Genomic DNA, 56,404 nt, shown 5'->3' with positions numbered 1-56,404 from the left:
CGGTGCAGGAGTTCGTCGAGCTCTACCGCGAGGCCAACGACGGGGAGGACCCGTACCCCTACGCCGCCGAGGCCTACGACGCCGTGTGGTTCGTCGCCCGTGCGCTCAAGGAGGCCGACAGCGCCGGCCGCGAGGAGCTCAAGGACGCGATGGCCACCATCGCCGCCGAGCCCTGGACCGGTGCGCTCGGCACGGACCACACCTTCGAGGACAACAGCCTCGTCGTCGGTGGCGTGGCCGTCGAGTGGGACGGCTCGCAGGAGAACGTCCTCTACAGCGCCGAGCGCTGAGCGCGTCCGCGGCCCCGCGGCCGCGGAGCGCCGGCGGGGTCGGGGACCGGCGCGTCCGGTCCCCGACCCCGCCCTCGCCCACGGTCCCGACGGACCGGACCACCGTCACCAGAGAGGGGACGCCTGCTGTGCAGGAACTCGTCGCCATCGCGAGCCTCGGCTCCGTCTACCTGCTCTTCGCGCTCGGCCTGAGCACCGCGTGGGGCACCATCGGCATCCTGAACTTCGCCCACGGGGCGATCTTCGTCTCGGCGGCCTACGGCTGCTACGAGCTGCTCGAGGTGCGGCAGCTGCCCGTGCTCGTGCTCGCCGTCGTGGCGGTGCTCATCGGCGCCGCCATGTCGCTCCTCATGCAGGTGCTCGTCTTCGACCAGGTGCGACGTCGCGCCTCGAGCGAGCGCGCCGCCGAGACGCGCATCCTGATCGGGGGGATCGGCGTGGCGATGCTGCCCATCGCCCTGGCCTCGCACCAGACCAAGAACATGGCGTTCGGTCTCTCGGCCTCGGGCTTCGAGGCCAGCGTCTGGACCATCGGCGGCGTCCGCGTCAGCTCGGTCCAGGTCGCCACGGTGGTCTGCGCCGTCGGGGCGGCCGCCGCGCTGGCGTGGTACCTGCGCCGTACCCGCGCCGGGCTCGCGCTCCGGTCGCTCGGTGTCGACGACCAGGTGGCCGCGCTGATGGGCATCGACCGACGCCGCTACGCGTGGGCGACCATGGCGGTCGCCGGGGGCCTGGCCGGCCTGGCGGGGGTGCTGCTCACGCTCAACCTGGGCGCGATCTCCGCCGAGAGCGGCGACGCGCTCCTCATCAAGGCCTTCGCCTGCGTCGTGCTCGGCGGGGTCGGCAGCACGCTCGGCGTCGTCGTCGGCTGCTTCACGCTCGCCGCCTCCGAGGTGTGGGTGCTGACGCAGACCAGCGGCATGTGGGTCGAGGCGGTGTCCTTCGGGATCATCTTCGCCGTCCTCCTGCTGCGCCCCCAGGGCATCTTCGGCCGCCAGGAGGTGCGACGGGTATGAGCGCCTTCTACGCCTCCAACCTGGTGCTCGTCCAGGCCACCCTCGTCGCGATCCTGCTCGCGCTCAGCATCCAGGTGCCGCTCCGCCTCGGCGTGTTCTCGCTCGCCGGTGTCGGGTCCTACGGCATCGGTGCCTACGTCTCCGCCAACCTCGTGCTGCGCGAGGAGATGGGCGCGGTCCCCACGATGCTCGTGTCCGGCCTGGTGGCTGCGGCGGTCGGCCTGGTGCTCGGCGTCGTCATCTACCGGCTCGCGGGGCTCTACCTGGCGATGGCCACCATCGCCTTCGACCTGACGGTCGGCGTGGTGGCGCTGAACGGCGGGGAGTGGACGGGCGGACCCGTCGGCCTCTTCGGGGTCTTCGCCGACCTCACCATGGGCCTGCTGTTCGGCACGGTGGTGCTCGTGCTCGTGCTGGTGCACCTCACCGAGGTGGGCCGGCTGGCGCGCCGCATCACGACCGTCCGGGAGGATCCGGAGCTGGCCGCCTCCATGGGGGTGAACGTCCGGGCCTACCGCCTGACCGCGTTCGTCGTCAGCGGCTTCCTCGGCGGGCTCGCCGGCTGCCTCAACACCCTGACCCGCTCGGCCGTCGGCCTGCAGGACGTCAGCTTCCACCTCGTCGTCGTCGCGCTCACCACGATCATCGTGGGCGGTGCCCTGTCGTGGCGTGGCGCCGTGATCGGCGCGGTGCTCTTCACGTGGCTGCCGAGCGTCCTCGAGGTCGTCGGCGAGTGGCAGGAGTTCGTCTACGGGCTCATCGTCGTGCTCGCGGCCATCTTCCTCCCCACCGGCCTCTACGGCCTGTGGTGCTCGGCCCGCCGGCGGGTCGTGGAGCGGTTCCGGCCGCCCGTGCGCCCGCGGCGGCCGGACGAGCCCGACGTACCGGCCGCCACGGTGGCCCCCGAGCACGAGGTGGCAGCCCGATGAGCAGCGCGAGCACCCGGCACGGCACGGTCCCTGCTGGACCGGCGGGCCCCGTCGGCGTCCCGGGCACCGGGACCGCGGTCCTCGAGATCCGGGACCTGGCCGTGCACTACGGCGGCGTGAAGGCCGTCGACGGCATCACGATGACGCTCGCCGAGGGCGGGATCTCCGGCATCATCGGCCCGAACGGGTCCGGCAAGAGCACGCTGGTGGCGGCGCTGACGCGGTTGACCCGCCTCACCCGCGGCGAGCTCACGGTCGGGGGCACCCGCTACGAGCGGGTCCGCCCGGGCCGGGTCCCAGGACTGGGGATCGCGCGCACGTTCCAGACGGTGCGGCTCCTGGGCGACCTGTCGGTCGCCGCCAACGTCCAGTTGGGGTACGACGCCCGGTCGCGCGCCGAGCGACGCGCGCCGCTGCGGGGCCTCCCCGGCCCGGTGGCCGAGGCGCTCGAGCGCACCGGCCTGACCGACGTCGCCCGGGCCCGCCCGTCCGAGCTGTCCTACGGCACGCAGCGCCGGGTCGAGATCGCGCGCGCGATCGTGATGGACCCGCGGCTGCTCCTCCTCGACGAGCCGACGGCGGGCATGAACGCCGCCGAGCGGGTCGAGATCTCCGCGCTGATGCGGCAGCTGCGCTCGGAGGGGCTCTCGCAGCTGCTCATCGAGCACGACGTCCAGATGATGCTCGACACCTGCGACCACCTGTTCGCGATGGCGCAGGGTCGCCTGCTGACCGAGGGGCGGCCGGCCGACGTGGTCGCCGACCCACGGGTCCAGGAGGCATACCTCGGGAAGGGGTGGAAGGCCGATGCTGCAGATCAGTGACCTGCACGTGAGCTACGGGCACGTGGAGGCCGTCGCCGGGATCGACCTCGAGGTCCGGCCCGGCCAGGTCTCGCTCGTCCTCGGGCCCAACGGCGCGGGCAAGAGCACCACGCTCAACGCCGTCGCCGGGGTGGTGCGACCGGCCCGGGGATCGGTCCGGGTCGGCGACCTCGACACCACGGGCCTCCCGGCCCACCGGGTCGTGGGAGCCGGGGTCGCGCTCGTCCCCGAGGGCCGTCGCGTCTTCGCGCCGATGACGGTCGAGGAGAACCTCCGCCTGGGGGGCCACACGACGGCGCCGGGCCGGGCGCGCGAGGTGCTGGAGCGGATCTGGGAGATGTTCCCCGTGCTCCACGAGCGGCGCCGGGGGGCAGCCGGGCTGCTGAGCGGCGGGGAGCAGCAGATGCTGGCCTTCGGGCGTGCGCTGATGTCCGACCCGGCGTTCGTGCTGCTCGACGAGCCGTCGATGGGTCTCGCCCCCGCCATGGTCGACGTCGTCGTCGAGAAGGTCGGGCTCATGGCCGAGAGCGGGATCGGCGTGCTGATGGTCGAGCAGAACGCGGAGGCCGGTCTCGGCATCGCCTCCGACGTGACGGTGGTGAACCGCGGGCAGGTCGCCTTCCGCGGCACCAGCGCCGAGGTGCGTGCCGACGCGTCGGTGCTGCGCGCCTTCCTGGGGGAGTCCGCGCTCGCCGAGGGCTGAGCCCCGCGCCGTACGAAAGCCACGACGGGACCTTGACAGGACCCGTCCGCCAAGTAATAGTGAATTCACTTTCACTAAAGAAGGAACGACGATGACACGCAACGTGGTGAGGGTCGGCAACGGCCAAGGTTTCTGGGGCGACTCCGCCCGCGGTCCGCTGCAGCTGGTGCAGGGCGGGGGCATCGACTACCTGACGATGGACTTCCTCGCCGAGGTGACGATGAGCATCATGCAGAAGCTCCGCTCGCGGAACCCGCAGGCGGGCTACGCGACCGACTTCGTCGCCCAGCTCGAGCGGATCCTGCCCCACTGCAAGGAGCACGGGATCAAGGTCATCGCCAACGCCGGCGGGGTCAACCCGGAGGCGTGCGCGGCGGCCGTCGACGACGTGGTGCGCCGGTTGGGGCTCGACGTCGTCGTCGCCACCGTCGGCGGGGACGACGTCATGGCGGACCTGCCGCGCCTCCTCGAGAGCGGTCACGGACTGACCAACATGACGACCGGGGCCCCGCTCGCGGACGAGCTCGACCGGGTGCAGAGCGCGAACGTCTACCTCGGGGCGTTCCCGATCGCCGAGGCGCTCGCCGCCGGTGCCGACGTCGTCATCACCGGGCGGGTCACGGACCCGTCGCTCACGCTGGCGCCGCTCATCCACGAGTTCGGCTGGACCGAGGACGACCACGACCTCCTCGCAGCGGGCACGGTCGCCGGACACATCCTCGAGTGCGGCACGCAGTGCACGGGCGGCAACTACGACCGCTGGGAGTCGGTGCCCGACCTGGCCGGCATCGGCTACCCCCTCGTGGAGGTCGCCGCGGACGGGACGTTCGTCGTGACGAAGAAGGCCGGCACCGGCGGACTCGTCGACGTCGGCACGGTCACCGCCCAGCTGCTCTACGAGCTGGGGGAGCCCGAGCGCTACCTGACCCCCGACGTCGTCGCCGACTTCACCTCCATCCGCCTCGAGCAGGACGGCCCCGACCGGGTGCGGGTGCACGGGGTGCGCGGCAGCGCGCCCACCGACACCTACAAGGTGTCGATCAGCACCCTCGACGGGTGGCGCACGACGGCCCAGCTGACGGTCGGCGGACCGGATGCCGCGGCCAAGGCCCGCCTCACCGCCGAGATCCTGCTCGCCCGCCTCGCCGAGGAGGGCGTCGTCTTCCCGGCCGAGGACTGCCTCGTCGAGGTCGTCGGCACCAACGTGCTCTACGCGGACATGCTCCCCGAGCCGGCGACCGCCCCCTCCGAGGTCGTGCTGCGCGTCTCCGTGCGCTCGACCGACAAGGCGGCCGTCAACAGGCTCGGCGCCGAGCTGGCCTCGCTGCTCACCTCCGGCCCCCCGGGTCTCACGGGCTTCGCCGGAGGACGCCCCAAGGCGAGCGAGATCGTCGGCTTCTGGCCGGCCCTGATCGAGAAGTCGGCCGTCGAGGCCCGCGTGCAGGTGAAGGAGGTCGTGGCATGAGCACGACGACCGTTCCGCTGGGCCGGGTGGCCTCGGCCCGCTCGGGAGACAAGGGCGCCGACGCCAACATCGGGCTCTGGACCGACGACGAGCGCGTCTTCGAGGTGCTGCGGGAGCAGGTGACCCCCGCGCGGGTGGAGGCGCACTTCCGCGCGCTCTGCCGCGGCGGGGTCGAGCGCCACGAGCTGCCCAACCTGAAGGCGCTGAACTTCCTGCTCCACGACGCCCTCGACGGCGGGGGCGCGGCGTCGCTGCGCACCGACGCGCAGGGGAAGACGCTGTCGCTCGGCCTGCTGCAGATGACCGTCGAGGTGCCCACCGAGCTGCTGGGATGACCGTCCGGATCGGGCTCGCCGACGCGCAGGACGCCCGCGTCCAGGAGGCAGCGGCCCGCCTCGTGGCCGCCGGTCGGGTCGTGCCGGTCCTCGTCGGGACCGCCGGCGACGACGCACCGCCCGGTGCCGAGCGGGTCACCGCGCCGGCGGGCACGAGCCCGGTCGACCACCTCGCCCGGCTGGTGGCCGAGGGCATCGTGGCCGCCGGTGTGGGCGGCAGCCTCACCTCCAGCGCCGAGATGGTCCGCGCCGGCATCCGCCGGTTGCGGCGCGGTCGCCTCGTCTCGGCCTGCTTCGCGATCGGGGGCCCCGAGGGCCGTTGGACGACGTACGCCGACTGCGTCGTCGTCCCCGACCCCGACGCCGCGCAGCTGGCCGAGATCGCGGTGACGGCGGCCGAGCACCACGAACGCACGTTCGCGGAGCGCGCCCGCGTCGCCATGCTCTCGTTCTCGACGGCCGGCAGTGCGGCCCACCCGCGGGTGCTGCTCGTGCAGGAGGCCACGCGCCGGGTGCGGGAGGAGCGACCCGACCTGCTCGTCGAGGGCGAGGTGCAGTTCGACGTCGCCGTGGACCCGCGGGTGGCCGCCCGCAAGGCGCCCGGGTCCCAGGTCGCCGGGGCCGCGAACGTGCTGGTCTTCCCGTCGCTCGAGGCCGCCAACATCGCCTACAAGGTGGCCGAACGGGTCGGGGGCGCCACCGCCCTCGGGTCGTTCGTGCTCGGGCTGGACCGCCCGTGGGTCGACCTCTCCCGCGGCTGCTCCACCGACGACATCGTCGCCACCGTCGACCTGCTCGCCCGCGCCGAGAGCGCCCACCGGGCATCGGACCCGATGGCGGGCTGAGCCCGCCCGGAAAGGAAGAGAACGATGAAGGTCCTCACCTCCACCTTCGACCTCGGCTCGGACGTCGCCGTCGCGAACCGCGAGGGCAACCTGGAGCGGATCGCGGAGCTCGACCGGCAGCTCGACCTCGCCATCGCGGGAGGCGGGGAGCGGTACGTCGCCCGCCACCGCGAGCGTGGTCGGCTGCTCGCCCGCGAGCGCATCGAGCTGCTCGTCGACCGTGACGCACCGTTCCTCGAGCTCGGCAACGTCGCCGCCTGGGGGACCGAGTTCCCCGTCGGGGCGAGCTGCGTGACGGGCATCGGCGTCGTGAGCGGCGTCGAGTGCATGATCGTCGCCCACGACCCGACCGTGCGGGGCGGCGCCTCGAACCCCTACACGTGGAAGAAGGTGCTCCGGGCCATGCAGGTCGCCCGCGAGAACCGGCTCCCCACCATCAGCCTCGTCGAGTCCGGCGGCGGCGACCTGCAGCGGCAGGCCGAGCTGTTCGTGCCCGCGGGCAGGCTCTTCCACGAGCTGACCGCGCTCTCGGCGGCCGGTGTCCCGACCATCGCGCTCGTGTTCGGCAACTCGACGGCGGGCGGCGCCTACGTGCCGGGCATGTGCGACTACGCCGTGATGGTGCAGAACCAGGCGAAGGTGTTCCTCGGCGGTCCGCCGCTGGTCAAGATGGCGACCGGCGAGGACGCCGACGACGAGAGCCTCGGCGGCGGCGACATGCACGCACGCACCTCCGGCCTGGCGGACTACCTGGCCGCCGACGAGGAGGAGTGCATCGCGATCGGCCGCGACATCGTCGAGCACCTCAACTGGCGCAAGCACGGCACGCCCGCCGCCGCGGAGGTCGACGCACCCGTGCACGACCCCGAGGACCTGCTCGCCATCGCCTCGGTCGACCTGAAGGTGCCCTTCGACCCGCGCGAGGTGATCGCCCGGGTCGTCGACGGCTCGCGCTTCGAGGAGTACAAGCCGCTCTACGGCACGGCCCTCGTCACCGGCTGGGCGACGGTCCACGGCTACCCGGTGGGCATCCTCGCCAACGCGCGCGGCGTGCTGTTCAACGAGGAGGCCAAGAAGGGCGCGGAGTTCATCCTGCTCTGCAACCAGACGGACACCCCGTTGATCTTCCTGCAGAACACGACGGGCTTCATGGTCGGCACGCAGTACGAGCAGAACGGCATGATCAAGGACGGCTCGAAGATGATCAACGCCGTCACGAACTCGAAGGTCCCGCACATCACGATCAACCTGGCGGCCTCGTACGGCGCCGGCAACTACGGCATGTCGGGCCGCTCCTACGACCCCCGTCTGCTCTTCACCTGGCCGAGCTCGAAGACGGCGATCATGGGGCCCGAGCAGCTCGCCGGCGTCATGTCGATCGTCGCCCGCCAGGCCGCGGAGAACGCCGGCCGGCCCTTCGACGAGGAGGCCGACGCGGAGCGTCGCGCGGCGCTCGAGGAGCGCATCGAGGCCGAGTCGCTCGCCCTCTACATGAGCGGCCAGTGCTACGACGACGGCGTCATCGACCCCCGGGACACCCGTGACGTGCTCGGGATGGCCCTGTCGATGTGCCACAACAACGAGGTGACCGGGACCCGTGGGTTCGCGGTCTTCCGGATGTGAGGAAGAGATGATCACCAAGGTCCTGGTCGCCAACCGCGGGGAGATCGCACGACGCGTCTTCCGCACCTGCCGCGAGATGGGCATCGCGACGGTCGCCGTCTACTCGGACGCGGACGCGCAGGCGCCGTTCGTGCTGGAGGCCGACGAGGCGGTGCCCCTGGGGGGCGCCACCCCCGCCGAGTCCTACCTCCGCGCCGACGCCGTCCTCGAGGCGGCGGAGCGGGTGGGCGCCGACGCCGTGCACCCCGGCTACGGCTTCCTCTCGGAGAACGCCGACTTCGCGCGCCGCTGCGAGAAGGCGGGCATCACGTTCATCGGTCCGGGCGTCGAGGCCATCGAGGCGATGGGCTCGAAGCTGACCGCCCGCGACATGATGGAGGCGGCGGGCGTGCCCGTGCTGCCGGGCCGCGACCTGACCGGCGTGCCGGACGACGAGGTGCTCGCGGTCGCCGAGGCGATCGGCTGGCCGGTCCTGGTCAAGGCGTCGTTCGGTGGCGGCGGCCGCGGCATGCGGGTCGTGCGCGCCGAGTCCGAGCTCCTGGAGGCCATCGCCTCGGCCCGGCGCGAGGCGGGGTCCGCGTTCGGCAACGACACCGTGTTCCTCGAGCACTATGTCGACGAGCCGCGCCACGTCGAGATCCAGATCTTCGGCGACACGCACGGAGCGATCGTGCACCTCAACGAGCGGGAGTGCTCGATCCAGCGGCGCCACCAGAAGATCATCGAGGAGTCGCCCTCGCCGGTCGTGACTCCGGAGCTGCGCGAGCGCATGGGCGCGGCGGCCGTCGAGGCCGGTCGCGCGCTGGGGTACGTCGGAGCGGGGACCGTCGAGTTCCTGCTGGCACCGGGCGGGGACTTCTACTTCCTGGAGGTCAACACGCGCCTGCAGGTCGAGCACCCGGTGACCGAGCTCGTCACGGGTCTCGACCTCGTGCGGCTGCAGATCGACGTGGCCGCCGGTCTCCCGCTGCCCCCGGAGGCCTTCGCCCCCACGATCACGGGGCACGCCATCGAGGCGCGCCTCTACGCGGAGGACGCGCTCAACGGGTTCCTGCCGGCCGCGGGCACGCTCCACCGCTTCGAGATCCCCGAGGTGCCGGGGCTGCGGGTGGACGGCGGCGTCGAGTCGGGCGACGTGGTGAGCACCAACTACGACCCGATGCTCGCGAAGGTGATCGGCTACGGGCGCACCCGCGAGGAGGCGTCCGCCCGGCTCGTCCGTGCCCTCCGGGGGGCCCGGGTCCTGGGCGTCACGACCAACCGCACGCTGCTCGTCGGGATCCTCGAGCACGAGGAGTTCGTGGCCGGCCGCATCGACACGCACTTCCTCGACCGGCTCGACCCGCGCGACCTGGCGCCCACCCCGACGCCGGCGGTGGAGGGCGCGGCGGTCCTCGCCGTCGCCCTCGCGGACCAGGCCCTCGAGCGGGACGGCAGCCGCGTCGTACGGCACGTCGCGTCCGGCTTCCGCAACGTCCGCTCGCAGCTCCAGCACCGCGCGTACGCCGTCGGCGACCGCCGGTTCGACGTCGGCTACGACCTCGGGCGGCGTCCCCGCTTCGAGGTCGACGGGACGGCGCTCGACGTGGTGCTGCACCGGGTGGACCCCGACGGTGTCGACCTGGTGGTCGACGGAGTACGACGCCGGTTCGACGTCGTGCGGGCGCAGGGAGCGGCGTACGTGTCCTGGGCGGACGGCACGCTCGACCTCACGGTGGTCCCGCGGTTCGTCGACAAGGCGGGTGCCCTCGAGGCCGGTTCGCTCCTGGCACCCATGCCGGGCACCGTCGTGCGGGTCAACGTCGCCCCCGGCGACCGGGTCGTCGCGGGACAGACCGTGCTGGTGCTCGAGGCCATGAAGATGGAGCACGCGATCAAGGCGGCCGCCGACGCGGTCGTCGCGAGCGTGCCGGTCAGCACGGGGGGCGCCGTCGACACGGGCACCGTCCTCATCGTGCTGGAGGAGACCGAGGAGGACGAGGCATGAGCGCCACCGGCACGGAAGCCGACACCGACACCGAGGCGGTCCTCTACGAGGTCGTCGACGGCGCCGCCTGGATCACGATCAACCGGCCCGAGGCGCGCAACGCGCTCAACCTGGCGGTGCGGACGGGCCTCAAGGAGCTGCTGCTGCGGGCGGAGGCCGACGACGCCGTGCAGGTGGTCGTGCTCACCGGAGCCGGCGACAAGGCGTTCTGCGCGGGCGGGGACCTCAAGGAGATGGCGAGCACGCGTCTCACGATCCCGCCGCCGGACTTCGTGCCGCAGCCGGGTCGCACCGTGGAGGTCACCAAGCCGGTCATCGCCGCCGTGAACGGGGGCGCGTTCGGCGGCGGCTTCCTCCTCGCCCAGTCGGCCGACCTCGTCGTCGCGGCGGACACCGCGACGTTCGCGGTCTCGGAGGCCAAGGTGGGGCGGGGATCGCCGTGGGCGGCCCCGCTGCCCTGGCTGGTGCCGCCGCGCGCCGCGATGGAGATCCTCCTCACCGGCGACCGGGTGGACGCCCGGCGCGCCCACGAGATCGGCCTCGTCAACCGCGTGGTCCCCGCGGCCGAGCTGCGCGCGGCCACCAGCGCCCTCGTGGCCACGATCGTCGCGAACGCACCGCTGTCGGTGCGGGCGGCCAAGCGCATGGTCTACGCGGTCGCGGAGCACGGGCGCACGCCCGCGTTCGAGGTGGCCGAGGAGATCTGGGCTCCCGTCTACCTGAGCGAGGACGCGCAGGAGGGGCCGCGCGCCTTCGCGGAGAAGCGCCGTCCCCGCTGGCAGGGGCGATGAGCACGCCGGCGGCGGTCGTCGCCGGCCTGGTCGAGGACCTCCGCGCCGAGCGCGACGCGCTGCTCGCCCTGCTGCGCGAGCAGCCCGCGCACGTGTGGTCCCTGCCGACGCCCGCGGCGGGGTGGTCGGTGCACGACGAGATGGCCCACCTCGCGTTCTTCGACGGCGTGACCCGCACGTGCATCGCCGATCCCCCGGCGTTCGTCCGCTTCCGCGACGAGGAGATGGGTGACCTGCAGAGGTACGTCGACGGGGTGGGCCCGCAGCACGCCCACCTGTCGGGCACCGAGGTGCTCGACTGGTGGGAGCGCGAGTCCGAGGGGCTGCTCGTCGCCGCGGCGGCCGCGGACCCGAGCACCCGGGTCCCGTGGTTCGGCCCGTCCATGAGCCTGGCGTCCAAGCTGACCGCCCGCATCATGGAGACCTGGGCGCACGGTCAGGACGTGGTCGACGCCCTGGGGGCCCGTCGCGAGCCCACCGACCGGCTGCGGCACGTCGCCCGGATCGGGGTGCTGGCCTTCCCCAACAGCTACCGCACGCGGGGGCTGGCCGTCCCGGACGTGCCGGTGCGCGTCGACCTCGAGGCACCCGACGGCGCCCGGTGGTCGTGGGGCGACCCGACGGCGGTCCAGGTGGTGCGGGGCCCGGCCGAGGACTTCTGCCTGGTCGTGACCCAGCGGCGCCACGTGGCCGACACCGCGCTCGAGACCGAGGGCGACGTCGCCGCGGAGTGGATGACGGTGGCGCAGGCGTTCGCCGGCCCGCCGGGAGCGGGCCGGGAGCCCGGGCAGTTCCCCGGGGCCGCGCGCCTCCCCGCGTCCGCGGTCGCGACCACGGGAGACGCGTGAGCACCGCGGGGTCCGTCGGCCCGGCCCGGATGCGGGACGGGGCGTTGCGGATCCAGGCGTTCGAGGACTGGCTGCTGCGCGACGCGCTCGGCGCACCCACGTCGGGCGAGCGACCGCACGGTGCGTGGACCGTCGTCGGGTCGTTCCGGGGCATGGGGGAGGGCCTCGACGGCCTCTTCCGGATGCTGGGCGCCGGCACCGACGACGGCGTCATGTTCGGCGAGTGCCGCATCGAGCAGGTCCGGCCGCTGGAGCACGAGCGGGAGTACGTGGTGCGGTGCGAGGTGCTCGGCGCCACCCGGCGCACGGGGCGACGGGTGCCGGTGTTCGACGTGGTCGAGTACGTCACCGAGATCGTCGAGCAGTCCGCGGGCCCCGACGGGACGGCGACCGAGGTCGTCGCGGTGCGGTGCCACGCCTCGATGATCGTCCCGCGGCCGGAGGCGGCGGCGTGAGGCCCCCCGCCGCCCCTGCCGTCACCGCCGAGGCGGTGGGCGACGACCTCCCCGACCTGGCCGTGACCGTCCGGGCCGAGGCGATGAAGCCGACGGCGCTCCTGCTGCGCGACCCGAACCCGATCCACCTCGACCCCGCGGTGGTCCGGGGCCTCGGCCTCGGCGACCGCGTCATCAACCAGGGTCCGCTCAACGTGGGCTACCTGTGGGAGATGCTGGCGCGCTGGACCGGTGACGCCGGGCTCGTGCGCAGCCTCGACGTCCGGTTCACCAGCAACGCCTTCGCCGGCGAGGTGCTCGTGGCGGGCGGCGTCATCGAGGACGTGGCGGATCCGGCGGACGGCGACCGCATCGCCACCTGCGCGGTGTGGTTGTGCGCCGAGGACGGTCGCGACGTCGTCCGCGGCACCGCGCGCGTCGTGCTCCCGCCCCGCCCGACGACACCTGACGACGGAGGAGACCCCCGGTGAAGATCGACCTCTACCCGGGCTTCGGCCTGGAGCTGGGCACCGCTGCCTCGGTGGCGCGGACCGCCGTGGAGCAGGGCTATGACGGGCTGTGGGCGCTCGAGGCGCCGCGCGAGCCGTTCTCCCCGCTCGCCGTGGCGGCCCTGGCCGCTCCGGGCCTGCAGCTCCGCACCTCCGTGGCGGTCGCCTTCGCCCGCAACCCGATGGTGACCGCGGGACTGGCCCACGAGCTCGCCCGGGTCACGGGCGGGGGCTTCGTGCTGGGGCTCGGCACCCAGGTGCGCGCCCACGTCGAGCGGCGGTTCAGCGAGACGTGGTCGGAGCCCGTGCAACGGATGGCCGACTACGTCGCCGCCCTGCGCGCGATCTGGGCGTGCTGGAACGAGGGGGTCCCGCTCGAGCACGTCGGCAGCCACTACCGGCACACCCTGATGACCCCGATGTTCGACCCCGGTCCGTCGGGCGTCGGCGCACCGCCCGTGCACCTCGCGGCGGTCGGGCCGGCGATGGTCGCCATGGCCACGGAGGTCGCCGACGGCCTCGTGCTGCACCCGCTCACCTCGCCCCGGACCTACGAGGAGCGCGTGGCCCCCGCCGTCGGCGACCGCCGGCGCTCCGGCGGGTTCGAGCTCACGTGCCCGGTCCTCGTCGCGACGGGCACGACGGACGAGGAGGTCGACGTCGCGCGCCACGCCGTGCGCAAGCAGATCGCCTTCTACGCCTCGACCCCGGCGTACCGCTGGGTCCTCGACCTGTACGGCGAGGGCGAGCGCGCCGACCGCCTGCGGCAGATGTCGCGCGAGGGTCGCTGGGACGACATGACGGCCCTGGTGACCGACGAGCTCCTCGACGAGTTCGCCGTGACCGCGAGGCAGGAGGACGTGCCTGCCGCCCTCGAGGCGCGGTGGGGCGCGGTCCTCGACCGCGCCGGCGTCTACCAGCCCTACTAGCCCGCCCACCCGGACACCCGGACACCCGGACACCCGGCTCCGGTCGGAGGAGGACCCCGTGCCCCAGCACCACACCACGAGCCCGACCGCGGGCGACGAGCGGACCGCCTCGGTCCCCAGGACGCTGCTCGAGGCGGCCACCACGCACCCGGACGCCCCGTGCGTCCGGTTCATCGACGGCCCGTCCCTCACCTACGCCGCGCTGCTGAGCGAGGTGCGCGCCGTCGCGGGCGCCCTCGCCGCCGACGGGGTGCGCCCGGGCGACCGCGTCGTCCTCATGGTCGGCAACCGGGTCGAGTTCCTGACGGTGGCCCTCGCGACGGCGTGGTTGGGCGCGGTCTCGGTGCCGCTCAACACCGCCCTGCGGGGCGACGCGCTCACCGCGATGCTCGACCTCGTCGGACCGTGCCGGCTCGTCGCCGACGGTGACGTGCTGGTCGACGTGGCCGGCGCCCTCGAGCGCTCCGGCGCCCTCACGCGCACCTGGGTGCTCCCCGCCACGGGGGACGAGGCAGCGCCGTACCGGCTCTCGGGTCTGCCCCCGTGGGCCGAGCCCTTCTCCGCCCTCCGCGACGGCGGTGCACCGCCGGTCCACGACCCGCACCCGGCCGTCGACTCCGACCTGCTCGCCATCCTCTTCACCTCGGGCACGACCGGGCCCTCGAAGGGGGTGATGTGGTCGCACCGCACGGCGCTGGCGTTCGCGGAGAACACCGAGTGGGTCATGGGCTACACGGCCGACGACGTCATCTACACCTGCCTGCCGCTGTTCCACATCAACGCGATGTACACCGCGTTCCTCCCGGGGGTGCGCAACCGGGCGCCGGTCGTGGTGTCCCCCCGCTTCAGCGCCAGCCGCTACTGGACCGAGATCGCCGCGTCGGGCGCGACCGTCACCAACATGCTGGGCGCGATCGGGGCGCTGCTGTGGAAGCAGCCCGAGCAGCCCGACGAGCGTGCGCACCGGTTGCGGCTCGCGATGGTGGTGCCGTTCCCCGTCGGGCACGACGCGGAGTTCGCGGCCCGCTTCGGCACGGACCTGACCGAGCTCTACGGCTCCACCGACTCGGGCATCCCCCTCGGGGTGCCCCACGGGGAGCGCCGTCCCGGGCGGTGCGGGGTGCCGGCGCCCGGGTGGGAGGTGGTGGTGGCCGACGAGCACGACCGTCCGGTCCCCGACGGCACGCCCGGGGAGCTGCTGACGCGTCCGACGCGGCCGTTCGTCGGTCAGCTCGGCTACTGGCGTCAGCCCGACAAGACGTGGGAGGCGCACCGCAACGCCTGGTTCCACACGGGCGACCAGGTGGTGCGCCACGAGGACGGCTCGTTCTCCTTCCGCGACCGTCTGAAGGACGCCCTGCGGGTCTCGGGGGAGAACGTGAGCGCCTTCGAGGTCGAGCACGTGCTCACGGGGCATCCGGCGGTGGCCGAGGCAGCCGTCTTCGCGGTGCCGGGCGAGCTCGGCGAGGATGCGGTGATGGCCAGCGTGGTCCCGGAGGAGGGCCACGACCTGGACCCCGCGACGCTCGTCGCGGAGGTCGCGGACCGGCTTGCCTACTTCGCCGTCCCGCGGTACGTCGACGTCGTCGACGCGCTGCCCAAGACGTCGACGCAGAAGGTGCGCAAGGCCGAGCTGCGCGAGCGGGGCATCACCGGCACCACGTGGGACGGGGGCCAGCGCCGGCGGTCCCGCTGACGACGGCCGGACGCCGACCCTCCGCCCTCACCCCGGGCGGTCCGTTACCGGGGCCCCTCCTAGGCTCCGTGCATGAGTGACGAACGCACCGGGGCGAAGGTCGACAAAGCAGCGGCGGCACTCGGTGTCGAGGAGCCGACGGCGTGGCAGCGGGAGGCGATCTCCGCGGTCGTCGAGGGGCGCGACACCGTCGTGCTGGCCCCGACCGGCTCGGGCAAGTCGCTCGTCTACCTCGCCGCGGCGCGTCTCACCCCGGGCTGGACGCTCGTGGTGTCGCCCCTCATCGCCCTCCAGCGCGACCAGGTCGCGCACCTCGACGGCACGGGCACCCGGGTGGAGGCCCTCGACTCGACCCTCGGCAAGCGCCGTCGCGCCGAGCTCCTCGACGCAGTCGGCCGCTGCGAGGTCGACCTCCTCTTCCTGGCCCCCGAGCAGCTCGCGAACCCCGCGGTCGCGGAGGCGCTCGCCGCCTGCCCGCCCGGGCTCGTCGCCGTCGACGAGGCGCACTGCGTCTCGGAGTGGGGTCACGACTTCCGGCCCGACTACCTGCGGCTCGGCGCCCTCCTGGACCGGCTGGACGACACCGAGGCCCGCGCGGTGCGGGTGGCGACGACCGCGACCGCCGCCGCCCCCGTCCTGGAGTCGCTCACGACCCGGCTCCGGCTCGCCGACCCCACGGTCGTCACCGCCGACCTCGCCCGACCCAACCTGGCCCTCGTCGTCGAGCAGGCGGCCGACGGCGACCGCCTCGACGCGCGCGTGCTCGAGCTCGCCCGGGAGGACCGGGGCGGCGTGACCCTCGTCTACGTCCGCACCCGCGCCCACGCCGAGGAGCTCGCGGCCACGCTCGGCTCCGACGGGCGCCGCGCCGCGGCGTACCACGCCGGCATGAAGCGCGCCGCCCGCGAGGAGGTGCACCGCCGCTTCGACGCCGACGAGCTCGACGTGCTCGTGGCGACCTCGGCCTTCGGCATGGGGATCGACAAGCCCGACGTACGGCGCGTGGTCCACGCGGGTGCCCCGGCCTCGGTCGACGACTACTTCCAGGAGATCGGCCGGGCCGGCCGTGACGGGGAACCGGCGGAGGTCGTGCTCGTGCACCGCCCCGAGGACCGTGCCCTCGGCCGCTTCTTCGCGGCCGGGGTGCCCCGCCGGTCGACGGTCCGCGCCGTGCTCGCCGCGGTGGGTCGGGTCGGCGCCGAGGAGCCGCGCGAGGTCGCCCGCGCGGCGGACGTCGGTACGGCGGCGGCGACGCGCGTGCTGAACCTCGTCGAGCTGGCCGGGGTCGACGCCGACGTCGAGGCCGTGCGCGAGGTCGCCCGGGAGCGGAAGCGGCTCGAGCAGTCGCGCGTCGAGATGATGCTGGAGTACGCCGGCACGGGGCGCTGCCGCGCGGCCTGGCTGCTGGGCTACTACGGCCAGGCGTCCGACGACTGCACGCAGTGCGACAACTGCACGAGCGGCCGCGCCGGCGAGGCGCCCCGGGTGGACGACGAGCGCCGCGGGGAGCGCGTCGTGCACGGCTCGTTCGGGACGGGCGTCGTCGTCGACGCCGACGAGCGTCAGCTCACCGTGCTCTTCGAGGAGACCGGCTACAAGACGCTCGCCACCGAGGTGGTCGACGACCAGGAGCTGCTCAAGCCGGCGTGAGCCTCAGACCCGGCCGCGCAGGATGCGTCGGAAGTAGACCTGCGGAAGGCCGTACCGGTCCACCAGCCACGTCGACCGCCGCGGTCGCGCCAGGTCCGGGAAGGGCACCGTGGGGGCCGGCCGGCCGTCGCGGTCGATCTCGACGAGCATGAGGCGGCGACGGTCGAGCGTGATGGGCATGACCGTGTACCCGTCGTAGCGCGGACCGTCGTCCGCGACAGGACTCCCGGTCAGCCGGTCGGTCAGCCGGTCGGTCAGCAGGTCGGCCAGCACCGCGACCTGACGGCGCAGCGCGCCGCCGGACGGGCGGGTGCGGAGGTCCGCCACGTCGCCGAGGGCCCACACGGCCGGGTGGTGCCGGTGCCGCATCGTCCCCGGGTCGACGTCGACGAGACCGGCCGCGGTGTCCCCGGCCAGCCCCGCGTCGGTGATCCAGCGCGGGGCCCGGTAGTGCGGCACCACGTGGGCGAACGCCAGGTCGTCGGCCACCTCGGTGCCCCCGGGTGACGTGACCGTGACCGACCGGTCGGCGAGGCGCTCGACCCGCGCACCGCGCACCACCCGCACCCCGTACGACGCGAACGCGTCCTCGAGGTGGCGGTCGGGGCCGGCGACGCCGAGCGCCGCGTCGTACGGGAGCACGAGGGTCAGGTCGAGCCGCTGCAGGACGCCCCGACGGCGCCAGTGGTCGCACGCCATGAGCAGCGGCTTGAGCGCGGTGGGTGCGCAGGGCGCGGGCTCCGGCGGCACCGAGAAGAGGAGACGACCGGTCTCGAGGTCGCGCAGTGCCGGCCAGACCCGGGTGGCGGACTCGCCGACGAACGTCGAGGCGGCCCACCCGTCCGCGTACGCCGCGGCGAGGCCCGGCGTCGCGTCCCAGTCCTCCTCCAGGCCGGGGCACAGCACCAGCGTGCGAGCGCGCAGCCGGCGTCCGCCCGCCGTGCGCACGGCGGCGGGGGCGTCGGGACCCCCGGGGTCCACCGCCGTGACGCGGTCCGGCACGAGGGTGCACCCGTCGGGCACGAGGCTGCGGGTCGGGCGCTCCACCGACGACATCGGTGCGAGCCCCGCGCCGACGTAGCTGAGCAGCGGTCGGTAGTGGTGCCGCTCGCGGGGCTCGACCACGGCGACGTCGCGGACGCCGCGTCGGAGGAGGCGGGCGGCCAGCGAGATGCCCGCGTTGCCGCCGCCCACGACGACCACGTCGTGGTCGGCCCCGCTGCCCACGGTCACGCGTCCGGCAGCCGTCGCGTGCGGACCACCTCGGCCGCGCGAGGTCGCGCAGCTTCGTGTTCGTCGTCTGCGAGGTGCGGGCCAGCGCGGCGAACGCGGCGTCGGCCGGCAGGTCGTAGGTCGCCATGAGCAACCCCGTCGCCTGGCCGATGAGGGTGCGCGTGTCCAGGGCGTCCCCCAGCTGCTCGACCTGGGTCGCCGCCGCGATTGCGACACTCACGTGGGCGGCGAAGGTGGCGACCAGCTCGATGTCGTCGCTGCCGAAGGCGGCGGTGCGCGCGCCGTACACCTTGAGGACGCCCAGCACCTTGCCCCCGGAGCGCAGCGGGTGGCTCACCACGCTGTGCATCCCCAGCTCGCGCACCGCGGTCGGCGCCCAGCCGGCCCACCGCTCCTCGGCCGCCATGTCGGGGCTGTGGACGGTCTCGAGCACGGTCATGGCCTCGTGGCACGGGCCCTGCCGGATCTCGTACTGCAGGTCGTCGACGAGCTGGACGCCGCTGCGGGCACTCCGGTCGTCGCCGGGCTCGGGGTGGACGGGAGCACCCGCCGACGCCGGGGAGCAGACCACGTTGTCGAGGCCGTCGCGGGTCAGGACCGAGATGGCGGCGATGTCGCAGCCGGGGACCAGGTGGCGCACCGCGTCGGCGGCGACCTGCACGGTCTCGGCGCGACCGCGACCGGCCTGCATGTCCTGGGCGGCGTCGGCCACGGCACGACGCAGCGCGTCTGGGGGCATCACGGCCCCGATTATTCGTCACGCTCCACGTGCTCGCGCTCCTGCGGGTCGAACTCGACCTCGATGCGCTGGAAGCCCTTGAGGGCCTGGGCCTTCGCCATCTCCTCGTAGGTCTGCTCGTCCGCCTCGGTCAGCACCACGTCGTCGGTGAACGGCGTGAGGAGGGACCGCGGGTAGAGCCGCTCGGCGAGCACCACGTTGAGCTCGATGGCGACGACGACCAGGACGGCCGCGAGGTAGAGGAAGGCGAGCAGGCCCAGGACCACGGCGAAGACGCCGTTCGTGACGGAGCTCGACGCGACGTACCGGCCGACGTAGGCGACGCCGACGTACTGCAGCGCGAGCCACGCCAGGGCGGCGAGCACGGAACCGGGGAGCACCGTGCGCCAGTCGAGGCTGCGTGCCGCCGACAGCCGGAACACGCTCGCGAAGGTCGCGACGTGCACCGCGAGGGTGGTGGCCAGCACGAGCACGCTGCCGAGCGGGCCGAGGAAGGCGGCCGAGCCGATGAGGCCGGCCACCACCGTCGTGCCGACGACGTTGAGACCGATGAGGGCGGCCAGGCCCGCGCTGCGCACCCGGGACGTGACCGGGTTGGGCCGCAGGTGGCGCGGCACGTTCCACGCCGTGTTGGAGGCGTTCTGCACGGCCTGGCCCACGCCGGAGGCGCCGTACAACGCACCGAGGACGCCGATGACCACGCCGGCGACGCCGCCCCCGAGCCCCTCGGGCTGGGCGAGGTCCTGCTGGAGCCCCGGCACCTGGGCCATGGCGGACTCGATGATGCGGGCCTGCAGCTCGGGGTTCCCGTCGAGCACGATGCCCAGGACCGTCGACCCGAGCAGCAGGAGCGGGAAGAGCGAGATGAACCCGTAGTAGGTGATGAGGGCCGCGAGGTGGGGGCCGGTGTCGTCGACGAACTTGTAGACGACGCCCAGCGGCAGGCCCACGGCCCGGCGTCGGCGCTGGAAGGCGTCGATGCGGGCGACCAACGGTGCCATGGTGCGGTCCTCTCGTCGGGTGCGGGGAGCGACGAAGCGGGCCGGGCGGCCCCGAGGCCGCCCGACCCGCCCGTCAGGACCCTGTCAGGTCAGCCCTTGAAGGCGTCCTTGACGTTCTCGCCGGCCTGCTTGGCGGACGACTTGGTCTGGTCGGCCTTGCCCTCGGCCTTCAGCTCGTCGTTGCCGGTGACGTCACCGACGACCTCCTTGGCCTTGCCCTTGAGGTCCTCGGCGGCGTTCTTGGCCTTGTCAGCGATACCCATGGTGGTTCTCCTCTCAGGTGGTGCGTGATGGTTGTCGCCGCGCTCGAGCGCGGACGTGGGTGGAGGTCCTGTCCCGCGTCAGCGGACCCGGACCCGGTCGTCGCCCCCGCCGAGCCGGCGGCGTCGCGGGGACTCGAGGACGACGCGGAAGCGCACGTCGTCGTCGGGGAAGGCCGCCGCCACCTCGCGGGTGCAGGTCGCGGTCGCCTCGGCCAGCGCGTCGGCGTCGGCGGCGGGGTCGACGTGGCCGTGGACCACGAGGAGCGCGTGCCGGCCGCGCTGCTCGGTCGTGCCGCGGGCGTGGGCCACGGGGGCCAGCTCGGCGAAGCGCTCGGCGACGGCCGAGGCCGCCGACCGGAGGTCGACCTCGAGGCGGCCCGTGGGGTCGCTGGCGTCGAGACGCTCGCTGCCCGGGCCGGGGCGGCGCAGGTGCGCCACCAGCCAGGCGAGGGCGAGCAGGGCCAGCACGAGCGCGCCGGCGGCGAACGCCCACGGCCACCAGCTGCTCTCGACCACGTCGACGGCGGCGGTGGTGCTGAGCGCGTCGGCGTAGGTCCCGACCACGCCGTAGCGCCAGTCGAAGGCCAGCAGGGCGATCGCGACGAGCGCCAGGCCCAGCAGCAGGCAGACGGTGCGGTCGAGGAGGCGGAGACGAGGGGTCATCGCGGCAGCTCCTTCGTGACGACGTCGATGCGTGCGGTGGACAGGGAGCCGACGGCCTCCCGGGCGGCCGTGGTGGCCGCCTCGCGGACGGGGCCGGCGTCCCGCTGGGTCGTGACGGCGATGCGGATGCGGCGTCGGGACACGCGCACCGTCTCGGCGGCGACGACGCCCGGGGCGCGATCGGCGGCGTTGCGGGCCACCGCGGCGACGGCCGCGGGGGACACCCAGAGGTCGAGGGCGGCGCCGTCGACCCGGGCGGCGCTGCGCACGTGGGACGTGCGGGCCGGTGCGAAGGACAGCACGGCCAGCAGCAGGCCGACCACGCCGAGCACGGCGGCCGCGACGAGCACGGCGACGCTGGCCGTCAGTCCGTCCAGCGCCTCCACGGCCGGGGTCAGCCAGCTGTCCTGGCCGGAGATCCAGCCCTGGCGCGCGGCGAGGTAGTGGCCGGCGACGACGGCCAGGGCCACCAGCGCCAGTGCGACGAGGACCGCCACGATGCTGGACGCGGGCAGCGAGCGCGGCGCCGCCTTCACCGGGGTCGGCAGGGATCCTGTCGTGCTCACTCCACCCTCCTTCGCGGTTGGTCGGTGTCGCCGGGGGCGACGATGTGCACGGTCACGTCGACCGAGCTGATGTGGACGCCGGAGTAACGGGCGGCCAGGTCCCGGATGCGGTCACGCACCTCGACGGCGATCTGCGTGACGGCGCAGGGCCAGACGCAGGCGACGTCGGTGGTGACGCGGGCGCTGCGGCCGTGCATCTCGACGGAGGTGCGGCCCTGCCCGGTGAGACGGGCCAGGCCGGTGCGGTGGGCGACGGTGCCCGGCGTCTCGAGGGCCGCCTGCTCCACGAGGGTGCGGATGGCCTTGGTGCGGACCTCGAGCGTGCCCCGGTCGGCGGCGTCGACGGTGGTGGGGTCAGTCACGACGTCCTCGCAGGATGGCGCCGAGGTCGAACTGCCCGTCGACGTGGCCGCCGAGCAGGTAGCCGCCGCCGCCGAGGACGACGGCGAGGAGCAGGCCGAGGAAGCCGCCGGTGGTGACAGCGAGGGTCAGCAGCAGGCCGGCGACGAGGCCGAGGCTCGAGGTGGTCATGGTGGGTACTCCTCAGGGTGGAAGGGTCGGGTGGTCAGAGCCGCCCGTAGCGCCGGGCGCCGGGGACGGATCGCGGCAGTCGCTGCCGCGCGAGGGCGAGGACGGTGCGCCCCCGACGTCGCAGCGGGCCGGCGGACCGGGCCCAGCCGGTGCGGACGACGGTGACCGGAGGCGGGCGGACCGAGGTGCGGTCCGCCCGCCCGGCCTCCCCGCGACCGGTGCCGTCCGGACCCGCGGCGCGGGGGAGCCGAGGGTCGAGCCGGGCCATGACGCGGGCGAACACCTCCGGGTCGCCGCCCCGGTCGGGGTGGTGACGGAGTGCCGCCGCTCGTCGCAGCGCGCGCAGCTGGTCGGGGTCCGGTCGGTCGGGAGACGGAGGCATGGTCATCGCGGGTCGCTCAGGGTGCTGCCGGGTCCACGACGTCACCCACGGTCACATCGACGGGACCCGGCACCACCGCGCGGACGGCCGCACGCACGGCGTCGGTGGTGGCCGCGAGGGGAGCCGGGTACTGCAGCACCACGTGCACCTCGCACCGCTCGTCGGCGACCCGGACGCCGGCGACGCGTCGACCGGGGAGGTAGGTCGCGATCTCCCCGAACGCGCCCGGGTGCAGGGCGTGGACGCCCGGCACCGCGAGCACGGCCGCGGCGACCTGGTCGGCGACGTCGACCTCGGGTTCCCCCGCGGTCTCCGGCGCTTCGTGGGTCACGCCGCGCTCACTCGACGCGCGGGGCGGTGGGCTCGGTGTCCTCGTCCGAGCCCTCGATGTAGACGTCGTGCACCGTGATGTTGACCTCGGTGACCTCGAGCCCGGTCATGCGCTCGACGGACGCGATCACGTTGCGGCGCACGGCGGCAGCGAGGTCGGCGATCGCGACGCCGTACTCGGCGACGATGTCGAGGTCGACGGCGGCCTGGCGCTCGCCCACCTCCACGGCGACACCCTGCGACAGGTTCGTGCGCGAGCCGGGGATGCGCTCGCGGAGGGCGCCGACGACGCGGGCGGCGCCGCCACCGAGGTCGTGGACGCCGCTGATCTCGCGGGTCGCGATGCCGGCGATCTTCGCGACGACGGTGTCGGCGATCGACGTGCGGCCGTCCTCGGAGGCGAGGGTGCCGGTGCCGCGCTGCTCGAGGGCGGTGGTGCTGGGAGCCTTGGGGGCCTGCTTCTCGGTCATGTGAGTTCCTCTCGTTCAAGGTCGGACATGGGTTGGTCGCGTCGTGCAGGTGATTCGTCACGGCGGATTGTTGTGACCTGAGTCACGTCTATTGACAATGGCTGGGAGGTGTGGAAGCGGGCACCGGCAGTCCGCTTTGGGTGGCCCCGTCAGGCTGCCTGAGGTGAGCACCCACGGCCCGCAGCGAAGCGGGGCTTCCGACGACGCGCTGCTCCGGGCTGCGCGCCTGGGGGACGAGGAGGCGTTCGGCTTGCTCGCCGATCGGCACGGCCCCGGGATGTACCGCTACGCGCTGCGACTGGTGAGCGGCAGCGACGCCGACGCCAAGGAGGTCACGCAGGAGGCGCTGATCTCCGCGTGGAAGGGGATCGGGACGTTCGCCGGGCGGTCGAGCTTCCGCACCTGGCTGTTCCGACTGGTCCACCGCCGCGCCGCCGACCTCAACCGGCACCGTCGTCCGACCCCCATCGACGACGACCTGCTGTCGGCCATGGCGCGGCCCTCCGAGGACAACCCGTTGCGCCACGTCGAGCGCGTCGAGCTCCTCCGGGCGTTGCAGGCTGCGCTCGACGAACTACCGTGGCACCAGCGCGCCGCCTGGCTGCTCCGGGAGATCGAGGGCATGTCGTACGACGAGATCGCGGTGGCGCTGGACACGACGGTCGGAGCGGTACGCGGTCACCTGCACCGCGGCCGCCGCACGCTGGCGGAGAGGATGGAGCGGTGGCGCTAGAGCACCTGGAGCACAAGGACGCGCTCGACCTCGCTGCCGACGCCGCGCGCCAGGAGGCGGCGGAGGGCGCTCCCGAGGGATGGAGCGAGGTGGCCGCGACCGTCCGCGGACGCCTGCGGTCCGTGCTCGACCCCGCGGTCCCGATCCTCGTCCACGACGCGCGGGGGCGTGTCGACCACGACGACGAGGGCTCGCGCACGTGGGTCACCGACCGCGTCGTCAGGACGGCCCTGCGCCGTGCTCTGCAGACCAGTCCCACCCACGCCCCGTCGGCGATCCGCCTCGTGGTGGACGAGGGCCGCCTGGACCGTCTCGAGCTGGACCTCGTCGCGGCGTACGGGGTGGAGCTGCGGCCGCTGGCCGACGCGGTGCGCGCCGTCGTGCTGCAGGAGCTGGGTGCCCTGCTCGGACCCGACCCCGCCTTCGGGCCGGCCCAGGTCGCGATCGCGTTCGTCGACGTCGTGCCGGGAGATCCGCGGGTGGTCTGAGCCCCCGCGGACGCGAGACGGGGCGGACGCTGGATGCGTCCGCCCCGTCGGCGTTCCCGGGTGTGCCCGGCCGCAGCGCGGCCGGGCACACCGGATCAGAGAAGGAAGATCAGCAGCAGGATCACGGCGATCACGAGCGCGGCGATGGCGATGGTGCGAGTGTTCATGGGTTCCTCCTGGGTGGGGGTTGAGGGGAATCGTGCGGGTGCTGCGGTGCTGCTGGTTCCTGCGGGGGTGCGGCGTGCCGATCAGATGTCGGTGCGGGTCTCGCGGACCTGCTGCACGCCGTTCGGGTCGGTGACCGTCGTGCGCGAGCGCGCCCGACCGCCACGGTTGAGGGTGACGGCCGTGAGCAGCAGCACGACGACGCCGACCGCCGCCATGATCCAGCCGACCATGACGAGGTCGACCTCGTTGATGCTGTCGCGCACTGCGAGGGCGAGCACCAGGCCGACGACGACCAGGAACCCTCCGAATCCGTATCCCATGACGCACCTTCTCTCGGGTGATGAAACAGGGACTTGACAGCCTGCCCGGTACTCAGGCCGTTCTCAAGGACGGTGGTACCCAGCCTGCGCGCGCGCAGTCCCGGGGCGGGGCCTACCGTGGCGTCGGTGAGCTCGGAACGCGTCGTCGGTCGGTGGCCCTGGGTGTTCCTCGTGGCGCTCGTCCTGCTGGCGCTCAACCTGCGGTCGCCGTTCGTCGGCGTCTCGGCCGTGACCGACGAGCTGCGGTCGGCGCTCGACGTGGGCAACGGCGCCGTCGGCCTCCTCACGAGCCTGCCGGTGCTCTGCTTCGCGCTCGCCGCACCGGTCGCGCTCGCCCTGGTCCGCCGGTACGGCGCGGAGTCGGCGGTCCTCGCCTGCCTGGGCCTCGTGCTGGTGGGGTCCCTGGTGCGGTCGAGCGGATCCTTCGCGGTGGCGGTCCTCGGCACGGTCGTCATCGGGCTCGGCATCACCATCGGCAACGTCGTCGTGCCGGTGCTCATCCGGAGCCGCGTCGCGCCGGAGCGGGTGGGCACGGTGACGGGCCTCTACACGGCCGTCATGAACGTCGGCTCGATGATCGTGCTCATCGGCAGCGGCCCGCTCGCGTCCGCGTCCGGGTGGCGGGCGGCCCTCCTGGCGCCGGCGGTGCTGAGCGTGGTCGCCGCGCTGGTCTGGTGGCGCGTCGTGGGCACCTCGCGGCGCGCGGCGCCGGGTCCGGCGGAGGGGGCGACGTCGGGCGCGGCGGACGCGCCGGACGTGGCGACCGCGGTCCCGTCCGGCCCGGTCTGGCGCGACCCGGTGGCCGTGCTGCTCGTGGTGGCGTTCGCGGGGCAGTCCACGTCCTTCTACTCGCTGACGGCCTGGCTGCCCTCGATCCTGGCCGACGAGGCCGGAGCGGGCAGTGCCGCTGGTGCGTTGGCGTCCGTCTTCCAGGTCTCCGCCGTCGTCGGCGCGCTCGGCGTCCCGCTGCTGGCCCTGCGGCTGCGGGAGCCCGTCGCCGCGGGCGTCGTCGGCCTGCTCTGGATGGCGATGCCGGCCCAGCTGCTGCTCGCGCCCTCGGCGTACCTCGTCGGCAGCGTCCTCGGCGGCATCGCGCAGGGCGGTGGCTTCGCCCTGATCCTCACGATCGTCGCCCGCCGGGCGCGGTCCGACCGGGAGAGCGCGGGGATGTCGACCCTCGTGCAGAGCGTGGGCTACGCGTTCGCGGCCGTCGGACCGACGCTGCTGGGCGCGGTCCACGACGCGACCGGGTCGTGGACCGCGCCCCTGCTCGTGGTCCTCGGCACCACCGCCCTCTTCCTCGTGAGCACGGTGACCGCCTCGGTCAGTGCGCGGCGTCCGCGAGATCGAGGTCGCGCGGCGTGAGCCGGTGCACGACGAGCGCGGCGAGCAGCAGCAACAGGCCGCCGGCCAGGCCCGTCCAGGTGAGCCCCTCGGTGAACGCCGCGGTGGCGTCCGCGACGAGCGCGGCGCTCCCGTGCTGCTCCGCGACCTCGAGCGCCCCGGCCAGGGACTCGCGGGCCACGTCGCCGCTCGCGGCGTCGAGACCGTACGCCGATCCGTCGAGCCCGAACCGGTAGACCGCACTGGCCATCGAACCGAGTACGGCGATGCCGAGCACGGCGCCGATCTCGTAGCTGCTCTCCTCGATCGCCGCGGCGCTGCCGGCCTTGCTGGTCGGCGCGCCCGCCATGATGACCGCGGAGGCGACGGCGAGCGAGGTCATGCCGATGCCGACGAGCAGCAGCGCGACGGCGAGCACGGGGTAGTGGAGCTCGCCGGGCGCCAGCCCCAGCACGAGGAAGCCGGTGCCGGCGACCGCGAGCCCACCGGCCAGCACGGTGCGGGCCCCGATCCGGGCCGCCACCGCCGGGGCGAACGGCGAGCCGATGAGCCCGCCGACCGCGAGGGGCAGCAGGGCGAGGCCGGCCTCCAGCGGTGAGAAGCCCTCGACGAGCTGCAGCCACTGCGCGCCGAGCAGCAGGAGCGCCGACATCGCGACGCTCGTGGTGAGGGCGGTGAGCACGCCGGCGCTGAAGGCCCGGCCACGGAACAGGCGCACCTCGAGCATGGGCTCGGGCGTGCGCAGGCAGCGCCGCACGAAGAGCGTGAGGGCGACGGTGGCCACGACCGCGGTGACGCCGCCCTGCAGGTCGAGGCCGTGCTTGGCGAGGTGCTTGATCGCGTAGACGAGCCCCGCCATGCCGACGACGGAGAGCGCCACGCCCGCGACGTCGATGCGGGGCGGACGTGCCGAACGGCTCTCGGGGAGCAGGACGAGGGCGGCCACGATCGCGACCGCCATGACGGGGACGTTCACGAGGAAGGCCGCGTGCCACGAGAAGTGCTCGAGGAGCAGGCCGCCGACGACGGGACCGAGGGCACCGCCCAGCGCCGCCATCGCTCCCCACACGCCGAGCGCGGTCGCCCGTTCGCGGGGGTCGGAGAAGAGGGCGCGGATCATGGAGAGCGTCGACGGCATGATGAGGGCGCCGCCGACGCCGAGCAGCACCCGCACACCGATGACGTGCGCGGGGGTCGTCGCGACGAGCGCACCGAGCGACGCGACGGCGAACAGCGTGAAGCCCGTGACGAGGGCGCGGCGCCGACCGAACCGGTCCGCGAGGGCGCTGGCCGGCACGAGGAGGCCGGCGAGCACCAGCGCGTAGGCGTCGACGATCCACAGCAGCTCCACCGACGTGGGGCGGAGGTCGGCCGTCAGCGCGGGCAGGGCGACGTTGAGGATCGTCATGTCCATGACGACGACGAGCAGGCTGGCGGAGAGCACCGCCAGCCCGGCCCAGCGGCGCGGGTCCCGGGTGGTCGCGGGACGGGGGGTCGGGATCGAGGTGGTCATGCGGAGACTCCGTGCAGGAAGGTGGAGAGGACGAGGTCGGGGACATCGCGACGCGCGACGTCGCCGTGGCGCAGGGCCTCGCGACAGGCGACGAGCACGCCGTACGACGCGTGCGCGACCCATCGCGGCGTGAGGCCGGGGCGGAGGACGCCGGCGTCGAGGGCTGCGGCCCAGAACGCGACCTCGAGCTCGAACAGCTCCTCGGTGCGGGCGTTGATCTCCGGCAGCGCGTAGAGGTACTCGTCGACGAGGGCGAAGGCGAAGTCGTCCGCACTGACCACCAGCTGTCGGAGCATCTCCTCGGCGCAGGCGCGCAGGCGTGCCGCGTCGCGCGACGACGTCGCGGCCACCATCCCGGTCGACTCCTGCACCCCGGTCCAGTGCTCCAGCGAGCGCAGCCCGATCTCGCGCAGGAGGTCGTCGCGGCTCGCGAAGTGACGGTGCAGCGTGGCGCGGCTGATGCCCGCCGCTGCGGCGATCTCGGCCGTCGACGCGGTGGGGTGCACGTTGAGGTGGCGCAGGGCGGCCGTGACGATGTCGTCGCGGGAGGTCATGGGAGTCCTTCGGGTGAGATACGACTGAGACAAGTATGTCTCAAGTGAGACATCGATGCCAATTACGTGTCCTGATCACCCGCTGCGGGGGCGGCTCCCGCTGGCGTCGTTGCGCCGTCGTCACCGACGCGTTGCACAGACTTCACCGGTTTCGTGAGATTGGGGCTGTGGACGGATGACGCTCCTTGGGGAGGACTTGATACGCTCACGCTCGCAACAGGTGCAAGGTTCCAGCAGGTACAGCCGGCGGAGTTTGTGATCCAACGGCGCTTTTTTCTCGTGGGAAGACCACTCACGTGAGTCGGAGCGACGTGTCACCGCATCTGGTGTGGGCCGTCGAAGTGACGGCTCTCGCCCCGACACAAGGAGAAGTGAGTCACCATGACTCTGGGCACCGTGAAGTGGTTCAACGCTGAGAAGGGCTTCGGCTTCATCGCGCAGGAGGACGGCGGCGACGACGTCTTCGTGCACTACTCGGCCATCCAGACGCAGGGCTACAAGTCCCTCGACGAGAACCAGAAGGTCGAGTTCGACGTCACGCAGGGCCCCAAGGGCCCGCAGGCGGAGAACGTCCGCCCCGTCTGATCGCGGCGGACGTGACCTTCGGGTCACCTCCTCCGAAAGGCCCCTCCCGCTCCGGCGGGAGGGGCCTTTCCTCGTTCCCGGTCGGTGCGGGACGAGGCGACACTTTCCCCGGTCGACCGGGGAAAGTGTCACTTAAACCATCAATGTTGATGGTCTAAGCGGCGTGTTCCCCGGTCGACCGGGGAAAGTGCCACGGCCCTCGACGCTAGGCTCGGGGCTCGTGACCGACTCGTCGACGCTGCCCCACCGTCTCCGTGATGCCCTGCTGGCGGCGGGGTTCACGTACGACGCCGTCGCGGACCTCCTCGGGGGCACGGCGCACGCAGCCCTCGCCCGCAACCAGACCGCTCCCGGCCTCGCGCGCACGGCCGACGGCTCGCCGCTGGCGACGCTCACGCGCCTCTTCCTCCTGCAGACCGCCGTCACCCGTGCCGAGGCCGAGGCCGCGCTGCCCGACCTCGTCGACCGGCTCGCGGTGGAAGGCTTCCTCGAGACGTCCGTCGGCGAGGTGCGGGCCCGTCTCGACTGCCGCCCCTACGCGGCACCGGACGCCGCGGGCGACCACGACCTCTGGGTGGCCAGCGACCTCACGCCGGGGCTCGACGGCCTGCCGAACCGCGTGAGTGCCGACCATGTGCTGGGGATCAGCTCGGCCTCGACGTCGCTGGCGCAGCTGACCCTGCGCGACGACGTGGTGAGCGCCCTCGACCTCGGCACCGGGTGCGGCGTCCAGGCGCTGCACCTCGCCACCCACGCTGCCCGCGTGGTGGCGACCGACGTCAACGCGCGGGCGCTGCGCCTGGCGCGGTTCAACGCCGCGCTCAACGACCTCACGGGGATCGAGGTGCGGGACGGTTCCTACTTCGAGCCGGTGCGCGACGAGCAGTTCGACCTGATCGCCACGAACCCGCCGTTCGTCATCTCGCCCGGCACGGGCGAGCGTCTCGTCTACCGCGACTCCGGCCTGCCCGGCGACCGGGTCGTCGAGGACATCGTGCGCGCCGCGCCACGCCACCTCACGCCGGGCGGGTGGTGCCAGGTGCTCGCCAACTGGGTGATCACGCAGGGCACCCCCTGGGACGAGCGGCTCGCCGGCTGGCTGGGACCGACCGACGAGGGCATCGTCAGCGACGCGTTCGTCGTGCAGCGCGAGGTGCTCGACCCCGCGGCGTACGTCGAGCTGTGGCTCGCCGACGAAGGGGCGACGGGCACGCCCGAGTACCTCCGCCGCTACGACACCTGGCTCTCGTGGTTCGCCGACCAGGGGATCGAGGGAGTGGGCTTCGGCTGGATCAACCTGCGCCGGCGGCCCGACGGCGCCGCGGGTGACGCGACGCTGCGCCTCGAGGAGTGGCCCTACGAGGTCGAGCAGCCCATCGCCGGTGCGATCGGCGCCTGGGGCGACGCGGTCGACGACCTCGCCGGTCTCGACGACGAGGCGCTCCTGGGCGCCCGCCTGCGGGTGCGCTCCGACGTGCGCCAGGAGTCGTTCGGCGAACCCGGCGCGGCCGACCCCGAGGCGATCGTGCTCCGCCAGCAGCGGGGCTTCCGTCGCGGCCACGCGGCGGACACCGTGACGGCGGGTCTCGTCGGCGCGAGCGACGGCGACCTCACCGTGGGGCAGATCCTCGACGCCCTCGGCCAGCTCCTCGACGAGGACGCGGCCGAGCTGCGCCGCACCTACGTGCCGGTCGTGCGCGACCTCGTGGCCGACGGGTTCCTCGAGGTCTGAGGCGGCTCAGCGCGGCAGCACCCCGGGCCCCTAGGCGGCGTCGGCCGTCGGGTCGTGGGGCGCCTGCTCCCGTCGGACCCGTTCCAGCTCGGCCAGCGCCCGGTCACGGCTGCGCACGAGCTGGCGCCGCACGCGTCGGGTCAGGACCTCCGGTCGCCCGGTGGCGATCAGTCGCCCCCCGGTCCACGACGGCGGCGGGGTGGCCTCCGGCCAGGCGACGCCGAGCGCGCTGCGGACGGCCTGGCCGCCGCCCGTCAGCGGGGACGCCAGCCCGAGGAGGTCGCGGACCGTGGTCTGCGTGACCCCGCCGGTGAACAGCCCGTTGGCCCGGCCGACCAGCCAGCACACCCCGCCGGCCACCTGGAGCGCGGACAGCGCACCCGTCAGCAGGTCGGGCTCCTCGACGGCCACCAGGTCCACGACCTGCAGCAGCGTGGCCGCGACATCGTCGTCGAAGACCTCCTCGGCCACCGCCCCGACGAGGTCGCGCACGACGACGCGCCGCTCGGCGACGCCGGGCGTCAGGCCGGGCGGCGGCTCGGGGTCGACCACGGTCGGTCGCCCGTCGAGGGCCAGCAGTGACGCGCGGCCGCCGACGACCGTGTCGAGCCACGCCAGCACCTGCTCGTGGGGAGGAGGTGGCGCCACCGCGCTGGTGACCGGCGCGGCAGGCGGGCGCCGCTCGCGCTCGAGCGCCCGGGCGACCGGCTCCCACCGGGTGCCGGCCACGTCCGTCGTCCAGGCGTCGACGAGCCGGCCGTCGAGGAGCACGAGGTGCGTCACGCGCTCGCCCGGGCGGACGTCGCCGAAGGGGTGGTCCCCGAAGGGCTCGCGAAAGGGGTCCTCGTTCCAGTGGTGGGACAACGGTGGCTCCCGTGGTGTCGTCGTCCGGGTCTCTCCCGGGCGTCCCACGGTGCCGCCGCCGGGGACGGTTGTCGAACGTCTGTCCACAGGCTCGGCGGCTCCGCCCGCTCCGGTCGTCAGCGGACCGCGCTACTGTGACCCGCCGTGGGGGCACGGGAGCCGGTCCCGTCCGTCACCGATCGAGCTGGGAGTTGGGAAGAGTGGCACACAAGCTGGTGATCGTGGAGTCGCCGACGAAGGCGCGGAAGATCGCGGGCTACCTCGGCAAGGACTACGTCGTCGAGTCGTCGATCGGCCACATCCGCGACCTGCCCAACAACGCCGCCGACACCCCGGCCAAGATCAAGGACAAGCCGTGGGGCCGCCTCGCGGTGGACGTCGACAACGGCTTCCAGCCCTACTACGTGGTGCCCCGCGACAAGAAGGCGCACATCAGCAAGCTCAAGGGCCTGATGAAGGACGCCGACGAGCTCTTCCTCGCCACCGACGGTGACCGCGAGGGCGAGGCCATCGCGTGGCACCTGCTCGACGAGCTGAAGCCGAAGAACATCCCCGTCAAGCGCATGGTCTTCCACGAGATCACCGAGCAGGCGATCCTCGAGGCGGCGCAGAACCCGCGCGAGCTCGCGATGGACCTCGTCGAGGCGCAGGAGACCCGGCGCATCCTCGACCGCCTCTACGGCTACGAGGTGTCGCCCGTCCTCTGGCGCAAGGTGATGAGCGGACTGTCGGCCGGCCGCGTGCAGTCCGTGGCGACCCGTCTCGTGGTCGACCGCGAGGCCGAGCGGATGCGCTTCCGCGTGGCGTCCTACTGGGACCTCGAGGGCACCTTCGACGCCGGCTCCAAGCACGAGCAGCGGATGTTCCCGGCGAAGGTGCACTCCGTCGACGGGGCGCGCGTGGCGCGCGGCTCCGACTTCGGCCCCGACGGCCAGCTCAAGCAGGCCGCGGCGGGCAAGGTCGTGCACCTCGACCGCCCTCGCGCCGAGGCCCTCGTGAGCGCGCTCGGGGAGACGACGTTCGACGTCCGCTCGGTGGAGTCGAAGCCCTACAAGCGCTCGCCGTACGCGCCGTTCCGCACGACGACGCTCCAGCAGGAGGCGTCGCGCAAGCTCGGCATGAGCGCGAGCGTCACGATGTCCGTGGCGCAGCGGCTCTACGAGAACGGCTTCATCACCTACATGCGCACCGACTCCACCACGCTGTCGGACAGCGCGGTGCAGGCGGCCCGCGCTCAGGTGCGGGAGCTGTACGGCGCGGAGTACCTGCCGGACTCGCCCCGCGTCTACGCGAGCAAGGTCAAGAACGCGCAGGAGGCCCACGAGGCGATCCGCCCGGCGGGCGAGTCGTTCCGCACCCCGGCGCAGACGGGGCTCACCGGGGAGCAGTTCCGGCTCTACGAGCTGATCTGGATGCGCACCGTCGCCTCCCAGATGCGCGATGCCGTCGGGCAGACGGTGTCGATCCGCGTGGGCGGTGCCGCCGCCACGGGGGAGGACGTCGTCTTCTCCGCCTCCGGCCGGGTCATCACGTTCCACGGCTTCCTCAAGGCGTACGTCGAGGGCACCGACCACGGTGCCGCGTCCGACGACTCGGAGACGCGCCTGCCCCAGCTCACCGAGGGCGACGCCGTCTCGGCGGCCAGCCTCGCGGCGGCGGGCCACGAGACGAAGCCGCCGGCCCGCTACACCGAGGCCACCCTCATCAAGGAGCTCGAGGACCGGGAGATCGGCCGCCCGTCGACGTACGCGTCGATCATCGGCACGATCCTCAACCGGGGATACGTCTACAAGAAGGGCACGGCACTGGTGCCGGCCTGGCTGGCGTTCTCCGTCGTGCGGCTGCTGACCGAGCACTTCCCGCGCCAGATCGACTACGAGTTCACGGCCCAGATGGAGGACGTGCTCGACGAGATCGCGGCGGGTCGCTCCGACCGCAACACCGAGCTGGCGGAGTTCTACTTCGGTGCCGGCGACGTCGACGGCCTCAAGACGCTGGTCAACGAGCTGGGCGACATCGACGCCAAGGAGCTCGCGACGTTCCCCGTGCCGTTCGGCGGCACCGAGGACGGCGCGGACTCGGGCATCCACCTGCGGGTGGGCAAGTACGGGCCCTACCTCGAGGGTCCCGGCGACGACGGCACGCCCCTGGCGAAGCGTGCCAACGTGCCCGACGACCTGCCGCCCGACGAGCTGACGCTGGAGAAGGCGCAGGAGCTGCTGGCCAACCCCGCGGGGGAGGAGCGCGAGCTGGGGCGCCACCCGGAGACGGGCCTGGTCGTCGTCGCGAAGAACGGACGCTACGGGCCGTTCGTCACCGAGCTGCTGCCCGAGGACGCGCCGAAGAGCGCGAAGCCGCGCACGGGCTCGCTGCTCAGCTCGATGGCGCTCGACACGATCGGCATCGACGACGCGGTCAAGCTGCTCAGCCTGCCGCGGGTGGTCGGCACCGACGCCGAGGGCGTCGAGATCACGGCGCAGAACGGCCGCTACGGGCCCTACCTCAAGAAGGGCACCGACTCGCGGTCCCTGACGAGCGAGGACCAGATCTTCGACATCACGCTCGACGAGGCGCTGGCGATCTACGCGCAGCCCAAGCAGCGGGGCCGCGCCGCGGCCGCGCCGCCGCTCAAGGAGCTGGGCAACGACCCCGTCTCCGGGCAGCCGATCGTGGTCAAGGCGGGCCGCTTCGGGGAGTACGTGACGGACGGCGAGTACAACGCCACCCTCCGCAAGGACGACTCCGTCGAGGCCGTCACGCTGGAGCGCGCGGCCGAGCTCCTCGCCGAGCGCCGCGCCAAGGGCCCTGCGAAGAAGGCGGCCAAGAAGGGCGCGAAGAAGGCGCCGGCCAAGAAGGCCACGGCGAAGAAGGCGACCGCCAAGAAGACCGCGGCCAAGAAGACGACCGCCGCGACGAAGAAGGCTGCGGCTAAGAAGGCGTGAGGGATGCGCGAGGGGCGCTTCCGCGCCGGTCCGGACGGGGGCGGGACAGGGATGGCACTTGCCCGACCGAGTCTCACAACCCTGTGTCGGCTGGCTGTGCCGGCAGCCGCCAGCCTGGCCCAGCAGGCGGTGGAGCATGACGCGCCGAGATCGACGGCGCAGCAGCGGAGCCAGTCGAGGCCCCGTTGCCGCGCCGCGCGATCGCTCAGCCTCAGTCGAGGGCGATGTCCCAGCGCCGGTAGAGCGGGTGGACGACGGCGTACTCCGCGCACACGGACACGGTGATGCTGAGGACGACGGCCACGAGCGCGCCGGTCAGCGTCGCCCCGGGAGCGGCGGAAGCGAACACGAGCACGATCATCACCAGCAGCCAGCCGTGAAGCAGGAAGCCGAGTCCCATCACGACGGGGATCATCACGGCCGCCAAGACGAAGCTGCCCACGTCCCACCCGCCGTCGGGGTCCTCGGGCTCGTCGGGCTCCTCTGCGCTCCGCGACCGGACCCGAGCCGGCACGTACGCCCGGAGCGCGACGACCCCGAGCGCCGCGCCGATGCCGCTGGCCAGCCCCCACAGGGCAGCGTCACGGGGGTCGATGTCGGCCACGAGCAGGCAGCTCAGAACGACGGTGACGCTCACGTTCAGGAACATCATGCCGACCTCGACGGCGGCCTTGCGGCGTGCCTTCAACGGTTCTGCGCTGCCCTGCCGACGGCGGCTTCGGTAGCCGTCGGCGAGGCAGGTCGCGCTTTCCTCTACGGGGTGCATCGCGTCACGAGGTCCTGGATGCCGGACATCTTCGACACTTCCGTACCTAGCCGCTGAGCCACGTACTTCACCTTCGTCGACATCTTCATGCCCTTCAACCCCTTGAAAGTGTTGATCAGCGCCTTACGACTCTTGAAGACTCGCCAGAACTTCCCGGCGAGCGCGCTGTTCTCGGCGAGGAACACGGCTACAGCCGCGCCACACTTGGCGAAGAAGATGAGATCCGGGTCCGCGACGACCGGGAACGCTGTCGTGGAGTCCACGTCGACGACCTGCGTGAGGAGGTTGCCATCGACCTCGAAGTGCGTGGGGACCGCCTCCCCGTTGGCGTCGACCGCCCACGGAACATCGACGAAACCAAGGGCGACGTCGTCGGACGGGTGGTCCGCGTCGCCCGCACTCGACGGCTGCGGCGAGAGGAGCGTGACACTGCCGTCGGCTTCCAGGCGCGGGATGGCGCCGGTGATGTCGAACTCGTGCCGCCCGCTCGCCGCGCTGTCGGGGATGATGAGCTGGACGGATGCAGTCGCTTCAGTCACCGCAACTGCGAGGCTGGCTTCGCCGTCCGCGGTCGCCTCGAGCACCAGCAGGCCGGTGTCGGCGATCGCGGGGGACGCCAGAGCCGGAGAACCCGGTAGCCCAACCTGGATTCCAGCAGACGTGGAGAGCGACGCCCCGCCTCCGAGCGTGGACAGCACCGCGCCTTCCGTGGCCTGCTGTGGTCCGGCCGCCGATCCGTCGGTGGCAAGGTCGACCCAGTCCTCCTGTCTCGCTGCCGTCGAACCGTCGGGCGCTGCGTCCGCGACGACCTGGGCCAACGCGTTGACGCTCGGGGCCGCACGGCCGTCGGGCTCTTCATCGACCGAAGCGCCCGCAGTGTCGGTCATCGACAGCACCATCGCGAAGCTCACCATCGGCGCGCACCAGCGCACCGGACGGGACGACCCGAAGTTCCACATGTTTCCCCCGAGCGAATGAATGGTGGGCAGAACCCACCTCTATTCATTGGGTCTGTCGCGAGATGAGTGTGTCGCGATGTCTCGCACCCGAGACAAGGCGCGGGTTGGAACCCTGGCGGCGCCGCGGCCACGACCGTTCGATGGAGCCATGAGCTTCCCGCAGGTCGTCGTCGGCACCGGACCCCTCACACCCGAGGAGGTCGTCGCGGTCGCGCGCCACGGGGCCGGGGTGCGGCTGGGCGACGACGCGCTCGCCGCGATCGACCGGTCCCGCGGGGTGATCGAGAGCCTGGCGGCGGCACCCACCCCGTCGTACGGCGTCTCCACCGGCTTCGGCGCCCTGGCCACGCGCCACATCCCGGCGAGCCAGCGACGCGACCTGCAGCGCTCGCTGGTGCGCTCCCACGCGGCCGGGACGGGCCCGGAGGTCGAGCGCGAGGTGACGCGCGCGCTCATGCTGCTGCGGCTCTCGACGCTGGCGACCGGGCGCACCGGCGTACGCCGCGGGACCGCCGCCCTCCTGGCGGCGATGCTCGACGCGGGCATCACCCCGGTGGTCCACGAGTTCGGGTCCCTCGGCTGCTCCGGCGACCTGGCGCCGCTGTCGCACTGCGCGCTGGCGCTCATCGGCGAGGGCGACGTGCGGGACGCCGCCGGGCAGCTGCGCCCCGCGGCCGACGCGCTCGCCGCCGCGGGCCTCGCGCCGGTGGAGCTGGCCGAGAAGGAGGGCCTCGCCCTCATCAACGGCACCGACGGGATGCTCGGCATGCTGCTGCTGGCGATCGCCGACCTGCGCATGCTCCTCGCCACGGCGGACGTGGCAGCGGCGATGAGCGTCGAGGCGCAGCTGGGCACCGACCGGGTGTTCGCGGCCGACCTGCAGGCGCTCCGGCCCCACCCGGGCCAGGGCGCGTCGGCCGCCAACCTCCGCCGGCTGCTGGCGGACTCCCCGGTGGTCGCCTCCCACCGCGGGCCCGACTGCAACCGCGTCCAGGACGCCTACTCCCTGCGCTGCTCGCCCCAGGTGCACGGCGCCGCGCGCGACACCGTCGACCACGCGGCGCTCGTGGCGAGCCGTGAGCTGGCCTCCGCCATCGACAACCCGGTCGTGCTCGTCGACCCGGACGACCCCGACGGCGGCCGCGTCGAGTCCAACGGCAACTTCCACGGGGCGCCGGTCGCCCACGTCCTCGACTTCCTCGCGATCGCCGCAGCGGACGTCGCGGGGATCAGCGAGCGCCGTACGGACCGGTTCCTCGACCGGGCCCGCAACCACGGGCTGCCCCCGTTCCTCGCCCACGACCCGGGGGTGGACTCGGGGCTGATGATCGCGCAGTACACGCAGGCGGCGCTCGTCTCCGAGCTGAAGCGGATCGCGGTGCCGGCCTCCGTCGACTCGATCCCGTCGTCGGCGATGCAGGAGGACCACGTGTCGATGGGGTGGTCGGCCGCCCGCAAGCTGCGCCGTGCGGTGGACGCGCTGGCCCGCGTCGTGGCGATCGAGGCGATGACCGGCGCCCGGGCGCTCGACCTGCGGGTCGCCGAGCTGGGCGTCGCTCCGGCCCCGGGCACGGGGGCGGCCGTCGTGGCCCTGCGTGCGGCCGACGTCGCCGGACCCGGCCCCGACCGCCACCTCGCCCCCGAGATCGAGGCCGCCGTCGGCCTCGTCGCCTCGGGCGGGCTCCTCACCGCCGTCCAGCAGGAGATCGGAGAACTGGCATGAGCACGACGACCCCCCGCCCCGGCGCGGGACCCCGGCCCGTCCGCGCGCCGCGCGGCTCGGCGCTCACGGCGCGCTCGTGGCAGACCGAGGCGCCGCTGCGGATGCTGATGAACAACCTCGACCCGGAGAACGCGGAGCGCCCCGACGACCTCGTCGTCTACGGCGGCACGGGACGGGCGGCGCGCTCGTGGGAGGCGTACGACGCGATCGTCGCCTGCCTGACCGACCTCGCCGACGACGAGACGCTGCTCGTGCAGTCGGGCAAGCCGGTGGCGGTGATGCGGACGCACACCTGGGCTCCCCGCGTGCTGATCGCCAACGCGAACCTCGTGGGGGACTGGGCGAGCTGGGAGGAGTTCCGACGCCTGGAGGACCTCGGCCTGACGATGTACGGCCAGATGACCGCCGGCTCGTGGATCTACATCGGCACGCAGGGCATCCTCCAGGGCACCCACCTGACCTTCGCCGCGGTCGCCGACAAGCGGTTCGGGGGCACGCTCGCCGGCACCCTGACGGTGACCGCGGGCCTCGGCGGCATGGGCGGTGCGCAGCCCCTCGCGGTCACCATGAACGACGGCGTCGTCCTCTGCGTCGAGGTCGACGATGCGCGCATCGCCCGGCGCATCGAGCACCGCTACCTCGACGTCCGCGCCGACGACCTCGACCATGCGCTGGCGCTCGCGACCGCGGCCCGCGACGAGCGCCGGGCGCTCTCGATCGGGCTCCACGGCAACGCGGCCGAGGTGCTCCCGGAGATCGTGCGCCGCGGCGTACCCGTCGACGTGGTGACCGACCAGACCTCCGCGCACGACCCGCTGGCCTACCTGCCCGCGGGCGTGCCGTTCGCCGAGTGGGAGCAGCGCCGCGCGGCCGACCCGGAGGGCTTCGTCGCGCAGGCACGCGCCTCGATGGCGGAGCACGTGCGTGCCATGGTCGCGCTGCAGGACGCGGGCGCCGAGGTGTTCGACTACGGCAACTCGATCCGCGACGAGGCCCGCAAGGGCGGCTTCGAGGAGGCGTTCGCGTTCCCGGGGTTCGTGCCGGCCTACATCCGGCCGCTGTTCTGCGAGGGCATGGGGCCGTTCCGGTGGGCGGCGCTGTCGGGGGACCCCGCGGACATCGCCGCGACCGACCGCGCGATCCTCGAGCTGTTCCCGCGTGACGAGAAGCCGGAGTACGAGCGGCTCCACCGCTGGATCGAGATGGCCGGGGAGCGTGTGCACTTCCAGGGTCTGCCCGCCCGGATCTGCTGGCTGGGGTACGGCGAGCGCGCCCGCGCCGGCCTCCGCTTCAACGAGATGGTGGCCGCGGGCGAGCTCTCCGCGCCCGTCGTCATCGGCCGCGACCACCTCGACTGCGGCTCCGTGGCCTCGCCCTACCGCGAGACCGAGGCCATGCTCGACGGCTCCGACGCGATCGCCGACTGGGCACTGCTCAACGCGCTCGTCACCACCGCCTCGGGCGCCACCTGGGTGTCGATCCACCACGGGGGCGGCGTCGGCATCGGTCGCTCGATCCACGCCGGGCAGGTGGTCGTCGCCGACGGCACCGAGCTGGCCGCCGAGAAGATCGAGCGCGTGCTCACGAACGACCCCGGCATGGGCGTCGTGCGCCACGTCGACGCGGGCTACTCCCGCGCCGCCGAGGTGGCGGCCGAGCGCGGTGTGCGGGTGCCGATGGAGCCGGTACGGCGCGACTGACGCGCCGGCCGGACCCCGACCCGGACGGACCCGGACCCGGACGGACCCGGACCCGGACGGACCCGGACCCGGACGGACCCGGACCCGGACGGACCTGGACCCGGACGGACCTGGACCCGGGAAAGAAAACGCGGACCGGTGGGGGAGCGGGAGAAGGAAAACGCGGACCAGGTCCCGGTCGGGCTCGGCGTGTCGCGGCTCCGGGTCCGCGTTCTCTTTCCCCGGTCCGGGACCCGGTCCGCGTTTTCCTCGACCAGGCTCGGCTCGTCCGCGTTTTCTTCGCCCCCCCGGGCCGCGCCCCCGGGCCGCGCCCCCGGGCCGCGCCCCCCGGGCCGCGCCCTCAGGCCCGCGGCGAGTCGAGCACGAGCGTGATGGGTCCGTCGTTGACCGACGCGACCTGCATGTCGGCCCCGAACACGCCGCGCTCGACCCGGGCGCCGAGTCGTTCCAGCTCGGCGCAGACCGCGTCGTACAACGGCTCGCTCACCGGACCCGGCGCGGCCGCCGACCACGAGGGGCGTCGTCCCTTGCGGGCGTCGCCGTACAACGTGAACTGGCTGACCACCAGCACCGGGGCGCCCGCGTCGGAGGCGGAGCGCTCGTCGCGCAGGAGGCGCAGCTCCCAGACCTTGCGCGCGATCCAGGCGACGTCGGCGGGTCCGTCGTCGTGGGTGACGCCGAGGTAGACGAGCAGGCCCGGTCCGTCGGTGCGACCGACGACCTCGTCGGCGACGCGGACGGAGGCGGAGAGGGTTCGCTGGACGACGGCACGCACCCGGCCATCATGGCCGGTGGGCGACGATGGGGAGGTGGACACCCCGACCCCCGTCGCCGACCTCGTCGCGCGGCTGCCGCGGGGCAGCTCGACGGTGCGGTACGGCGGCGACCGCTGGGCCGTCACCGTCACCGAGCACGCGGGCGGGCGCAGCCTGAAGGTGTGGGCGGAGCAGCTGGGCGGGACGGCCTTCGTGAGCGCCAACGTCTACCTGGCGGCCGCGGGCGAGGCCTTCCGCCCGTGCGAGATGCCGGCCGAGCGGGTGCTGGCCTTCCTCCGCGGGTGGGAACCGCTGTGAGCGCCCGACCCCAGGATCAGACGTCCGGTCGCGGCGGTGGCGTCCCGGCCGGGGCGCCCTCCTGGGCCTCCGCCAGTGCCGCCGACCAGCTGCTGCGCACGGTGGGGCCGCCCTGCACGGTGGCGAGGCTCGTGCTGTAGCTCGACCACGTCGGCTGCCGTCCGAGCCGGCAGCCGGTCGGCGACCCACCCCCGGCGATGCACTGCTCGCCCTCGCGGGAGACCGCCTCGCCCCGGACCACGGCCTGCTCGGCGGCGGCGACGAGGGCGACGACCGAGGCGTGGGCCGACCGCAGGGAGCCGGGCGCGGTGACGCTCCGCACCCGCTGCTCCAGCGACGCCCAGGGCCCCCGGAGGCGGAACAGGGCCGACCCCACCGACGAGCTCGGGGCGTCGCCCGCCGCGAGCCGCGGGGTCTGGGCGGTGAGCGCGTCGTAGGTGCTGAACACGCCGTTCATCGCGGTGGCGTACGTCGTCACGGCCGCGGCGCCCGCCGCCGATCCCTCCTGCTGGGCGACCTCCGCCTCCCAGGCGGCGATGGTGGAGCGAGCAGCCGCCACGAGCGTGTCGACGTGGGCGTAGGCGGCGCGCGCCGCGGCGCCGAGCTGGTCGTCGCCGCCGGTGGCGTCCGCGAGCTGTGCGCTGACGTCGGTCCAGAGGTCGAGGTTCTCGCCGTCGAGCTCGACGAGACGGCCGACGGGACCGAGCAGCGCGAGGAGGCGGTCGAGCGCGACCGCGGTCTCCGAGTCGTCGTCGAAGCCGGCCCGCGCCGCCTGCGCGTAGACCGCCAGCGCCGCCGCGTCCTCCGCCGCCTCCCGGATCTCCGCGGTCCGCGTCGACAGCTCGAGCCGACCGGCGATCTCCGTGAGGTCCTCGGTGGTCGCACGGACCGCCGCGGTCCCGACGAGGCCGACGAGGTGCTGGGCGGTGGACGTCGGCGGCGCCGCCGGTACGACGCGGGACCGGGCCGCCGCGAGCACGAGGTCGTCCGGTGCGGCGTCGAGCGGGTCGCCCGCCGCCGCCTGGTCGTCGTCGCGTCCGGCCAGCTCGAGGCTGGCCTCGGCCTGCGCGAGCAGGTCGGCGGCGCCCCGCACGGCGGTGGAGAGCTCGCCGAACGTGGCGAGCGTGGCCGGGTCGAGCGTGGCGAACGCGGCCACGGCGGCGATCAGGTCGCGCTGCCGGGTGACGACGTCGAGCTCGGGCTGCGTCGGAGCCGGGTCGAGGGTGCCGGCCTGCGCGACCAGGGCCTCGGCCTCGCCCCGGGCGTCCTCGGCGACCGCGACCGCCTCGGGGAGGCCGGCCAGGTCGGCCGTGGCGGCGACGGTGTCGGAGACCTCGTCGTACAACGTCCGGCTGCTCGCGAGCAGCGCCTCGACGTCGCTGGCGGTGGGGGTCGCGCTCGGCTCCTCGCTGGGCGCGGACTGTTGGGGGCCGTCGTCGTCCCCCAGGGCCAGCACCCCGCCGATCGCGACCACGAGGCAGATGACGGCCACCCCGACGAGGGGCAGCAGCCAGGGGCGGCGCGTCTCGTCGTCGGCCGTGTCCCGACGGGGCGTGGCGACCTCGGTGACCTCGGTGACCTCGGCGGGCTCGTCCACGGGCGGGCTCAGCAGCACGGTCAGCGGCGCGACGTCGGGCTCCGGCTCGGGCTCCGGCTCGGGCTCGGGCTCCCGCTTCGGGTAGAGGTCGGCCGCCGGGGTCACGACCACGGTCGGCTCGGGCTCCGGCTCGCGCTCCGGCCCGGGGTCCGTCGGGGCCAGCGCCGCCTGCCGCTCCGCGATCCGGTCCGCCAGCGTGCGGGGCCGGTGCGGCCGCTCCGCCGCCGGGAAAGGGTCGGGGACGACAGTCGGACGGGCCGCGGGCCTGTCGTCCGCGACCCCTTCGGCGCCGTGTCCGGGCTCGCGCTCGGACTCGCGCTCGGACTCGCGCTCGGGCGCCGCGTCCCGGAACAGGTCGAAGAGGGCACGCTGGAGGTCGTGGCCGGGCTGCGACGAGGTGTCGTCGGGCGGATCGGTCGGCATGCCTCTGTCTCCGGGCCGGCTGGAGAGGGAGGCGCCGGCCTCACTGGTCAGAACGTGCGGAGGGCCACAGCGTTACGTCGTCGCCGTACGACAACGGCCCGGCAGGACCCCCGGGGGTCCCACCGGGCCGCAGCCACGGAACGGCCGGGCTCAGGCGTCGGCCTCCAGCGCGGTGATCGCCTCGTGGATCGAGAGGGCGCGCTGCGCCGACTCGACGTGGAGGTTCTCGACCATCTTGCCGTTGTAGGTGACGACGCCCGAGCCCTTGCCCTCCTCCCAGGCGGCGAGCATGCCGCGGGCGTCCTCGACGGCCTGGGGGCTGGGCGCGAAGGTCTCGTTGGCGCCGGCGACCTGGCCGGGGTGGATGAGCGTCTTGCCGTCGAAGCCCATCTGCGCGCCCTGCGTGCACTCGGCGAGGAACCCCTCGGTGTTCTTCACGTCGTTGTAGACGCCGTCGAGGATGGCGACGCCGGCGGCGCGGGCGGCGAGCACCGACCACGACAGCGCCGTCAGGAGGGGGGCGCGGCCGGGCACGTGCTCGGCGTACAGCTCCTTGACCAGGTCGTTCGTGCCCATGACGAGCACGGCGAGCCGGTCGTCGGCGGCGGCCAGCTCGCGCACGCCGAAGATGGCCTCGGGGGTCTCGACCATCGCCCAGAGCCGCGTGTGGTCGGGAGCGCCGGCCTTCTCGATGGCGGCGACGAGCTGCTTGACCTCCTCGGCGCTGTTGACCTTGGGCACGACGATGCCGGCCGGACCGGCCTGCGCGGCGGCGGCGATGTCGTCGTCGTGCCACTGGGTGCCGAGGCCGTTGACGCGGATGGTGAGGGTGCGTCGGCCGTACGCGCCCGAGCCCACGGCAGCGGCCGCCGCCTCGCGGGCGGCGGGCTTGGCGTCGGGGGCGACGGCGTCCTCGAGGTCGAAGATGACGCCGTCGATCGGCAGGGTCTTCGCCTTCTCCAGCGCCTTCGCGTTGGAGGACGGCATGTAGAGGACGGAGCGGAGCGGGGTGAAGGCGGGCTCGGTCATGTCAGGCTCCCTGCGGCTCGGCGTCGATCGCGTCGTACTGCTTCTTCAGCTCGGGGTCGACCGCCGCCAGCTGCTCGGCGAGGTCGACCATCACGAGGCACTGCTTGAGGGAGGCGTCGTCCTCCATCTTGCCGTCGAGCATGACGGCGCCGGTGCCGTCGCCCATGGCGGCGACGACGCGGCGCGCGTGCCGGATGTCCTCGACGCTGGGGGAGAAGACGCGGTTGGCGATCGCGATCTGCTTGGGGTGCAGCGACCACGTGCCGACGCAGCCGAGCAGGAACGCGTTGCGGAACTGGTCCTCGCAGGCGACGACGTCGGTGATGTCGCCGAACGGCCCGTAGTAGGGGTAGATCCCGTGGGCCGCGCACGCGTCGACCATGCGGGCGACGGTGTAGTGCCAGAGGTCCTGCTGGTACGTCGCGCGCTGCGCCTCGATCTGCGCCGTGCCGTCCTCGCCCTTCGGGGGGTCCTGGCGCACCAGGTAGCCGGGGTGGCCGCCGCCCACGCGGGTGGTCTTCATGCGGCGGTCGGCGGCGAGGTCGGCCGGGCCGAGGGACAGGCCCTGCATGCGCGGCGAGGCGCCGCAGATCTCCTCGACGTTGGCGACGCCGCGGGCGGTCTCGAGGATGGCGTGGACGAGGATCGGCCGCTCGAGGCCGGCCTTGGCCTCGAGCTGGGCGAGCAGGCGGTCCACGTAGTGGATGTCCTCGGCCCCCTGCACCTTCGGGACCATGACGACGTCGAGCTTGTGGCCGATCGCCGGGACCAGCGTGGTCAGGTCGTCGAGCGCCCAGGGGCTGTCGAGGGAGTTGATGCGGGTCCAGAGCTGGGTGGGGCCGAAGTCCACGTCCTGCCCGATCCGCACGAGGCCCTCGCGCGCCTCCACCTTCTTGTCCGCCTTCACGGCGTCCTCGAGGTTGCCCAGGAGCACGTCCACGGTGCCGACCATGTCGGGGACCTTGGCGGCCATCTTGGGGTTGCTCGGGTCGAAGAAGTGGATGGCCCGGCTCGGCCGGGCGGGCACCTCGCGGACCGGGGCCGGGGCCCCGACCGCGAGCGGGGCGAAGAAGTCCTTGGCGCTGCGCATGAGGCCTGAACGTAGCAGCGCTGCGCCCCCGGATCGCCGCCCGGACGGGCAGACTTCAGCGCTGTCGACGGTCCACGTAGGCGACCATCCGGGCGAAGAGCGCCTCGGCCGCCGCCCACTCGGCGTCGACCCGCGGGCCGGGGCGTACGGCGCGGAGCAGCGCCCCCTCGCTGGCGACGGTCGCGGACTCGCCGGCGGCCGTGGCGCAGACGAGCGCGGCGGTCGCGACGTCGGCCGGGCGCAGCGACCAGACGGCCTCGAACTCGCGCCGGTCGTCGGGGACGTCGGTCTGGCCGGGGATCTCCCAGGCGGAGAGGGCGATGCAGAGGTCGTCGGAGTCGCACACGACGGCCCACTCGCTCCGCAGCGGCGAGTCCTCGGGCAGGCCCACGCGCCGGACGGTCCCGGCCTGGGCGGGCGGGTCGGACTCGTCGAAGTCGGCGAACACGATCGTCGTCGCCGCACGCCGGGCCAGGTCGGTCCACCGCGCCTCGGCGCGCTCGTAGAACGCGACGCGCTGGAACGCGCCGTACAGGTGGGGGCGCTGGGCCCGGGCCATGAACTCGTCCTCGATGGCCCACGAGACGGCGATGAGCGTGCCCTTGCTCAGCCGGTGGACGGGGAGCCCGACGTTGACCCCGCGCAGCTCGGCGAAGACCGACGCGGTGGGCGGGCTGGCGGCGAGCTGCACGCGCGAGATCGACTGGTCGAGCCGCAGCCCGGCCCGGCGGTGGGCGAGCACCTGGCGCACCAGCTCGATGTCGGCGGCCTCGTAGCGCCGGTGGCCGCTCGGTAGTCTGCGGGCGACCGGGAAGCCGTGGCGCTGCTCCCACATGCGGAGGGTGGGGACGCTGACGCCGGTGGCCTCGGCGAGCTCACCGATCGCGAGGTCGCCGACGGACGTGGATCCGGCGTCGGTGGATCGGTCGTGGGCCATGGCCCGGATCCTATACCTCAACAATCCGTTTAGGTTTCGTGTTGAGATTTTGTGGTCGGTAGTGGACGCTGTCCTCCATGAACGATCACCGGTGCGTCGGGCACGTGGGCGGCCTGTTCCTCGAGATGGCGGGCCGCGACGGCGCCGTCCCGGCGGTGCTGGTGCGCGACCGCGACGGTCTGGTGCTGCGGGTCGACGACACGGTCGCCTTCGGTCGGGTCCGCGCCGGCCGCGAGGTGCGCGACGCGGCCGCGCTCATGGCGGCACGCGGCGTCGTCGTGCGGGTCGAGTGCCGGGGCCGCGCCCTGGTGACGCTCGGCGTCCCCGCCGCGCCGTGGTGGCAGCGCGCGCTCACCGGCGCGGCCCACGTGCGGCTGCACGCGTGGCCCGCCGTCGTACGGCGTGGTGCGGCCCGCGACCGTCGCCGCCAGGAGCGCACGACGTCGGGTGCGGTGGACGTTACCGCGGGGGTCGCCCAGGCCGCCTGACCTGCGCAGATGCGACGCGGCGCGGACCCGTCCGGGCTCTTGCGGAGACGTTGCGCCGGTTTCACGGGAAAACTGAGACGCGCCCCGCGTCCGCGGGGCATACTTCTTCTCGAACCGCGGTGGTGACCCGAGACGCCACCGCGGTTCTCCCATTCCGCAGTGCCCCGCTGCACGTAGGCCGGGCCGGCGCCCTCGGTGAGCACGGCTCACGAGGTGGAGATGTCCCGCTCGCGCGACCAGGTCGAGATCGTCCAGCTCGCCTTCCCCGGTGCCCAGGCCGACGAGCTCGCCGAGGTCGTCCGGTCGCTCGGCGGCGTCGCTCGCGTCGGGACCGACGAGAAGCGCCGCGCAGCGATCGTCACCTTCGCCCAGCTGCGCGGTCGCGCCACCGTCGAGGACGCCCGCACGCGCTGGGGCCTCGTGCGGGTGGGCCGCGACGGGTTCGGCTTCGACCTCACCGCCGTGGAGCTGGCCGACCGGCTCGGCATCCCGGGGAGCGGGATCGTGGTCGACGCCTTCGAGCCGGGGGACGACCGGCTCGGCGACGGGTGGCGCGCCGTGCTGGTGCTGCCGGCCCACGAGCGGGAGTACCGCCCCCTGGGCAAGGACGTGGCGGGCTCGCACATCGAGGTGCGGGAGGCGCACGGCTGGCACCTCGTCACGTGGGTCCCGGCGGCGGGCGCGACGCCGACGGAGGACCACGTCGTCGGACAGCTCGCGGGGCGCACCGCGCTCGGCGGTCCGGACCGGGGTGTCCTCCTCCTGGTCGACAGCGGCCACACGAACGTCCTCGACGTCGTCCGTGGCGAGATCGACGGTGGTCGGCACTGGCCCGCGGACCTCTGGCCCGTCGTCCACAAGGGCGACCTGGACGACGTCGAGCCGGCGCGCGAGCTGGTCGCGGAGCTCGTCGCGGACCTCGTGCCGCAGCACGCGGACGATGCCTTCGAGGGGTGGGGCGCCGACCCCGTGCGTCGTCGCGCGGCCTTCCGGGGCCACCCCGTCGACCTGCCCGAGGTCGTCGCCGCCCTCGGGCTGCCACCGGAGACCCTCGAGGTGCTCGCGGGGACGTCCACCCTGCCGGCGACGACCCACGAGGCGACGTCCCTCGGCCGGGCGGCCGCCGGCGGGATGCTGGACGCGACCGCCGCCTCCCGGTTCCCGGCCGTCGAAGCGGTCTCGAACATCGCCGGCATCGTCATCGCCGCGGTCGTGCTCCTGCTCGGCCGCGACGCGGTGCCGACCTGGGCCTGGTGGGGCGCGATCGTCATCGGCATCCTCAGCGTGCTGGCGTTCGCGACCCAGGTCTGGGCGTTCCGGCGGCGCCGTTCCCGCGCGCGTTCCTGACGCCCGTCCCCACCCGCCCGAGCGTCCGTTCGGGCAGCGGTTAGCCTGCCGGGGTGAGCACCGCCGACGCCATCTCGCCCGACTCGGACCGCCCCTGGGCCACGCCCGGGGCGTGGCCGGTGGCACCGGGCGTGCACCGCATCCCCCTCCCGCTGCCGAACGACGGGCTGCGGGCCGTCAACGTCTACGCCGTCGAGACGGCGGACGACCGGGGCAGGTCGCTCACCCTCGTCGACGGCGGCTGGGCGATCGAGGAGTCGCGGGAGGCGCTCGAGAAGGCCCTCGCGACGATCGACGCGGGCGTCGGCGACATCCGTCGCTTTCTGGTCACCCACGTGCACCGCGACCACTACTCGCAGGCGGTCGCGCTCCGCCACGTCAACGGCGCCGAGGTCGCGCTGGGCCGTGGCGAGGAGACGTCGCTGCGGCTGGCGACGGAGGGCGACGCCGTACGCCGCGTGATGGCCGCCCACCTCGCCGACGCGGGCTCGGTGCGTGCCGCGGAGGCGTGGCTGGCCGCGCCGACGGACGACGAGGAGGCGCAGAGCTGGGGACTGCCCGACACCTGGATCGAGGGCGACGTGCCGATCGCGGTCGGGGAGCGCCGGTTCGACGCCGTGCACACCCCGGGGCACACGGCGGGGCACTACGTCTTCGCGGACGCAGACGCCGGGCTCCTGTTCGCGGGCGACCACGTCCTGCCCACCATCACGCCCTCCATCGGCTTCGAGCCCGACACGCGGCTCGGTGCGCTCGCCGACTTCATGGGCTCGCTGGCGAAGGTGCGGGCGCTGCCCGACCTGCGGCTGCTCCCCGCCCACGGACCGGTCACGGGGTCGGCCCACGCGCGCGTCGACGAGCTCCTCGACCACCACGAGGCCCGGCTCGGGCAGAGCCTGGAGCCGCTCGAGGCCGGGGGCCCGGGGCTCACCGCCGAGGACGTCGCCGGCCACCTGACCTGGACGCGCCACGAGCGCGCCTGGTCGTCGCTCGACTCGTTCAACGCGGCCCTCGCCGTCATGGAGACGCGGGCCCACCTCGAGGTCCTCGTCGCGCGCGGCCAGGCGGTCGTCGAGCGCGACCGGGGCATCGCGGACACCGTCGGCGCCGCCGCCGGCGCCCTCCCGGGCAGTGACCCGGTGAGCGGGGTGCCGGCGCGCTACCGCCGGGCCTGACCCGCGCCCGAGCCGGGCCTGTGTCGGGCCTGTGTCGGGCCTGTGCCGGGCCTGTGCCGGGCCTGTGCCGGGCCTGTGCCGGGCCTGTGCCGGGCCTGTGCCGGGCCTGTGCCGGGCCCGTGTCGGGCCTGGCCCGCCCGCGGGTGATCGGTCGGGCACGGAACTGTGCCGCTGGTGCGGCCCGGATCGAGCCGGAGGTGTCCCAGCCGCACACTTCTCGGCCTCGGCCTCGGCCGGATGGCCGGCGGCGTGCGCGGCGCCAGACCCGCGTCGTACCGCCGGACGTCATGCGAAGCGGTGCTCGGTGCCCGCGGTTCGCATGACGTCCCGGGGTGTGGGGTGGCCGGGTGATCGGTCGGGCACGGAACTGTGCCGCTGGTGCGGCCCGGATCGAGCCGGAGGTGTCCCAGCCGCACACTTCTCGGCCTCGGCCTCGGCCTCGGCCTCGGCCGGATGGCCGGCGGCGTGCGCGGCGCCAGACCCGCGTCGTACCGCCGGACGTCATGCGAAGCGGTGCTCGGTGCCCGCGGTTCGCATGACGTCCCGGGGTGTGGGGTGGCCGGGCGATCGGTCGGGCGCGGAACAGTGCCGCTGGTGCGGCCCGGATCGAGCCGGAGGTGTCCCAGCCGCACATTTCTCGGCCCGGCCCCGGCCCCGGCCCGGTCCCACCGGTTCCGGGCGGCGCCTGTCTCAGCCTCCCGTCGGCCGCGTCATGGGCACGTGCGGGATGCCGTCCTCGTCGTACCCGGGGCCGCTGACGACGTACCCGTGCGCGCCGTACCACCCCGCGAGCGGCGCCTGCGCGCTCAGCACGGAGACCCGGTCGCCCACGACGTCGAGTGCCGCCTGCATCAGCGGCGTGCCGAGGCCACGCCCCCGAGCGGCCGGCGCCAGCACGACCCGGCCGACACGGGCCACCTCCCCGTCGGGACCCTCCGAGAGCACGCGCAGGTAGCCGAGCAGGTCCTCGCCGTCGAGCAGCAGCACGTGGCGCGTGGCGGGCTCGACGTCGCGCCCGTCGAGGTCGGGGTAGGGGCACGCCTGCTCCACCACGAACACCTCCTGGCGGAGCCGCCAGATGTCGTAGGCCAGCCGCGGGGGGAGCTCGTCGAAGGAGAGGATGCGCACGTCCACGGACCGACCGTCTCACGGGTCGCGGACGGCGCAGCGTAGGGTCGCCCCCACAACGACAGGGGAGCGCCGAGAGCCGAGAGGCCGGGGCGCTGAGAGTGCGGATCCGCCGCAGACCCTCGAACCTGCTCCGGTTAGCACCGGCGAAGGGAGTCACGCCATGCGTCGCATCCTGCCCACCCTCGTGACGGGCGCCCTGGTCCTGCCCGCCCTCGCGGCCTGCTCGACGTTCGGGGAGGAGGAGAGCGCGAGCGGTGGCACCGAGAAGCTGGTGCTCGTCGCCCACGAGTCGTTCAGCCTCCCCGACGAGCTCGTCGCGGAGTTCGAGGCCGAGCACGACGTCGACCTCGAGGTCCGCCAGCCCGGCGACGCCGGCGCGGTCGTCACCGAGATCGCGCTCAACCCCGACGACGCGGGGGCCGACGCGGTCTTCGGCGTCGACAACACGTTCGCCAGCCGGCTCCTCGACGCCGACGCGCTCGAGCCGTTCGGGGGCGACCTGCCGTCCGGCGCCGACGCCTACGCGCTGGCCGGCGAGGACCGCCTCGTGCCCGTCGACTCGGGCAACGTCTGCGTCAACGTCGACACCGCGTGGTTCGCCGAGCGGGGCATCCCCGAGCCGGAGACGCTCGACGACCTCGTCGACCCCACCTACGCCGACCTGTTCGTCACCCCCGGCCCCGTCGACTCCAGCCCGGGCCTCGCCTTCCTGCTGACCACGGTCGCGGCGTACGGCGAGGACGGGTGGCGCGACTACTGGCGGCAGCTCGTCGACAACGGCACCGAGCTGGTGGCGGGCTGGAGCGACGCCTACTACACGTCCTTCACCGCCGGCGGCGAGGGCGGCCAGCGGCCGATCGTCCTGTCCTACGACTCCTCGCCCGCGTTCACGACCACCGAGGACGGGTCCGCGACGACGACCCGCGCGCTGCTCGACACGTGCTTCACGCAGGTGGAGTACGCCGGCGTGCTGCGCGGCGCCGACAACCCCGAGGGCGCCGAGGAACTCGTGTCCTGGCTCCTGTCGGAGGAGGTCCAGGCGGCCCTGCCGGACAACATGTACGTCTACCCGGTGCGCGACGACGTCGAGCTCCCCGCAGCGTGGGCGGAGTTCGCGCCGCGGCCGGACGCGCCTTACACGATGGAGCCCGCCGAGATCGCCGCGAACCGCGAGACCTGGATCGGCGAGTGGCGCGAGGAGACGCAGCGCTGACCCGCGCCCTCCGCCTCCTGGCCCTCGCGGCGCTGCCGCTGGGGGTCGTGGCGGTGTTCTTCGTGCTCCCCGTGGGCGCGATGCTCGTGCGCGGGCTCGCGCCCGACGGGCAGCTGGACCCGGGCGGGCTCCTCGAGGTGCTCGGGCGGGACCGCACCGGGCGCGTCCTGTGGTTCACCCTGTGGTCGGCGGCGCTCGGCACACTGCTGTCGCTGCTGCTGGGCCTGCCGGTCGCCTACGTGCTCTTCCGCCTCGCGGTCCCCGGCGCGCGGGTGCTGCGGGCGCTGACCCTGGTGCCCTTCGTGTTGCCGACCGTCGTCGTGGGCGCGGCCTTCCGGGCGCTGCTCGGCGAGGGCGGGCTGCTGGCGTTCCTCGGCTGGGACGGCACGCCCGCCGCGATCGTCGCCGCGCTCGTCTTCTTCAACGTCTCCGTCGTCGTGCGGGTCGTGGGGGGCGCCTGGGCGGGCCTCGACCCGCGCTCCGAGCAGGCCGCCGCCGCGCTGGGGGCGAGCCCCGTGCGGGTGCTGCTGACGGTGACCCTGCCCGCCCTCCGGTCGGCGCTGGCCTCGGCGGCGGCCGTCGTGTTCTTGTTCTGCTCCACGGCCTTCGGCGTCGTGCTGACGCTCGGCGGGCTCCGCTACGCGACCGTCGAGACCGAGATCTACCTGCTGACCCGGGCGTTCGACCTGCCCGCCGCGGCCTGCCTCTCGCTGGTGCAGGTGGTCACCGTCGTCGCGCTGCTGGCCCTCCTGGGGCGCCTGCGCGGGCGCGCCCACGGAGCCGTGCCCGTCGACCGCGTGCCGCCCCGTCCCCGCCGGCCGCGGCGCGGCGACGTGCCGGCGCTCGTCGTGACCGGCCTCGTCGTGCTCGCGACCGCGCTCCCGATCGCGGGCCTGGCCGCCGCCTCGTTCCGGGTGCGGGGCGCGTGGACGCTCGCGAACTACCGGGCGCTCGACGAGCCGGGGGTCACGACCGCCCTCGACGTACCGGTGCTCACGGCCCTGCGGAACTCCCTCCAGGTCGCCGTCGACGCGACCTGGATGGCGCTGCTGCTGGGCCTGCTCGTCGCGCTCGTGGTGACGCGGCGGGCCCGCACCCGGCCCGAGCGGGTCGTGCGCGGCCTGCTCGACGGCTTCTTCATGCTGCCGCTCGGGGTGTCGGCCGTCGTGCTCGGCTTCGGGCTGCTGGTCACGGTCGCCCGGCCCCCGCTGGCCCTGCGCGACGAGCCGCTGCTCGTGCCTCTCGTGCAGGCGCTGGTCGCGTTGCCGCTCGTCGTGCGCACCCTCGTCCCGGTCCTCGCGGGCATCGACGACCGGCAGCGGCAGGCGGCGGCGTCGCTCGGCGCCTCGCCGGCGCGGACGCTGCTCGTCGTCGACCTCCCCGTGGTGTGGCGGCCGCTGCTGGCGGCCGCGGGGTTCGCGTTCGCGACGTCGCTGGGGGAGTTCGGCGCGACGTCGTTCCTGTCCCGCCCCGACCACCCGACGCTGCCGGTGGTCATCGGCCGGCTCCTCGGGTCGCCGGGCACGACGGGGGCCCAGTCCAACCCGGGGATGGCGATGGCGGCGGCCGTCGTGCTGGCGGCGACGGTGACGGTGGTGGTGCTGGCGGTGGAGCGCCTGCGGGTGCCGAGCGTGGGAGCGGTGTGATGGTGTCGACGACGGACCTGGGGGACGGCCTGCGGCTGCGCGGGGTGACGGTGGCGTACGACGGCGTGCCCGCCCTCGCCGACGCGAGCCTCCACCTGCCGGCGGGCGAGGTGCTGGCCGTGCTCGGTCCCTCCGGCAGTGGCAAGTCGACGCTGCTCCGCGCCGTCGCCGGGCTGGAGCCGCTCGCCGCGGGCTCCGTCGCGTTCGACGGGGCCGACCTGGCCGGCGTCCCGCCGCACCGGCGCGGCTTCGCGCTGATGTTCCAGGACGGGCAGCTCTTCGGCCACCTCAGCGTCGGCCGCAACGTGGCCTACCCGCTGCGGTTGCGGCGCACCCCGCGGGCGACGACGCAGGCGCGGGTCGCCGAGCTGCTGGCGCTGGTGGGGCTGGAGGGGTACGCCGACCGTGCCCCCGGCACCCTCTCCGGCGGCGAGCGGCAGCGGGTCGCGCTGGCCCGCGCGCTGGCCTGCGCGCCCCGGCTGCTGCTCCTCGACGAGCCGCTCTCCGCGCTCGACCGCGCGCTGCGCGAGCGCCTCGCCGGCGACCTGGCCGGCATCCTGCGGGCCGCCGGCACGACGGCGCTGCTCGTCACCCACGACGTCGACGAGGCCTACGCCGTCGCCGACCGCGTCGCCGTCGTCCGCGGGGGACGGGTCGTGCAGGAGGGCACCGTCGCGGAGGTCGACGCCGCCCCGCGGGACGCCGAGGTGGCGCGCCTCCTCGGCTACCCCCACGTCGTCGGGGACCGGGCGGTGCGCCGTACGGCGTTCGCGGTCGCGGCGGGGTCGGCGGGGGCCGGGACGCGGCCGGGGACCGTGCTCCACGCCCGGGCGACGAGTGCTGGACGGCGGCTCCTGGTCGACCTCGACGGGGTCGGACCGGTCGATGTCGTGCCGTCGCCGGAGGCGCCCGAGCCCGAGCCCGGGGAGCGGGTGGAGGTGCGCATCGACCCCGCGGGGACGGCGCCGCTCGGCGGGGGCGGGAGGTAAAGGCGAGGAGGGTGGGCGGCGCGCGCACGTCTACACTGACCGGCGTGTATCGCCGCGCCTACGTCCTCCTCATCGGGGTTGCAGCGACGATGGCGATCCTCACGGTCGTCACCGCGCTGTCGCTCGGACGCAGCGTCGTCGACCCCGAGGGCTTCCTCGGCCCGGGCTGGCTCCGCTTCCCGCTCCTCGTCGGCCTGGCGCTCCTGGCCGACCTCGTGCCGCGCGCCCTGTGGCACTCGCGGATGCGGTTGTCGCAGGTGCCCGACCTGGTGAAGGCCCGCTGGCGGGAGCACTGGACGCGCGAGCGGTTCACCCTCGTGGCGCTGGGCATCGGCTGCTTCTACGTGACCTACGCCTGCTACCGGAACCTCAAGTCGTTCCTGCCGTTCGTGCTCGGCGAGAAGAAGTACGACACCGAGCTGCACGCGCTCGACAAGATCCTCTTCCTCGGCAACGACCCGTCGGCCGTGCTGCACACGATCTTCGGGTTCTCGTGGTTCGAGCAGTCGATCTCGACGATCTACCTGTGGTACCTGCCGCTCGTGCCGGTGCTCGTCGCCGTCTGGACCATCTGGTCGCGCAACATCTCCTTCGGCTACTGGTTCGTGACCTCGCAGGTCATCGCGTGGACGCTCGGCACGGCGACCTACTACATGCTGCCGGCGCTCGGCCCGAAGTTCGCCTTCCCGTGGCTCTACGCCGACCTCGACACCGGGGCCAGCCAGCTCGCGGACTCGCTGTTCTACAGCCGCACCAACGTGCTCTGGGGGGACGGCGACGGGTTGCAGTCGACCGCCGCGTTCGCGAGCCTCCACACGGCGATCACGCTGCTGTGGGCGCTCATGGTGCAGTACACGATCCGGAGCCGGATCGTGCACTGGGTCTTCTGGGCCAACTTCGGCCTCACCATCATCGCGACGCTCTACTTCGGCTGGCACTACGTGGCCGACGACGTCGCCGGAGCCATGATCGCGGTGGTCGCGTTCTACGTGGGCGGGGTCGCGAGCGGGCAGAAGTTCGAGAGACGCGGGTTCTCCAGCCATCCCACGACGACGACGTCGCGGGTGCCGCTGGGACCCGACGGCCGGGACGCCGACGTGCGCGTCGAGACCGACGAGGAGCGGGCGCCGAGCGCGTCGCGGCTCAACCTGTCGCGGCTGTTCCGGCGGTTCCGGCGCCGCGCCGACCGGCCCGCCGCGCCGACCGGCGACTGAGCCGCTCGGAGGGGTTGGTGACCCGCCGGTAGTTTGGCGGGCATGGCCACCGACCTGGGCGTCGCCCGTGACGCCGCTCCCGAGCACACCGTCGCCCCCGACCCGGCCGCGCTGCAGCGGATCCTGGACGGGAAGTACGCCGAGGTCCGTGACCTCGTGCGCCGCAACCTCGTCGAGCACGCCGACCTCCTCGGCGAGGTCGACGACCTCGACCGCGAGGCCTATCGCGACCGCGTCCTCGAGATCGTCCAGCAGGTCGCCTCGACGGGCCAGACCGGCTTCGGCTTCCCCGAGGAGCACGGCGGTGGCGGCGACATCGGGGCGTCCATCGCCGCCTTCGAGACGCTGGCGTTCGGCGACCTGTCGGTCCTCGTCAAGGTCGGCGTGCAGTTCGGTCTCTTCGGCGGCGCGGTGCTGCAGCTCGGCACCCAGCGGCACCACGCGGCGTACCTGCCCGGGATCATCGACGGCAGCATCCTCGGGTCGTTCGCGATGACCGAGTCGGGCCACGGCTCCAACGTGCAGGCGCTGGCGACCACGGCGACGTACGACGTCGGGACCGACGAGTTCGTCGTCGAGACGCCGCACGACGCGGCCCGCAAGGACTACATCGGCAACGCCGCCCGCCACGGCGAGCTCGCCGTCGTGTTCGCCCAGCTGCACATCGGCGGGGAGAGCCAGGGCGTGCACGCCTTCATCGTGCCGATCCGGGTGCGCGACGAGGCGGGGGAGCTCGTGCCGGCGCCCGGCGTGCGGATCGAGGACTGCGGCCACAAGATGGGCCTGCAGGGCGTCGACAACGGACGGCTGTGGTTCGACGGCGTGCGGATCCCGCGGGAGAACCTGCTCGACCGATTCGCGACGGTGTCGCCCGCGGGCGTCTACTCGTCCGAGATCGAGAGCCCGGGACGGCGCTTCTTCACCACCATCGGCACGCTCGTCCAGGGGCGCGTCAGCGTCGGCGGCGCGGGCATCAACGCGGCGAAGGTCGCGATGGTGCTGGCGGTGCGGTACGCCGAGCGGCGGCGCCAGTTCGAGGCGACGGGCGAGCAGGAGGAGCTGCTGCTCGACTACGGGCAGCACCAGCGGCGCCTGCTGCCCCTGCTCGCGTCGACCTACGCGCTCCACGTCGCGCAGGAGGACCTCGCGGCCGAGCTGCACGCCGTCTTCTCGGGCGAGAAGACCGACGAGCGGTCCCGCCGCGCGCTCGAGTCGCACGCCGCGGGGCTCAAGGCCGTCGGCACGTGGCACGCGACCCGCACGATCCAGGAGTGCCGCGAGGCGTGCGGCGGGGCGGGCTACCTGTCCGCCAGCCGCTTCGCCGCCCTCAAGGCCGACACCGACGTCTTCACGACCTTCGAGGGCGACAACCACGTGCTGCTGCAGCTCGTGGCGAAGGGGCTGCTCACCGACTACGCCGGCGACTTCCAGGACGCCGACCAGTTCGAGATGGTGAAGCTCGTCGCGGGCATCGCGCTCGACGAGATCGTCAAGCGGACGCGTGCCCACCAGCTCCTGGACCGGGTGCGCGACCTCCTGCCGAGCGGCGCGGAGGACGAGGACGAGGCCGGTCTGCTCGACACCGACTACCAGCTCGCCATGCTGCGCT

At 74.0% G+C, this 56,404-nt stretch carries 56 protein-coding genes and 1 pseudogene (2 of these 57 only partly in view); 34 read left to right on the top strand and 23 right to left on the bottom strand.

What is annotated here, in order from left to right:
* The 17 genes from QE405_RS13570 to QE405_RS13490 form a co-directional block, all read left to right on the top strand.
* Window positions 1-290: the final stretch of an ABC transporter substrate-binding protein gene (locus QE405_RS13570; protein ID WP_163774318.1), read on the top strand. 850 nt of this gene lie to the left of the window's left edge; only the last 290 of its 1,140 coding nucleotides appear in the window; its start codon lies off the left edge, out of view; it ends in the stop codon at window positions 288-290.
* Window positions 291-418: 128 nt separating this feature from the next.
* Window positions 419-1,306, top strand: a complete 888-nt coding sequence (locus QE405_RS13565; RefSeq protein WP_307201575.1) for a branched-chain amino acid ABC transporter permease — start codon at window positions 419-421, stop codon at window positions 1,304-1,306.
* Window positions 1,303-2,235: a branched-chain amino acid ABC transporter permease gene (locus tag QE405_RS13560; RefSeq protein ID WP_163774320.1), complete on the top strand. Its 933-nt coding sequence runs from the start codon at window positions 1,303-1,305 to the stop codon at window positions 2,233-2,235. The genes QE405_RS13565 and QE405_RS13560 overlap by 4 nt, the downstream gene beginning before the upstream one ends.
* A complete protein-coding gene (locus QE405_RS13555; RefSeq protein ID WP_307201572.1) occupies window positions 2,232-3,059 on the top strand; it encodes an ABC transporter ATP-binding protein in 828 nt (275 codons plus the stop codon). Before QE405_RS13560 ends, QE405_RS13555 begins: the two co-directional genes overlap by 4 nt.
* Window positions 3,043-3,762, top strand: a complete 720-nt coding sequence (locus QE405_RS13550) for an ABC transporter ATP-binding protein (protein ID WP_307201569.1) — start codon at window positions 3,043-3,045, stop codon at window positions 3,760-3,762. Before QE405_RS13555 ends, QE405_RS13550 begins: the two co-directional genes overlap by 17 nt.
* A gap of 91 nt (window positions 3,763-3,853) precedes the next feature.
* Entirely contained in the window at window positions 3,854-5,227 is a 1,374-nt protein-coding gene (locus tag QE405_RS13545) for an acyclic terpene utilization AtuA family protein (protein WP_163774324.1), read from the top strand.
* On the top strand, window positions 5,224-5,562 hold the full coding sequence (locus tag QE405_RS13540; RefSeq protein WP_163774326.1) for an AtuA-related protein: 339 nt from the start codon (window positions 5,224-5,226) through the stop codon (window positions 5,560-5,562). Before QE405_RS13545 ends, QE405_RS13540 begins: the two co-directional genes overlap by 4 nt.
* Window positions 5,559-6,407: a phosphate acyltransferase gene (locus tag QE405_RS13535; protein ID WP_163774327.1), complete on the top strand. Its 849-nt coding sequence runs from the start codon at window positions 5,559-5,561 to the stop codon at window positions 6,405-6,407. The genes QE405_RS13540 and QE405_RS13535 overlap by 4 nt, the downstream gene beginning before the upstream one ends.
* A gap of 24 nt (window positions 6,408-6,431) precedes the next feature.
* On the top strand, window positions 6,432-8,030 hold the full coding sequence (locus QE405_RS13530) for an acyl-CoA carboxylase subunit beta (protein ID WP_307201563.1): 1,599 nt from the start codon (window positions 6,432-6,434) through the stop codon (window positions 8,028-8,030).
* A 7-nt stretch (window positions 8,031-8,037) separates the two neighbouring features.
* A complete protein-coding gene (locus QE405_RS13525) occupies window positions 8,038-10,017 on the top strand; it encodes an acetyl/propionyl/methylcrotonyl-CoA carboxylase subunit alpha (RefSeq protein WP_163774331.1) in 1,980 nt (659 codons plus the stop codon).
* The gene (locus QE405_RS13520; protein ID WP_163774333.1) at window positions 10,014-10,808 is read left to right on the top strand and encodes an enoyl-CoA hydratase/isomerase family protein; all 795 of its coding nucleotides are present in this window, start codon (window positions 10,014-10,016) and stop codon (window positions 10,806-10,808) included. Before QE405_RS13525 ends, QE405_RS13520 begins: the two co-directional genes overlap by 4 nt.
* Window positions 10,805-11,656, top strand: a complete 852-nt coding sequence (locus tag QE405_RS13515) for a TIGR03084 family metal-binding protein (RefSeq protein ID WP_163774337.1) — start codon at window positions 10,805-10,807, stop codon at window positions 11,654-11,656. The genes QE405_RS13520 and QE405_RS13515 overlap by 4 nt, the downstream gene beginning before the upstream one ends.
* On the top strand, window positions 11,653-12,111 hold the full coding sequence (locus QE405_RS13510) for a hypothetical protein (RefSeq protein WP_163774339.1): 459 nt from the start codon (window positions 11,653-11,655) through the stop codon (window positions 12,109-12,111). Before QE405_RS13515 ends, QE405_RS13510 begins: the two co-directional genes overlap by 4 nt.
* Entirely contained in the window at window positions 12,108-12,581 is a 474-nt protein-coding gene (locus tag QE405_RS13505; RefSeq protein ID WP_163774341.1) for a MaoC family dehydratase, read from the top strand. The genes QE405_RS13510 and QE405_RS13505 overlap by 4 nt, the downstream gene beginning before the upstream one ends.
* Complete coding sequence (locus QE405_RS13500) at window positions 12,578-13,528, top strand: TIGR03617 family F420-dependent LLM class oxidoreductase (RefSeq protein ID WP_307201555.1); 951 nt, start codon at window positions 12,578-12,580, stop codon at window positions 13,526-13,528. The genes QE405_RS13505 and QE405_RS13500 overlap by 4 nt, the downstream gene beginning before the upstream one ends.
* A gap of 58 nt (window positions 13,529-13,586) precedes the next feature.
* A complete protein-coding gene (locus tag QE405_RS13495) occupies window positions 13,587-15,224 on the top strand; it encodes an AMP-binding protein (protein WP_307201553.1) in 1,638 nt (545 codons plus the stop codon).
* A 72-nt stretch (window positions 15,225-15,296) separates the two neighbouring features.
* Entirely contained in the window at window positions 15,297-16,874 is a 1,578-nt protein-coding gene (locus tag QE405_RS13490) for a RecQ family ATP-dependent DNA helicase (RefSeq protein WP_307201551.1), read from the top strand.
* A gap of 3 nt (window positions 16,875-16,877) precedes the next feature.
* Here the strand turns inward: QE405_RS13490 and QE405_RS13485 are convergent, their stop codons facing one another.
* The 11 genes and pseudogenes from QE405_RS13485 to QE405_RS13440 form a co-directional block, all read right to left on the bottom strand.
* The gene (locus QE405_RS13485; protein ID WP_307201549.1) at window positions 16,878-18,107 is read right to left on the bottom strand and encodes an NAD(P)/FAD-dependent oxidoreductase; all 1,230 of its coding nucleotides are present in this window, start codon (window positions 18,105-18,107) and stop codon (window positions 16,878-16,880) included.
* A 46-nt stretch (window positions 18,108-18,153) separates the two neighbouring features.
* Window positions 18,154-18,798: pseudogene (locus tag QE405_RS20950) on the bottom strand (GAF and ANTAR domain-containing protein); the annotation flags it as partial.
* Window positions 18,799-18,857: 59 nt separating this feature from the next.
* On the bottom strand, window positions 18,858-19,847 hold the full coding sequence (locus QE405_RS13480) for a YihY/virulence factor BrkB family protein (RefSeq protein WP_307201548.1): 990 nt from the start codon (window positions 19,845-19,847) through the stop codon (window positions 18,858-18,860).
* An 89-nt stretch (window positions 19,848-19,936) separates the two neighbouring features.
* Window positions 19,937-20,110 (bottom strand): CsbD family protein, encoded by a 174-nt coding sequence (locus QE405_RS13475; protein ID WP_307201545.1) that lies wholly within the window; start codon window positions 20,108-20,110, stop codon window positions 19,937-19,939.
* Between the two features lie 78 nt (window positions 20,111-20,188).
* Complete coding sequence (locus tag QE405_RS13470; protein ID WP_307201543.1) at window positions 20,189-20,773, bottom strand: hypothetical protein; 585 nt, start codon at window positions 20,771-20,773, stop codon at window positions 20,189-20,191.
* Complete coding sequence (locus tag QE405_RS13465) at window positions 20,770-21,339, bottom strand: DUF6286 domain-containing protein (RefSeq protein WP_307201542.1); 570 nt, start codon at window positions 21,337-21,339, stop codon at window positions 20,770-20,772. The genes QE405_RS13470 and QE405_RS13465 overlap by 4 nt, the downstream gene beginning before the upstream one ends.
* Complete coding sequence (locus QE405_RS13460; protein WP_307201540.1) at window positions 21,336-21,701, bottom strand: hypothetical protein; 366 nt, start codon at window positions 21,699-21,701, stop codon at window positions 21,336-21,338. The genes QE405_RS13465 and QE405_RS13460 overlap by 4 nt, the downstream gene beginning before the upstream one ends.
* Window positions 21,694-21,870, bottom strand: coding sequence for a DUF2273 domain-containing protein (locus QE405_RS13455; protein ID WP_307201538.1), 177 nt, complete (start codon window positions 21,868-21,870; stop codon window positions 21,694-21,696). The genes QE405_RS13460 and QE405_RS13455 overlap by 8 nt, the downstream gene beginning before the upstream one ends.
* Window positions 21,871-21,904: 34 nt before the next feature.
* Complete coding sequence (locus QE405_RS13450) at window positions 21,905-22,258, bottom strand: hypothetical protein (protein WP_307201536.1); 354 nt, start codon at window positions 22,256-22,258, stop codon at window positions 21,905-21,907.
* A gap of 10 nt (window positions 22,259-22,268) precedes the next feature.
* Window positions 22,269-22,583, bottom strand: coding sequence for a hypothetical protein (locus QE405_RS13445; RefSeq protein WP_307201533.1), 315 nt, complete (start codon window positions 22,581-22,583; stop codon window positions 22,269-22,271).
* 7 nt (window positions 22,584-22,590) lie between these two features.
* Entirely contained in the window at window positions 22,591-23,052 is a 462-nt protein-coding gene (locus QE405_RS13440) for an Asp23/Gls24 family envelope stress response protein (RefSeq protein WP_307201531.1), read from the bottom strand.
* 163 nt (window positions 23,053-23,215) lie between these two features.
* On the opposite strand from QE405_RS13440, the gene QE405_RS13435 reads away from it, so the two are divergent.
* Window positions 23,216-23,785 (top strand): RNA polymerase sigma factor, encoded by a 570-nt coding sequence (locus QE405_RS13435; RefSeq protein WP_307201529.1) that lies wholly within the window; start codon window positions 23,216-23,218, stop codon window positions 23,783-23,785.
* Entirely contained in the window at window positions 23,776-24,273 is a 498-nt protein-coding gene (locus QE405_RS13430; RefSeq protein ID WP_307201527.1) for a hypothetical protein, read from the top strand. Before QE405_RS13435 ends, QE405_RS13430 begins: the two co-directional genes overlap by 10 nt.
* A gap of 248 nt (window positions 24,274-24,521) precedes the next feature.
* Here QE405_RS13430 and QE405_RS13425 read toward each other — a convergent pair whose 3' ends face one another.
* Window positions 24,522-24,761, bottom strand: a complete 240-nt coding sequence (locus QE405_RS13425; protein WP_307201525.1) for a DUF6458 family protein — start codon at window positions 24,759-24,761, stop codon at window positions 24,522-24,524.
* A 126-nt stretch (window positions 24,762-24,887) separates the two neighbouring features.
* Between QE405_RS13425 and QE405_RS13420 the strand changes: the two genes are divergently transcribed.
* The gene (locus QE405_RS13420) at window positions 24,888-26,126 is read left to right on the top strand and encodes an MFS transporter (RefSeq protein WP_307201523.1); all 1,239 of its coding nucleotides are present in this window, start codon (window positions 24,888-24,890) and stop codon (window positions 26,124-26,126) included.
* Here QE405_RS13420 and QE405_RS13415 read toward each other — a convergent pair.
* Window positions 26,086-27,618 carry an MFS transporter gene (locus tag QE405_RS13415; protein ID WP_307201521.1) on the bottom strand — a complete coding sequence of 511 codons (1,533 nt, stop codon included), beginning with the start codon at window positions 27,616-27,618 and terminating at the stop codon, window positions 26,086-26,088. The two genes, QE405_RS13420 and QE405_RS13415, sit on opposite strands and share 41 nt — an antisense overlap.
* Entirely contained in the window at window positions 27,615-28,172 is a 558-nt protein-coding gene (locus QE405_RS13410; RefSeq protein ID WP_307201520.1) for a TetR/AcrR family transcriptional regulator, read from the bottom strand. Before QE405_RS13410 ends, QE405_RS13415 begins: the two co-directional genes overlap by 4 nt.
* Window positions 28,173-28,553: 381 nt before the next feature.
* On the opposite strand from QE405_RS13410, the gene QE405_RS13405 reads away from it, so the two are divergent.
* Window positions 28,554-28,757 (top strand): cold-shock protein, encoded by a 204-nt coding sequence (locus tag QE405_RS13405; RefSeq protein ID WP_163770910.1) that lies wholly within the window; start codon window positions 28,554-28,556, stop codon window positions 28,755-28,757.
* 220 nt (window positions 28,758-28,977) lie between these two features.
* On the top strand, window positions 28,978-30,489 hold the full coding sequence (locus QE405_RS13400) for a DUF7059 domain-containing protein (protein ID WP_307201516.1): 1,512 nt from the start codon (window positions 28,978-28,980) through the stop codon (window positions 30,487-30,489).
* Window positions 30,490-30,519: 30 nt separating this feature from the next.
* Here the strand turns inward: QE405_RS13400 and QE405_RS13395 are convergent, their stop codons facing one another.
* Window positions 30,520-31,353: a hypothetical protein gene (locus QE405_RS13395; protein WP_307201514.1), complete on the bottom strand. Its 834-nt coding sequence runs from the start codon at window positions 31,351-31,353 to the stop codon at window positions 30,520-30,522.
* A gap of 200 nt (window positions 31,354-31,553) precedes the next feature.
* Here QE405_RS13395 and topA point away from each other — a divergent pair, with 200 nt between their 5' ends.
* Complete coding sequence (gene topA, locus QE405_RS13390; RefSeq protein ID WP_307201512.1) at window positions 31,554-34,295, top strand: type I DNA topoisomerase; 2,742 nt, start codon at window positions 31,554-31,556, stop codon at window positions 34,293-34,295.
* Window positions 34,296-34,506: 211 nt separating this feature from the next.
* On the opposite strand, the gene QE405_RS13385 is transcribed toward topA, so the two are convergent.
* Both QE405_RS13385 and QE405_RS13380 read right to left on the bottom strand, forming a co-directional pair.
* Window positions 34,507-34,983, bottom strand: coding sequence for a hypothetical protein (locus QE405_RS13385; protein WP_307201510.1), 477 nt, complete (start codon window positions 34,981-34,983; stop codon window positions 34,507-34,509).
* Between the two features lie 65 nt (window positions 34,984-35,048).
* Window positions 35,049-36,020, bottom strand: coding sequence for a hypothetical protein (locus tag QE405_RS13380; RefSeq protein ID WP_307201508.1), 972 nt, complete (start codon window positions 36,018-36,020; stop codon window positions 35,049-35,051).
* Window positions 36,021-36,168: 148 nt separating this feature from the next.
* On the opposite strand from QE405_RS13380, the gene hutH reads away from it, so the two are divergent.
* Window positions 36,169-37,743: a histidine ammonia-lyase gene (gene hutH, locus QE405_RS13375; RefSeq protein ID WP_307201506.1), complete on the top strand. Its 1,575-nt coding sequence runs from the start codon at window positions 36,169-36,171 to the stop codon at window positions 37,741-37,743.
* Window positions 37,740-39,443, top strand: a complete 1,704-nt coding sequence (hutU, locus tag QE405_RS13370; RefSeq protein ID WP_307201504.1) for a urocanate hydratase — start codon at window positions 37,740-37,742, stop codon at window positions 39,441-39,443. The genes hutH and hutU overlap by 4 nt, the downstream gene beginning before the upstream one ends.
* 340 nt (window positions 39,444-39,783) lie before the next feature.
* On the opposite strand, the gene dtd is transcribed toward hutU, so the two are convergent.
* Entirely contained in the window at window positions 39,784-40,218 is a 435-nt protein-coding gene (dtd, locus tag QE405_RS13365; protein ID WP_307201503.1) for a D-aminoacyl-tRNA deacylase, read from the bottom strand.
* A 34-nt stretch (window positions 40,219-40,252) separates the two neighbouring features.
* Here dtd and QE405_RS13360 point away from each other — a divergent pair, with 34 nt between their 5' ends.
* A complete protein-coding gene (locus QE405_RS13360) occupies window positions 40,253-40,516 on the top strand; it encodes a peptide methionine sulfoxide reductase (RefSeq protein ID WP_307201501.1) in 264 nt (87 codons plus the stop codon).
* 16 nt (window positions 40,517-40,532) lie between these two features.
* On the opposite strand, the gene QE405_RS13355 is transcribed toward QE405_RS13360, so the two are convergent.
* From QE405_RS13355 to QE405_RS13340, 4 genes are all read right to left on the bottom strand, one after another.
* Window positions 40,533-42,536 carry a hypothetical protein gene (locus tag QE405_RS13355; RefSeq protein WP_307201499.1) on the bottom strand — a complete coding sequence of 668 codons (2,004 nt, stop codon included), beginning with the start codon at window positions 42,534-42,536 and terminating at the stop codon, window positions 40,533-40,535.
* A gap of 150 nt (window positions 42,537-42,686) precedes the next feature.
* Complete coding sequence (locus tag QE405_RS13350) at window positions 42,687-43,565, bottom strand: HpcH/HpaI aldolase/citrate lyase family protein (protein WP_307201497.1); 879 nt, start codon at window positions 43,563-43,565, stop codon at window positions 42,687-42,689.
* Between the two features lies 1 nt (window position 43,566).
* Window positions 43,567-44,655, bottom strand: a complete 1,089-nt coding sequence (locus QE405_RS13345) for an HpcH/HpaI aldolase/citrate lyase family protein (RefSeq protein WP_307201495.1) — start codon at window positions 44,653-44,655, stop codon at window positions 43,567-43,569.
* Between the two features lie 55 nt (window positions 44,656-44,710).
* On the bottom strand, window positions 44,711-45,592 hold the full coding sequence (locus QE405_RS13340; RefSeq protein WP_307201493.1) for a DICT sensory domain-containing protein: 882 nt from the start codon (window positions 45,590-45,592) through the stop codon (window positions 44,711-44,713).
* Between the two features lie 77 nt (window positions 45,593-45,669).
* Here QE405_RS13340 and QE405_RS13335 point away from each other — a divergent pair, with 77 nt between their 5' ends.
* The 3 genes from QE405_RS13335 (at window position 45,670) to QE405_RS13325 (ending at window position 48,602) form a co-directional block, all read left to right on the top strand.
* Window positions 45,670-46,080: a hypothetical protein gene (locus QE405_RS13335; protein ID WP_307201492.1), complete on the top strand. Its 411-nt coding sequence runs from the start codon at window positions 45,670-45,672 to the stop codon at window positions 46,078-46,080.
* Window positions 46,081-46,299: 219 nt separating this feature from the next.
* Window positions 46,300-47,427 carry a hypothetical protein gene (locus QE405_RS13330; RefSeq protein WP_307201489.1) on the top strand — a complete coding sequence of 376 codons (1,128 nt, stop codon included), beginning with the start codon at window positions 46,300-46,302 and terminating at the stop codon, window positions 47,425-47,427.
* Between the two features lie 53 nt (window positions 47,428-47,480).
* The gene (locus tag QE405_RS13325) at window positions 47,481-48,602 is read left to right on the top strand and encodes an MBL fold metallo-hydrolase (RefSeq protein WP_307201488.1); all 1,122 of its coding nucleotides are present in this window, start codon (window positions 47,481-47,483) and stop codon (window positions 48,600-48,602) included.
* A gap of 690 nt (window positions 48,603-49,292) precedes the next feature.
* Here the strand turns inward: QE405_RS13325 and QE405_RS13320 are convergent.
* Window positions 49,293-49,736, bottom strand: a complete 444-nt coding sequence (locus QE405_RS13320) for a GNAT family N-acetyltransferase (protein ID WP_307201486.1) — start codon at window positions 49,734-49,736, stop codon at window positions 49,293-49,295.
* 157 nt (window positions 49,737-49,893) lie between these two features.
* On the opposite strand from QE405_RS13320, the gene QE405_RS13315 reads away from it, so the two are divergent.
* The 5 genes in view from QE405_RS13315 to QE405_RS13295 are tightly spaced (at most 44 nt apart) and all read left to right on the top strand, a layout consistent with a single transcriptional unit that may run on beyond the window.
* Window positions 49,894-50,946, top strand: a complete 1,053-nt coding sequence (locus QE405_RS13315; protein ID WP_307201484.1) for a thiamine ABC transporter substrate-binding protein — start codon at window positions 49,894-49,896, stop codon at window positions 50,944-50,946.
* The gene (locus QE405_RS13310; RefSeq protein WP_307201482.1) at window positions 50,922-52,592 is read left to right on the top strand and encodes an ABC transporter permease; all 1,671 of its coding nucleotides are present in this window, start codon (window positions 50,922-50,924) and stop codon (window positions 52,590-52,592) included. Before QE405_RS13315 ends, QE405_RS13310 begins: the two co-directional genes overlap by 25 nt.
* Complete coding sequence (locus QE405_RS13305; protein ID WP_307201480.1) at window positions 52,592-53,581, top strand: ABC transporter ATP-binding protein; 990 nt, start codon at window positions 52,592-52,594, stop codon at window positions 53,579-53,581. Before QE405_RS13310 ends, QE405_RS13305 begins: the two co-directional genes overlap by 1 nt.
* A gap of 44 nt (window positions 53,582-53,625) precedes the next feature.
* Window positions 53,626-54,795: a phosphatase PAP2 family protein gene (locus QE405_RS13300; RefSeq protein ID WP_307201477.1), complete on the top strand. Its 1,170-nt coding sequence runs from the start codon at window positions 53,626-53,628 to the stop codon at window positions 54,793-54,795.
* A 42-nt stretch (window positions 54,796-54,837) separates the two neighbouring features.
* A protein-coding gene (locus QE405_RS13295) for an acyl-CoA dehydrogenase family protein (protein ID WP_307201475.1) crosses the window boundary here: on the top strand, window positions 54,838-56,404 show its 5' portion. The gene runs 515 nt beyond the window's last position; 1,567 of the gene's 2,082 nt are visible here — the first part of the coding sequence; its start codon is at window positions 54,838-54,840; the stop codon falls past the right edge of the window.

It is taken from the genome of Nocardioides zeae (assembly GCF_030818655.1).
GTDB classification, from domain to species: domain Bacteria; phylum Actinomycetota; class Actinomycetes; order Propionibacteriales; family Nocardioidaceae; genus Nocardioides; species Nocardioides zeae_A.
Note: the sequence above shows the minus strand (reverse complement) of the source record. Positions and strands in the feature narration are given on the sequence as shown.

Coding starts and splice junctions, on each gene's coding strand:
- QE405_RS13560 (WP_163774320.1), top strand. CDS start 1,303: ATGAGCGCCTTCTACGCCTCCAACCTGGTGCTCGTCCAGGCCACCCTC.
- QE405_RS13555 (WP_307201572.1), top strand. CDS start 2,232: ATGAGCAGCGCGAGCACCCGGCACGGCACGGTCCCTGCTGGACCGGCG.
- QE405_RS13550 (WP_307201569.1), top strand. CDS start 3,043: ATGCTGCAGATCAGTGACCTGCACGTGAGCTACGGGCACGTGGAGGCC.
- QE405_RS13545 (WP_163774324.1), top strand. CDS start 3,854: ATGACACGCAACGTGGTGAGGGTCGGCAACGGCCAAGGTTTCTGGGGC.
- QE405_RS13540 (WP_163774326.1), top strand. CDS start 5,224: ATGAGCACGACGACCGTTCCGCTGGGCCGGGTGGCCTCGGCCCGCTCG.
- QE405_RS13535 (WP_163774327.1), top strand. CDS start 5,559: ATGACCGTCCGGATCGGGCTCGCCGACGCGCAGGACGCCCGCGTCCAG.
- QE405_RS13530 (WP_307201563.1), top strand. CDS start 6,432: ATGAAGGTCCTCACCTCCACCTTCGACCTCGGCTCGGACGTCGCCGTC.
- QE405_RS13525 (WP_163774331.1), top strand. CDS start 8,038: ATGATCACCAAGGTCCTGGTCGCCAACCGCGGGGAGATCGCACGACGC.
- QE405_RS13520 (WP_163774333.1), top strand. CDS start 10,014: ATGAGCGCCACCGGCACGGAAGCCGACACCGACACCGAGGCGGTCCTC.
- QE405_RS13515 (WP_163774337.1), top strand. CDS start 10,805: ATGAGCACGCCGGCGGCGGTCGTCGCCGGCCTGGTCGAGGACCTCCGC.
- QE405_RS13490 (WP_307201551.1), top strand. CDS start 15,297: ATGAGTGACGAACGCACCGGGGCGAAGGTCGACAAAGCAGCGGCGGCA.
- QE405_RS13480 (WP_307201548.1), bottom strand. CDS start 19,847: ATGGCACCGTTGGTCGCCCGCATCGACGCCTTCCAGCGCCGACGCCGG.
- QE405_RS13475 (WP_307201545.1), bottom strand. CDS start 20,110: ATGGGTATCGCTGACAAGGCCAAGAACGCCGCCGAGGACCTCAAGGGC.
- QE405_RS13470 (WP_307201543.1), bottom strand. CDS start 20,773: ATGACCCCTCGTCTCCGCCTCCTCGACCGCACCGTCTGCCTGCTGCTG.
- QE405_RS13455 (WP_307201538.1), bottom strand. CDS start 21,870: ATGACCACCTCGAGCCTCGGCCTCGTCGCCGGCCTGCTGCTGACCCTC.
- QE405_RS13450 (WP_307201536.1), bottom strand. CDS start 22,258: ATGACCATGCCTCCGTCTCCCGACCGACCGGACCCCGACCAGCTGCGC.
- QE405_RS13440 (WP_307201531.1), bottom strand. CDS start 23,052: ATGACCGAGAAGCAGGCCCCCAAGGCTCCCAGCACCACCGCCCTCGAG.
- QE405_RS13425 (WP_307201525.1), bottom strand. CDS start 24,761: ATGGGATACGGATTCGGAGGGTTCCTGGTCGTCGTCGGCCTGGTGCTC.
- QE405_RS13415 (WP_307201521.1), bottom strand. CDS start 27,618: ATGACCACCTCGATCCCGACCCCCCGTCCCGCGACCACCCGGGACCCG.
- QE405_RS13410 (WP_307201520.1), bottom strand. CDS start 28,172: ATGACCTCCCGCGACGACATCGTCACGGCCGCCCTGCGCCACCTCAAC.
- QE405_RS13405 (WP_163770910.1), top strand. CDS start 28,554: ATGACTCTGGGCACCGTGAAGTGGTTCAACGCTGAGAAGGGCTTCGGC.
- QE405_RS13380 (WP_307201508.1), bottom strand. CDS start 36,020: ATGTGGAACTTCGGGTCGTCCCGTCCGGTGCGCTGGTGCGCGCCGATG.
- hutH (WP_307201506.1), top strand. CDS start 36,169: ATGAGCTTCCCGCAGGTCGTCGTCGGCACCGGACCCCTCACACCCGAG.
- hutU (WP_307201504.1), top strand. CDS start 37,740: ATGAGCACGACGACCCCCCGCCCCGGCGCGGGACCCCGGCCCGTCCGC.
- QE405_RS13355 (WP_307201499.1), bottom strand. CDS start 42,536: ATGCCGACCGATCCGCCCGACGACACCTCGTCGCAGCCCGGCCACGAC.
- QE405_RS13350 (WP_307201497.1), bottom strand. CDS start 43,565: ATGACCGAGCCCGCCTTCACCCCGCTCCGCTCCGTCCTCTACATGCCG.
- QE405_RS13345 (WP_307201495.1), bottom strand. CDS start 44,655: ATGCGCAGCGCCAAGGACTTCTTCGCCCCGCTCGCGGTCGGGGCCCCG.
- QE405_RS13340 (WP_307201493.1), bottom strand. CDS start 45,592: ATGGCCCACGACCGATCCACCGACGCCGGATCCACGTCCGTCGGCGAC.
- QE405_RS13335 (WP_307201492.1), top strand. CDS start 45,670: ATGAACGATCACCGGTGCGTCGGGCACGTGGGCGGCCTGTTCCTCGAG.
- QE405_RS13330 (WP_307201489.1), top strand. CDS start 46,300: ATGTCCCGCTCGCGCGACCAGGTCGAGATCGTCCAGCTCGCCTTCCCC.
- QE405_RS13315 (WP_307201484.1), top strand. CDS start 49,894: ATGCGTCGCATCCTGCCCACCCTCGTGACGGGCGCCCTGGTCCTGCCC.
- QE405_RS13305 (WP_307201480.1), top strand. CDS start 52,592: ATGGTGTCGACGACGGACCTGGGGGACGGCCTGCGGCTGCGCGGGGTG.